Source organism: Thioalkalivibrio sp. AKL7, from assembly GCF_000381705.1.
Lineage (GTDB): Bacteria > Pseudomonadota > Gammaproteobacteria > Ectothiorhodospirales > Ectothiorhodospiraceae > Thioalkalivibrio > Thioalkalivibrio versutus.
The window spans coordinates 111,727-167,452 of record NZ_KB906950.1; the positions used below are offsets into that span (position 1 = coordinate 111,727).

Below are 55,726 nucleotides of genomic sequence, written 5' to 3' on the forward strand. Positions count from 1 at the left end.
AGGCCGAGGAGCTGGTGCTGTGGACCAGCGCCCAGTTCGCCTTCATCGAGCTGCCGGATCGCTACTGCACCGGCTCCTCGATCATGCCGCAGAAAAAGAACCCGGACGTACCCGAACTGGTGCGGGGCAAGACCGGTCGGGTCTATGGCCACCTGATGTCGCTGCTGACCCTGATGAAGAGCCAGCCGCTGGCGTACAACAAGGACAATCAGGAAGACAAGGAACCGCTGTTCGACACCGTCGACACCCTGCTGGGCTCGCTGCGTGCGTTCGGCGACATGGTGCCGAACCTTGAGGTACGGCGGGAGAATACGCTGGCGGCGACGCGCAAGGGCTTCGCCACGGCGACCGATCTGGCCGACTACCTGGTCGGGCGCGGTGTGGCCTTTCGCGATGCCCACGAGGTCGTCGGGCGAGCGGTGCGTATTGCGCAGGAGCGCGGGGTGGATCTGGCGGAGCTGCCGCTGGCGGACCTGCAGGCGATCAGCCCGGCGGTGGGTGAGGACGTGTTCACGGTGCTGACGCCCGAGGGCTCGGCCGCCGCGCGTAACCTCACGGGGGGGACCGCCCCGGAACAGGTGCGCCGCCAGGCTGCGGCCGCCCGCGAGCACCTGGCCGCGCTGGCCCGCGCCGACCGCTGAGTTCACCCCGCGCTCCGGTTCCCGGAGTGCGGGGGCGGGGCGCGTCTGTGTGCCGCCTGGCCCGCCTTCAGATCCGGTCCAGCGTGGACTCCAGCACTTCCCAGTGGACGTTGCCGTGGACGACCTCGTAGGCCAGCAGTAGCTGGCCGTGCGCCGAATCGCCCTCGAAGTTCGCCAGGACCCACTGGTGGTTCAGGACGTGGATGCCGTCGCGGCGGAACGCGTATGCGTCGCCTTCCGGCGCCTCGTGCGGGATCAGGCCGGTCTGCTGCATCAGGTCATCGGCGAGACGCTCGTTCGGGCGCACCATGCCGCGACGCTGCAGGTCCTGGAGATGGGCATTGGTCAGGCCCAGTTCCACCGGACGCGGGATCTCGTGGCGGGTGTATTGCTGCAGCTGCATCTGCGCCTGCAGCAGATCGCGGTTGGCCTCCGCGAGGTCCTGTTCGAGCCCATCGCCGCGCGCGATGTAGATCGCCAGGACGACCACGAAAAACAGCATGAAGCCGAGCCAGACCAGGCGTTCGCTGGTCTTCAGGTTCTGCGGCTTGGGGTTGTCTTGTTCGGACACGGGGCTTGCCTCCGGAATGCAGGGTGCCGTTTGCCGTGGGGCATCCGGCCGGAAAATGAACGCGCGACCGCCGTGGGTTCCTGAACCCGGGTCGATGCGACGCGCATGATAACCCCTGACACCGCAACCTGCCGAGAATGCCCCATGTCGGTCCCCGACCCCGTCAACGCCGCCGCCTCCGAGAGCCAACTGGAGTGGATCAACCACTTTGCCTGTCTGCCGGAGGCCTTTCACGAAAGCCCGGCACCCGCCCCGTTTCCGGATGCGACCTGCCTGGCGAGCAGCCCGGCCATGTGCGAGCGTCTGGGCCTGGAGGCCGCGGCCCTTGGCCGCGACCCGTGGCTCGGGGCCTGCACTCACGGTAGCGAGCTGGCGGGGGCCGAGCCGCGGGCCTCGGTGTACGCGGGGCACCAGTTCGGTGTCTTCGTGCCGCAACTGGGCGATGGTCGCGCGAAGCTCCTGGGCGAGGTTCGCACGCCAACGGGCGAGACCTGGGAGTTGCAGGTCAAGGGTGCCGGCCCGACGCGCTTCTCGCGCGGCGCGGACGGTCGTGCGGTCATGCGTTCCTCGGTGCGCGAGTACCTGGTCTCGGAGGCGATGGCCGCGCTGGGCGTGCCGACCACCCGTGCGGTGGCGCTGTTCGGGTCCAGCCTGCCGGTGTACCGCGAGCGCGTCGAGCCGGCGGCCATCGTGCTGCGCGCCGCGCCCAGCTTCCTGCGCTTCGGCCATTTCGAGTACTTCCACTACAACGGCTACAGCGCCCGCCTGCAGGAACTTATCGACTACGCCCTGACGCATGACTACCCGGAACTCCAGGGGGCCGATGATCCCGTCGCCGCGATGCTGGAGGCGGTGATCGCCCGCACCGCGGAGATGGTCGCCGACTGGCAGGCCATCGGGTTCTGTCACGGCGTAATGAACACCGACAACATGAGCCTGGCCGGCCTGACCATCGACTACGGCCCGTTCGCGTTCATGGATGCCTTCGACCCCGGCTACATCTGCAACCACACCGACCAGGGCGGGCGCTATGCCTTCGACCAGCAGCCGCAGATCGCGCAGTGGAACCTGATCCGCCTGGCCGAGACCCTGGTGATCCATTTCGCCGACGCTACCCGCGAGGCGGCGATCGAGCGCGCCAAGGCGCTGCTGCAGGGCTTCCAGTCGCAGTACCGGCAGGCCTGGCTGGCGCGTATGCGGGCGAAGCTCGGGCTGCAGGTGGAGCAGGAGGACGACGAGGCGTTGATCCAGGATCTGCTCGCGCGCATGGCGGCCGAGGGTGTGGATTACACCCGCTTCTTCCGCCAGCTGCCGGATCTGGAGCAGGCGGAGATCCGGGCGCAACTGGAATCGGAACTGGAGGATGGGGCCGCATGGCAGGCCTGGTGGTCGCGCTATCAGGCGCGGCTTGCGGGGGAGGGGCTGCCCCCTGAAGAGCGGCGCACGGCGATGAATGCCGTCAATCCCAAGTACATCCTGCGCAACCATCTGGCCCAGGCCGCGATCGAGCAAGCCGAGGCGGGGGATGCATCCGAGGTGCTGCGTCTGCAGCAGATCCTGGCGCGTCCGTTCGCCGAGCAGCCGGAATACGAGGCCTATGCGGACCTGCCGCCGGAGTGGGCGAGCGGGATCCAGCTAAGCTGTTCGTCCTGAGAGGGCGTGCAGGCCGGACCCCGGACTGGAACGTCCGGAGACCGGGGCCAACTTATCCGAGGATGCCGCGCAGGATGTAGAAGTAGACCACCGCCAGGATCGCGCCGGCCGGCAGGGTCACGATCCAGGACAGGAAGATCATGCGCACCAGGCCCAGATTGATCGCGGCAATCCCGCGTGCCAGGCCCACGCCGAGGATCGCGCCGACCAGGGTGTGCGTGGTGGAGATCGGCAGCCCGGTGCCGGAGGCCAGGACCACGGTAGCTGCTGCCGCGGCGGTGGCGGCATAGCCGCGGCTGGGGGTGAGCTGGGTGATCCCGGTGCCCACGGTCGCGATCACCTTGTGGCCGTAGGTGAACAGGCCGAACACGATGCCGACTCCGCCCAGCAGCAGCACCCACATGGGCACGACGGTCTCGGTGCTCACATCGCCGGTCTGGATCACGTCCACGACTGCAGCCAGCGGGCCGACGGCATTGGCGACGTCGTTGGAGCCCAGGGCAAAGGCCATCGCGCACCCGGTCACCACCATCTGGATGCCGAACACCTTCTCGACATTGGCGAAATGGGAGCCTTCCTCGCCCACGCCAGCGGGATCGTCAAAGCGCAGGCGGCGGATCGCCATCATCCCGAGCACGACCACGATGGCGCTGATCAGGATCGCGAAGCCATAGGCCTGCACGGGCGTGAGGTCCAGGCCGACGTGGGTCAGGCCCTTGAACATCGTCACCAGTGCCGTGACAAAGGCCGTGAGGAAGATATAGAGCGGCGCCCAGCGCTTGGCGTTCTTCAGCGGATCGACGGTATCGAGGATCAGGATCTGCACACTGCGGAACAGGGCAAAGGCGATCATCCCGCCAACGAGCGGCGAGACCACCCAGGACATCGCGATGGTGCCGACACGTTCCCAGCGAACCACCTCGAAGCCGAGGCCGACCACGGCAAAGCCGACGATGGCGCCGATGATGGAGTGGGTCGTGGAGACCGGCCAGCCAAAATATGAGGCGACCATCAGCCAGGTCCCGGCGGCTGCCAGGGCCGCCAGCATCCCGTAAACGAGCAATTCGGGGTTGTCGGCCATCAGGCTGGAGTCGACCATCCCGCTGCGAATGGTCTGGGTGACCTCGCCGCCGGCCAGCCAGGCCCCGGAGAACACGAAGATCGCGGCTACAAACACCGCCTGGCGAATCGTCAGCGCGCGTGAGCCCACCGAGGTGCCCATGGCATTGGCAACGTCGTTGGCGCCGATGCCCCAGGCCATGAACAGGCCGAAGATCACTGCAAGGCCGAGCAACAGGGTGCTGTATTCCATGCCGTCCTCGGTGCCTGTGCCTGGGTGCCGGTGGTTACTTGGCGAGCATCAGCTGCAGGCGGCTGCCTACACGCTGGGCCAGGTCGGCCAGTTCGCCGATGGAGTCGATCACGCGATACATGAACATCACGTTGACCGGCGGTAGTTCGGCCTCCTGCGCGAAGAGGATCTCGCGCACCTCGCGCTGGGCCTCGTCGGACTCGTGCTCGATCTGGTCCAGCTCAGTGAGGATGCCGTTGACGACCTCGACCTCGTGGCCGCGGAAGCCCGCCTCCACCAGTTCGTCCAGCTCGTTGATTGCCCGGCCGGCCTGGTCGACCGCATCCACGCTGCGATCGAGGAAGCGCTTCAGCGGCTCGCCCATGTTGTCGGGGAATTGCATCTGACGGCCCAGCATCAGCCCGGCGATGTCTTTCGCCATGTTGGCGATGCGGTCCTGGATCAGCAGGGTGTCGAGCACGTCGCGGCGCGACATGGCCAGCATCATGCCCTTGGGCAGGTGCAGGCGCAGGTCCTTCTTCAGGCGGTCCGCCTCGCGTTCCAGCTTCGAAATCTTCTTCTGCTGTACCCGCGCGGTCTCCCAGTCGTCGCGGGCCATGGCCTCCATGAACGGCGGGAGCTCGGCGATGCAGGCGCGCACCTTCTCCATGTGCGCCTGTAGCGGGCGTACCGGGGAACGGCCAAACAGCTCGAAGACGAAGTTCTTGGGGGACATGGCGGCGCGAAGGTTGTCACAAAGCGTTAATCTAACGCAAAACACCGGAGCGCGCGCGGTCTTGTTGGTCCCGCCGACGCCCTCGGTGCGGTACACTCATCCGTCAGAGCTGGGGGTGCCCGCGATCGATGCGAGCTGAGAGAGTCCCCTTGAACCTGAACCAGTTAACGCTGGCGGAGGGAAGCTCGGTGCTCGATCCAGTCCGCGCGCGCTCCGTTCGCAGTCTGTCCGGCCCGTTCCGTTCCCTCTGCTGCCATGCCCGCACCGCAGAGGTCACTGTATGAGCGCCATCCCCGAGTCCTTCGCCCGCAAGACCGCCCAGGTCTCCGCCGACGTCACGCGCCCGTTCCCCAATTCCGAGAAGGTCTTCGTGCAGGGTTCGCGCCCGGATATCCGCGTGCCGTTCCGCCAGGTCGCACAAAGCCCCACGCTGACCTCCGGCACCCCGGAAGAGAACCCGCCGATCCCGGTCTACGACACCTCGGGCCCGTACACGGATCCGGACGCGACCATCGATCTGCGCCAGGGCCTGACGGATCTGCGCGGCGGCTGGATTGACGAGCGTGGCGATACCGAATGGCAGGATGGCCCCAGTTCCGAATACGGCCGCGTCCGCGCCGCCGACCCGGAACTGGCCAGCCTGCGCTTCGAGCACATCCGCCCGCCGCGCCGCGCGCAGGCCGGGGCGAACGTCTCGCAGATGCACTACGCCCGCCAGGGGACCATCACCCCGGAGATGGAGTTCGTCGCCATCCGCGAGAACAACCGCCTGCAGGAGCTGCGCGCCGACCCGCGCTACAAGAAGCTGCTGCGCCAGCACGCCGGCGAGTCCTTCGGGGCGTCCATCCCCGAGGCGATCACGCCCGAGTTCGTGCGCGACGAGATCGCCCGTGGCCGCGCGATCATCCCGGCCAACATCAACCACCCGGAACTGGAGCCGATGATCATCGGCCGCAACTTCCGCGTGAAGGTCAACACCAACATCGGCAACTCCGCGGTCTCCTCCTCGATCGAGGAGGAGGTCGAGAAGCTGGTATGGTCCGCGCGCTGGGGCGGCGACACCCTGATGGACCTGTCTACCGGCAAGAACATCCACGAGACCCGCGAGTGGATCCTGCGCAACTCGCCGGTGCCGATCGGCACCGTGCCGATCTACCAGGCGCTGGAGAAGGTCGACGGCAAGCCCGAGGACCTGACCTGGGAGCTGTTCCGCGACACCCTGATCGAGCAGGCCGAACAGGGCGTGGACTACTTCACCATCCACGCCGGCGTGCGCCTGCAGTACGTGCCGCTGACCGCCGATCGGGTGACCGGCATCGTCTCGCGCGGCGGCTCGATCATGGCCAAGTGGTGCCTCGCGCATCACGAGGAGAACTTCCTCTACACCCGTTTCGACGAGATCTGCGAGATCATGAAGGCGTTCGACGTCTCGTTCTCGCTGGGTGACGGGCTGCGCCCCGGCTGCCTGGCCGACGCCAACGACGCCGCGCAGTTCGGCGAGCTGGAAACCCTGGGCGAGCTGACGCAGAAGGCCTGGGCGCACGACGTGCAGGTGATGATCGAGGGCCCCGGTCACGTACCGCTGCAGAAGGTGAAGGAAAACGTCGACAAGGAGCTGGAAGACTGCTTCGAGGCGCCGTTCTACACCCTCGGCCCGCTGGTCACCGATATCGCCCCGGCCTACGACCACATCACCTCCGGCATCGGCGCGGCCAACATCGGCTGGTACGGCACCGCGATGCTCTGCTACGTGACGCCGAAGGAGCATCTGGGCCTGCCCAACAAGCAGGACGTGCGCGACGGCATCATCACCTACAAGATCGCGGCCCACGCGGCGGATCTCGCCAAGGGCTTCCCCGGCGCCCAGCTGCAGGACAACGCGCTCTCCAAGGCGCGCTTCGAGTTCCGCTGGGAGGACCAGTTCAACCTGGCGCTGGACCCGGAACGCGCGCGCGAATTCCACGACGAGACCCTGCCCAAGGACGCGCACAAGGTCGCCCACTTCTGCTCCATGTGCGGCCCCAACTTCTGCTCCATGAAGATCACCCAGGACGTGCGCGACTACGCCGCGGCCCAGGGCGTCTCCGAGGACGAGGCCCTGAAGAAGGGGATGCAGGAGAAGGCGGTCGAGTTCGTCGAGAAGGGCGCGCGCCTCTACCGCGAGGTGTAGATCGACCGGGAGAGACGCTAGGGAGACGCTGATTAATTCGCACGTCCGCGCTCGATCGATGTTGCCCGCTGACAAGGCGCGGTGAGCGAAGTGTAGCCGAGCTACATAAGCGAGCCGCAACGCGGTCAGCGGGCCCATTGTCGTCAACAACGGGCGGCCGAGTCCTCAAGGGGTTGGCGCCCCATTTTTCCCGATCCTGCGTTGCGGCGCTTGACCGTAGAGTGACCACGGCGCTGCGCACCGCGCCTTGTCTCGGAAAAAATGGGGCACCAACGCGGACGTGCGAATTAATCAGCGTCTCCCTAGCGCACCTCGATCCGGCTACGGCCGTTCTTCTTGGCGGCGTACAGGGCCTGGTCGGCACGATTGAAGGTGTCGACCCGGTCCTCGCCGGGGCGGTATTCGGTGACACCGAAGCTGGCGGTCAGCCGTCCCACCGTGTCGAAGTCGAAGGCGGTGATTCGCGCCTGCAGCTCACGGGCAGCGACGAGCGCCTGTTCGCCGCGCGTCTGCGGCAGCAGCACGAAGAACTCCTCGCCCCCGATCCGACCGATGGCATCCACCTTGCGCAGGTTCTGCCGCAGCAGGCCGGCGAACTGGCGAAGCACCCCATCGCCGGTGCTGTGTCCCCAGGTGTCATTCACGGACTTGAAGTGATCGATGTCGATCAGGATGACCGCGAACGGTTCACCGTAGCGCTCGGCCCGTGCGCGTTCCTCATCGAACAGGCGCTCGATATGCGCACGGTTCCACAAGGAGGTCAGTTCGTCGACCCGGGCGGCACGGGCCAGCTGCTGTTGTTGCAGGAAGGTGTGCTTGTGGGCCTTCTCGAGGATGAAGGCGCTCAAGCAGCCGAAGGAGAACGCGGCCAGGGCCCACATCAGGTGCAGCTGCAGCAGATCCGCCTCCAGCGGCTGGCGGAAGGTGGCGGCGATTACCAGCGCGATGATGGCGGTTGCGGCAATCACGGCCTGGCGCAGGGCCAGTCCGGAGATCGCAAACGTCCACATGATGCTGAGATAGATCTCGGGGGCGAATATCAGAAACTGCGCCGAACCAACGTTCAGATGCAGGTTGGCCGCGTTCGCTACCACTGGTGCCAGGGTCAGCAGCACCCACATCATCGGCTGCAGGCGCCGATCGAAACTCATCAGCCCGACCGCCAGCAGCAATCCCGGCACCAGCAGGGCATGGGCCACAAGCCTCGAGGTGTGCAAGTCGGTGGCCACCGATTGCTCGAGGACGGCGTACAGAAAATACAGCAGGGCCGTCAGGAACGCGACGTAGCGGGCCTGCGGGATCCGCACCTGGCGATGCCAGGCCGCGAAAGCCCGCCGAACGTCTGCGTCTTCCCGGTGCAACGGGTTTCCCAGGACCCGCAGGCGCCTGATGATGTCCAAACCCCGACTCCTATAACCGTTCAGGCCGCAGCGTGCGGATCCGGACGTGTCGCCGCCGCGGCCCTGCGAACGGGCCATGCGAAACGTTAATCGAAAGTGGCGCCCGCCGGGACTACTGCATGTGGCCGAAGCCGCCCATCAGGCCGGCGCCGATGCCGAAGATCATGCCCAGGACCATCAGGATCAGGTAGATCAGCAGCAGCACGCCAAAGATGGTGAAGTAGATGCGCAGGCGGCCGAGGGCGTACTTGATCGCTTCCGGATCGGCACTTTCGTAGGCGCGCTGGGAGGCGCCGGCGGCCTGCATCAGGACCACGCCGGCCCAGATCGGGATCCAGGCGATGATGATGCCGATGATCGACAGGGCGGTCAGCACGCCCGAGATGATTAGCATCACCCCGATCAACTGCATCCAGAATTTTCCGCGAACGAGCGGCTCGATCAGTCCACGGAGGTCGGCCCCGTTGGTGGTGTCCTGTTCCATGTTCAGACTCCTTGTCGTGATGGGCGGATGGCCGGAGCATAGCAGGCCCTTTCATGGTGTGACGCATTCGTTGTTTTGGTGCGCGCCGCCCGTGCATACTCGAGCAGGTGACAACCCGAAAAACAGGGCCACGCAAGGCTCGTGAAGCAGGGGGATGTATGAGCGACCAGGGACGACGCAGGGATGCCGGCCGCAGCGGGCCGCAGGGGACAATGCTGTTTCAGGGACAGGCCTTGCCCGAGCAGGAAAGCGCCGCGGACACCGCCAGCGAGGGGGCGCCCCCCGGCGGCCACCCGGTGCTGGTGGGGATCTCCGAGCCCTTCGGCCAGCAGCGCCTGACCTTGAAACCGGGCAAGCGCTTGGTGGGGCGTGAGGCTACCAATGACATCGTACTGCAGGAGGGCAGCGTCTCCTCGCAGCATGCCTGGCTGGTCAACGACGGCGGCGAATGCCGGGTGGTCAATCTCTTGTCCACCAACGGCACCTGGGTAAACGACGAAAAGGTGCACGAGGCTGCGCTGAAGGACGGCGACCACGTCCGTTTCGGGCGGGCCGAGTTCGTGTTCCGCCGCCGCGACGACGGTTCCGATGCCCGGCCTGGCCGTGGGCCTCGGTCACGCTGGCGCTGGCTGGGCATCGCGGTTGCGGTCCTGGTACTGGCGGCCGTCGCGCGCATCCTGCTCGAGACGGCTTGAGGCTCAGGGTCGCCGGCGCATGCAGCGGATCGGACGCTACGGGGTCGGCGAGGAGATCGGGCGCGGTGCGATGGCCGTCATCCATCGCGGCTACGACCCGGATATCCGGCGTCCGCTGGCGATCAAGTGCCTGCAACCGGACTACGCCCGCCGGCCCGAGTACCGCCGGCGCTTCCTGGCCGAGGCGCGTGCCGCCGGCACCCTGACCCACCCGGGCATCGTCACCATCTTCGATGTCGGCGAGTCGGATCAGCAGCCGTTCATCGCGATGGAGCTGCTGGACGGCATCACCCTCGCGGAGTTCGCGGAACAGTTCCGGCCGCTGCTGCTGCGCAATGTCCTGAAGATCGCCATCCAGCTGGTGGAGGCCCTGGACTATGCCCACCGGCATGGCGTCGTGCACCGCGACATCAAGCCCGAGAACATCATCGTCACCAGCGCCACGGCGAACATCAAGGTGATGGACTTCGGCATCGCCCGCACCCTCAGGGACCCCGACTGGCGCGCCGACGACGACTGGCTTGCCGAGGACGACGACGGCTATATCGCAGGATCGCCGCACTATATGGCGCCGGAGCAGGTCCGTGGCCGCGATACCGACGCTCGTGCCGATCTCTATTCCGTGGGCGTGGTGCTGTACGAGCTCCTGACGGGGGCCACCCCGTTTCGCGGTCACGATGTCGAGACCCTGCTGACCCGGGTGGTCAAGGATCCGGTCCCCGCACCGCGGGTCATCGTGCGCGACTGTCCGCAGGAACTGATCGAGCTGGTGTTGCGCCTGCTGGCGAAGGAGCCGGACGAGCGCTACCAGTCGGCCGGCGAGCTACTGGTGGACCTCGAGCGTATCGACGAGCAACGCGCCGAGCGCGAAAGGGCAGGTGGCGGGCGTCGGATCATCCCGCTGCGTCTGCGCTGGGCCGCGGTCATGGGGGCACTGGTGGCGGTCACCCTGGTTGTCGGTGGCACGCTGGTACACCAGAAGCAGAATGAGGTGATGACCGACCTGGCGTTTGACTATGGGGCCACGCTGGCGCAGATCATCTCGGTGGAGAGTGCCGAGGACCTGTTGCTGGAGGACACCATCGCGGTCCAGGGCCGCCTACGCGACATGCAGGCGAACCGGGAGATTGCCCTGCTGAGCGTCGTGGACCACCGCGGCGAGGTGGTGGCCAGCAGCGACCCGGAGGTCCTGGGCCAGCCCTACGAGCCGCCTTCCGAGGACCGCCTGCTTCAGCGTCGCGACGGCCAGGCCGTGTGGTCCATCACCGGGCGGGATGGCGCAGAGCTGTTCATGTTCGAGGCCCCGGTTCGCTACCAGGGTCATCACCTTGGGCAACTCCAGGTCGGGCTGTCCACGGGGTCGCTGCGCGCGGCGAACGAGGCCACCTTCATGGCCTTGCTGATGCTCACGCTGGTCACCCTCCTCGCGGTGCTCCTGGGGGCCTACGTGCTCGCCCGGCGTCTTCAGGCGCCGCTGGACCGCCTGCGCGGGGCGCTGGACCAGATCGGTCAGGGGCGGCTCGATACCCGGATCCGTGCCCGTCGACACGACGACTTCGAGCGGGTCTTCAGTGCCTACAACGCGATGGCCGACTCGCTGGAGGCGCGCATGAAGCGCCGGGTCGCCGGGACGCCCGAGCGCAGCGCTGCAGGGCCGGTTGCTGACGGCGACCGCACCCAGGAGCTCGCATCCGACGAGTTGCCGACCGAAGCCACTTCAAGACGTACCGCTACGGATTAACTCCGGTCGTTCTCGCGATCTAGGGAAACACTGATTAATGTACACGTTCGCGCTCGAGTCGCTTTTGCGTGCGAACAAGGCGCGGCGACTGCCGTGCAGTCACTCTGCACAAGGGAGCCGCAACGCCGTGCGCGCGCAAAAGCGGCCAAGCCCCTGCATTCAATGGCTTGTGGGGTTGGAGCCCCAGGTTCCCCGATCCTGCGTTGCACCGCTTGCGGGTAGAACCACTACCCGCTGCACGACGCGCCTTGTCTCGGAAAACCTGGGGCACCAACGCGAACGTGTACATTAATCAGTGTTTCCCTAGGGCATCCAGGCGACGCTGCAGTTCCAGGGCTCGCAGGCGATAGCCGCGCGCCGCCTCGAACCCGGGGTCGATCGCCAGGGCCTCGTCCCACAATGCGATGGCGGTCTCCAGGTCCTGGTTGCGGTAGCGCACGATGGCCTCCGCGTGCAGGGCCTCCTTGCGCTGTTGCTCCAGCTCGTCAAGGTGCTGGCGCGCGGTCGCGTGTTGCGGGTCCTGTTCGAGCACCCGGCCGAAGGCCTCCAGCGCGTTTCCGGTCGCGCCTGCAGAGCGCGCCTCCACGCCCCGCTGGTGCCAGTAGCCGATCGCCGCGTCGCGCGAAAGGGGGTCCAGCCAGCTGGCCCATTCGTTCTGCGCCTCGGGGTGCTCGCGGACCAGCTCCACGACCTCCAGCGCCGCGCCATAACGCCCGGCTGCCAGGTCGGCCTCGATTGCGCGGCGCAAACCGTCCTCGCTGACGCCGGGCGCGGCGTCGGGGTCCAGAGCCATCAGCTGTTCGTCCAGATCGGTCTCGCCACGTTGCAGCCCCGCTACATCCCGTGGGATGCGCAGCCGTTGCCCGACGAGCAGTCGGTCCGGGCGTTCGATGTCGTTGTAGCGTGCGAGGATCACAAAGCGGGTGGCATCGCCGAGGTGCTCACGCGCCAGCCCGCCCAGGCTGTCGCCCGGCTCCACCGTGTGAACGAAATAGGCCTCGCCCAGGGTCGCCTGCGGATCCCCGGAGAGCTGTTCACGCAGGCCGCGGGCGGCGCGGTTGCCCGGATCATCTGCGAGGATCCGGTCCAGTGCCGAGCGTGCCCGGTCCATCTCGCCGCCCTGCAGGAGCTGCACGATCTCGGCGATCTTGAGGCGCTCGTCCTGCTCCTCACGGGCGATCGGGTCGGACGGGGCTTCGTCGGTCGCGACGACCACGTCCTCGGTGGCCTCCGCCTCGGGGTCGAACATGCCCTGTAGCTGCGCACAGCCGGACAGGAACGCTGTCAGTACGACAAGCGAGACGAGGCGAATCAGCGTGATGTGGGCTGGCATCATGGCAAGGACTGGTGCGGCTCGGCGAGTCCGCGAGTATACGGTCGGCATCAGTCCAGCGGCCACAGCAGGATCGCAAGGGCCGCAGCCAGAAGCGCCAGAAGGCCCAGCGTGGGCCCGATGCGCGCCTTCAGGTGCCGGCGCCAGAAACGCCCGCGCGGCGGCCCGCTCCGCCATGCTGCCAGGGCCACGTTGTCACCCTTGGGTCCGCCGCGTCGCGCCGCTTCGACGGCTGCGCTCGCGGTGGCCGTGTCGAGATCCGGGCTGTCCAGCAGTTCCGCGATCTCCATCGGCCCGATCTGTTCCCAGAAGCCATCCGAGCACAACAAGAAGCGCGTGTGACGGGTGACGGGGGCCTCGCCGTAGTCCACCTCGATCGGGTCGACCACGCCGAGGCCTCGCAATAGCCGGTTCTGCTCCGGGTGCGTTGCCATTTGCACCTCGCTTATTACCCCTTCGTCGACCAGCTGCTGGACCCGGGTGTGATCGCGCGTGCGTCGCTGAAGGGTGTCGCCCTCGAAGTGGTACAGCCGGCTGTCGCCGCAATGGGCCCAGCAGGCGGAGGTCGGGGTCACATACAGTGCCACCAGCGTGGTGCCGGGGCGTTGTGACGGATCGGTACCCCCGGCCTCCAGCAAGGCTGCATGGGTCTCGTGGAAGAGAGCGTGGAGCAGGGCACGGGCATCGGCAGCCTGCCCCGCGTAGCGGGTCCACAGGCGTTCGGCGGTCGCGATCGCGGCGTGCGAGGCGCGTGCCCCGCCCTCGTGGCCGCCCATTCCGTCCGCGACCAGCAGCAGGGCGCTCTGCCCGTCCGCGTTTTGTAGCACGGTCACCGCGTCCTGTTGCTCGGCGCGGCCACCCACCTCCCTGGCGTATCCGGTTTCCATGTGCGTGTGGCCCCGCTGATCCCGTGACCATGATGACCGAGTTGATCGGCGCGCGACAGCCCCGGGGGGAGAAGCGCATCGATCCGTGTCTCCCTAGCCGGTGGCGCCGATCCAGAACTGGATGGAGCGGCCGAGGAAGTCGTCCCAGGTCATGTAATGCGAGCCGTCGCAGGAGAAGGTCAGGCTGATCATGCCGTTGAACAGGTTGATCGAGGCGGAACGCAGGTACACGGTTTCGTCGGCATAGCGCAGCGCGCGCAGTGCCTCCAGCACGCGGCCGACGTCCTCCCTCGGGATCAGCGCCTCCGCGGGGTACGGCTCGTGCGGAAACGCCAGGCAGACGTCCGGGTCGCCCAGGGATTCGTGCGTCAGGATGCGGTAGCGGTAGGGGTCCTCGGTGGTCCACAGCGTGGCGCGCGAACTGGAGAAGTGGAACACCCCCTGGAACACGCCGCGCTCGGTGAACAGTTCTTCCAGAATGGCCAGGGCGGTGTCCATGTTCTGGTCCATCAGGCTCTCGGTACGACTCTGCAGGAACAGTGTCCCGCGAATCGACGGATCGCCCTTGATCTGGCGCCACTCGCTGGGCTCCTCGTACAGGTCCTCGGAGAAGTCGGGCAGGTTGCGCAGATCGAAGTCCGCACCGAGAAAGCCCAGCGCATTGCCCTGGTCGTCGCGCACCAGCTGCAATGAGGTCAGGGATGGCCGGCGTCCGAGCAGGCTGATGTAGGCATCCGACAGCAGGAAGCCGTCCGCGGGCACGGCCTCCTTCATGTACGGGCGCTGCGAGCGATCGCGCCCGAAGTGTTCCGGCAGTACGCCAGTGCGCGAGATGTTGTCCGAAAGCTGGACCCCCTCGGTGTTTAGTGCATACACGAAGGTCGCTTCCGGGATCTGGCGGATCGCCTCCTCCAGGATCGAGTCCAGCGCCTCGCGGCGCGGCCAGGCGGCACTCAGCCGGCCGGCGATCTCCGCCAGGGGTTCATGCAGCTTGTCCTCGAGGTAGTCGCGCTGGTGCTCGATCGCCTTTTTCAGTTCCGTCATGGTGCGGTGTCGTCTCCTTTCAGTGCGCTGCGATTATCCCTGATCGGGAATGGCGTTGTCGTGACGGCCCGCGCGGGCCGTTTGTCCCGGCACTTCGGCCTGGCGAACAGGTCCGAGCAGGAACCATGCCGACGACGAGCCCGCCTGTGTCCGATACTGCGAACATGCCCATGACGAAATCTACCGAATCCCTCCGCCCGGCCCGCCCCGGCGATCTCGACGCTATCAATGGGCTGGTGGCCGAGGCGGTCGAGGATTGGCCCTTGCCCGAGCGCGTGCGCCGGCTCGCCCTGCCGGCCTACCGCTATACCGAGGCCGATCTGATGTTCCTCGAGGTGACGGTGCTGGAGCGTGCGGGCGAGGTGGTCGGCGCCGCCGCCTGGGAGGCGGCGGAGACCCGCGAGCTGCCGGAGGGTGCCGCCGATGGGCTGTTGCTGCATGGCCTCTACGTGGGGCGAGCCGCCCGCGGGCAGGGTGTGGGCCGGCAACTGGTCGAGGCCTGCCGGAGCGCCGCGCACGAGGCCGGGGTGGCCGGGGTGCTGGTCAAGGCCCAGGCCTCGGCGGCCAGCTTCTTCGCGGCGATGGGTTTCGTCCCGGTACCGGTGCGCGATCGCGACCGTGACTACGAACAGCGCTACTGGTGGGCGGTGGAAGGTTCGCCCGTCGCCGGCTGACGTCAGCGTCGCGCCCGGTGGCGGTACCAGAGGGCACCGAACAGGCCCCCGACAATGGCCAGCATCAGCAGCCCGAGGGGCCAGAGATGCTCGGGTGAACTCAGGAAGTGGAGCAGCGAGAAGGCGTCCCCGTGTCCGTGCCCGGGGTGGGCCAGGACGGGCGTGGTGGCCAATGCTAGAGCGGTTCCCATGAGGGTGCGCAAGTTCATCTCGGGGTCCTCCTGTCGTTCTGACCCACCATAGCGCGACACGCAGGCCGCTTCAGCAAATACGGGGCAGCTGCTCGCCGGCCGGCAGGATGACGCGGCGCTCCACGCCGGTCGCCAGGTGCCGGATGACAGCCGGTTCGCCCGTCTCCGCCCGTCCGATAGCGACGGCCCCGGCTGTCTCCGCGCGGGTCCGGAGAATCCTCAGGGCCTGAGCGGCCGCGTGTTCCGGAACGGCGGCCAGGAAGCGGCCCTCGCAGGCGGAGTGCAGGGGGTCCAGGCCGAGGATCTCGCAGGCCCCGCGCACGTCGTTGCGCACGGGGATTGCGGCGTCCTCCAGCACCAGGCGGCAGGCGGAGGCGTCGGCCAGCTCCTGCAGGGCGGCGATCGCACCGCCGCGGGTGGGGTCGCGCAGCGCGCGGACTGGCACGCCGGCGGCCAGCAGTGCGGCCACGGCCCCGGCGACCGATGCGCTGTCGCTGGGGATCGGCGGGTCCAGGCCCAGGTTTTCGCGGGCGGCGAGGATGGCGACACCATGGCGGCCAAGATCGCCACTGGCGAGCAGTACATCACCGGGCCGGATCGCGCCCGGCGTGATCTGCACGCCTTCGGGCACGACGCCCACCCCGCTGGTGTTGATGTAGACCCCGTCGCCGCGCCCGGCCTCCACCACCTTGGTGTCGCCGGCGACCACCCGCACGCCGCATTCTTCGGCGGCCGCCTGCACCGAGGCGAGGACGCGCCGCAGGTCGTCCAGCGGCAGCCCCTCCTCCAGGATCAGGCCGAGGGTCAGCCACAGGGGGCGCGCCCCGGCCATCGCCAAGTCGTTGATCGTACCGTGCACCGCGAGCTGGCCGATGTCGCCACCCGGGAAGAACAGCGGCCGCACCACGAAGCTGTCCGTCGTCATTGCCAGGCGCCCGCCCGGGGCGTCGAGCACGGCGGCATCGGGGGCGGCGAGGGCCGGGATGCCCAGCGCTGGCAGGATCACCTCGTCCAGCAGCTTCGCCTGCATCCGCCCCCCGCCGCCATGCGCGAGGCGTACGACGTCGGTGGTCATGCCCCGCCCCGATAGTGCAGGTAGGCCGCGCAGGCCCCCTCGGAGGAGACCATGGGCGCGCCCAGCGGGGTATCCGGCGTGCAATCGCGGCCGAAGGCGGGGCAGTCGGTGGGGCGGCGCAGCCCGCGCAGCACCTCGCCGGCGATGCAGGGGCCATCCCCGGTCGCCTCGGGTGGGACGAGCCCGAAACGGGCCACGGCGTCGAACCGGGCGTACTCCGGGCGCAGCCCGAGGCCGCTGGCGGGCAGGCGTCCCATGCCCCGCCATTCGCGCTCGACCGGCTCGAAGACGCGAGAGACCGCAGCGCGCGCGGCTGCGTTGCCGTGGTCCTGCGCGGCCCGGTCGTAGCGGTTTGCCACCCGGGCCGCGCCGCGTTCCAGTTGCTCCACGCAGGCGTGGATCCCGGCCAGCAGGTCCACCGGCTCGAAGCCGGTCACCACGATCGGGACCCGGAAGCGTTCGGCGATCGCGTGATAGGCGGTCGCCCCCTCCACCGTGCAGACATGGCCGGCGGCCAGGAAGCCCTGGATGCGGTTGTCCGGGTCGGCCAGCAACGCCTCCATCGCCGGCGGGACCAGCGAGTGCGAGACCAGCAGCGACAGGTTGGCCAGGCCCAGGGCCTCGGCCTGCAGCACGGCGATTGCGGCGGCCGGGGCGGTAGTCTCGAAGCCCACCGCCAGCAGCACGACCTCGCGCTCCGGGTGTTCGCGCGCCAGCGCCACCGCATCCAGCGGCGAGTAGATTACGCGCACCTCGCCCCCGGCCGCGCGCGCCGCGTTCAGGTCGCCCAGCGCCCCGGGCACGCGCAGCATGTCGCCGAAGGTGCACAGCATCACCTCCGGGTGGCGGGTCAGCAGTACCGCCTGGTCCAGGGTCTCGGCCGGGGTCACGCAGACCGGGCAGCCGGGCCCGTGGATCAGCTCGACGGCGTCCGCCAGCAGTTCATCCAGGCCATGGCGCAGGATTGCGTGGGTCTGGCCGCCGCAGACCTCCATCAGCGTCCAGTGCCGGGTGCAGGTGGCGCGGATCGCTTCCACCTGACGCAGGATCAGCGCCGGGTCGCGGTATTCGTCCAGGTGCTTCACGGGCCCTCCGGGGCGGGCGGGTCGTGCGCGGGGATTTCGCGCAGGGCCGCCAGGGTGCGTTCGGCAGCGGCCTCGTCGAGGGTGGCGATCGCGATGCCGGCGTGGACCAGCACGTAGTCGCCGGGCCCGGCCTCGGGGGTGCAGGCCAGCGATATCACGCGCGTGACGCCACCGAAGGCCACGCGCGCCTGGCGGAACAGCGGGTCGTCGCCGTCCACGCTGTCGATACGACCGGGGATGGCAAGGCACATGGGCTCAGTCTCCGTTCGGGGGCACCGCGGCCCGGCGCCCGATCAGCGCCTGGCCCAGCGCCAGCCCGCCGTCATTGGGCGGGATGCGCTGCGGCCACAGCGGTCGGAAGCCGGCGGCCTGCAGCGCGTCCACGCATTGTTGCAGCAACCACCGATTCTGGAAGCATCCGCCGGTCAGCGCCACGGTTTCCTCGCGCCCGGCCCGGGCGGCCTCCACGGCGAACCCGGCCAGCGCCCCGTGCAGGCGGACGGCCATACGGCTGGCCCCGGCGCCGTCGGCATGGTCGGCCAGCAGGGTCGCGACCAGCGGGCCCCAGTCGGCCTGCCAGGGTGCCGTTGCTGTATCCAGCGCAATGCCGGCGGTGCCGAGTCCGTATCCCGTGGCCTCCGCCGCCTGCTGCACGAGCATGGCCGCCTGCCCCTCGAAGCCGGCACCGGTGCGTAGCCCGCCCAGCGCCGCGACCGCGTCGAACAGCCGCCCGACGCTGGACGTCCAGGGGGCGTTGATCCCTCGCTCCAGTGCCGCGAGCAGCGGGTGCCATTCCGCAGCGGTAAACAAGGCCCGCGCGGGGCTCGCCTCCAGCGCGGCCGGATCGCCGTCGAAGTGGGCATGCAGCAGGCCCAGCAGGGCGCGCCGGGGTTCGCGTATCGCGGCCTCGGCCCCGGGCAGGCGGAAGGGCCGCAGATGACTCCGCCGTTGAAAGCCCCCGTCGGCGTCCACTGCCAGGCATTCGCCGCCCCACAGCATGCCGTCCTCGCCGAGTCCCATGCCGTCCCAGACCAGCGCCACGGCCGGTTCGCGTACCCCGTGCTCCGCCAGGCAGGCCGCCGCGTGGGCGTGATGGTGCTGTACGGCGACGACCGGAGGCCCCCAGGCCCCGGCCAGCGGCGTGGAGGCGTAGTCGGGATGCCGGTCGCAGGCGACGCGCGCGATGTCCACGCCACAGAGCTCGCCCAGTGCGCGGGCCTCGCCAGCCAGCCGGTGCAGGGCCGCATCGCTGTCCAGGTCGCCGACGTGGGCGCCGACGACCACCTCGTCCTCCAGGGCCAGGGCCGGGGCGGCCTTCAGGTGGCCCCCCAGTGCGAGGGTGACGGGCCCGGCGTCTGGCAGGGGCACTCGCAGCGGCGCATACCCGCGGCCGAGGCGCAGGCATTGCGGCCGGCCCGCGGCGATCTGGAACACCGAATCGTCCAGTGCCCGCGCGATCGGCCGGTCGTGGTCCAGGATCCCGTCCGCGATCATGCCCAGTCGGGTCACCGCCTCCGCGGTGTCGATACAAAGGGGCTCGCCGCCGCGGTTGCCCGAGGTGCAGACCAGCGGGCCGGCGAAGCCCTCCAGCAGCAGGTGATGCAGTGGCGTCGCCGGCCGCATCAGTCCCAGACGGTTGAACCCCGGCGCCACGCCCTCCGCCAGCGGGGCGCCGGGCCGGCGGTCCACCAGCACGATCGGTGCCTCCGGCGCATCCAGCAGCGTACGTTCGGCGCCGGTGGCGCGCGCCACTTGGTCCAGCCAGTCGCCATCCGGCAGCATGACCGCCAGCGGCTTGTCCGGGCGCTGCTTGCGCGCGCGCAGGCGGGCCACCGCATCCTGGCGGGTCGCGTCCACCAGGAGCTGGAACCCGCCCAGACCCTTCAGCGCCAGGATCTGCCCCTCGCGCAGGGTGTTGACTGCCGCGTGCAGGGCCGCATCGCCGGTGGCGTGTTCGCCTCCGTCCGGGCCGCGCAGCGTTACCTGCGGCCCGCAGTCCGGGCAGGCCATGGCCTCCGCGTGAAAGCGCCGGTCCCCCGGGGCCTCGAATTCCGCCCGGCAGGCCGCGCACAGCGGGAACCCGTCCAGGGTGGTATGCGAGCGGTCCCAGGGCAGGGCCGTCGCTATACTCCAGCGCGGCCCGCAGGCCGTGCAGGCGGTAAACGGATAGCGGTGGCGGCGCGCCGCCGGATCCCGGATCTCGGCGAGGCAGTCGGGGCAGGGCGCGCGGTCCGGCGCCAGGGCTGGCGCGCCACCTTGCCCGGGGCCCTGAACCACGCGGAAGGTGGCATCGCCGACGGGGAGAGAAGCCGTGACGGTGATCGCATCGACCCGCGCGGCCGGTGGGGCCTCCTGCTCCAGGGCAGTCCGCAGCGCGACCAGCGCCGCCTCCTGTCCTTCGGCCTCGACCACCACGCCGGACGGCGTGTTGCCCGCCGAGCCGGTGATGCCGAGCAGCCGGGCCCGCTCCGCGACAAACGGCCGGAAGCCAACGCCCTGAACCCGGCCGGTGACCACCAGGCGCCAGCGCGCGGGCGATGGGGCGTGTGTCGCGGCGGTGCTCACGCCACGTCCACGCTCCGCAGTACGATCTGCTGGGCCTCGGGGTCAGCCTCGTCGTCCGAGGTCTCCACCTCCAGCTCGGCCCCCTCGGCGACGGTGCCGCGGGTGCCGTCCTCGAAGTGCTCGCGAAAGTGCTCCGGCGTGATGTGCGACAACGCCCCCAGCCACACCCGTACACGGGTGACCCGCTCGGCGTCGTTGTCGGCCGCCACCTGCTCGATCTTGCGCATCAGGTCGGCCATCAGCGAAAACTCGTGCATCCGTATCTCCCTATCCGAAAAAGCAGGCGTATTCGTCTTTTTCCACCACGCTCAGCACATCCTCCAGCGAGGCGAGTTCCGGGTGTGGGTCGTAGCCATGCCACTTCAGGTCTGCCCGTTGCCAGTAGAGTTTCCACCGGCCCGATTTGCGCACGAACGTGGCCTTGAACACCGGGTTCTCCACGATCCTGGAGGCGTCATCCAGCAGCGGGCGCACCTCGTACAGCACCACGCTCTGGCCTTCGAGACGCCAGACAAGGTCCAGACGGTCTCGAACATGGGCGGGTGGTCGGCGCCTTTCCATGAACCCACCCATCACTTTTTCAATCCGCTTGCGCTCGAATTCGCTCAGGGCCATACGTATCCGCTCTCCGTTGCTGCCGGGGTCAATCGTTGGCTAGCCGGGGTCGGCAAAGTGACGATCCCGATAGTTTAGAGTGTGTGCCACGAGACAGCGCTGAAGCGATCCTGCGGGCAAGGCTGCCCGTGTCCGGCCAAGCCTCCGTAAAGCGCGACCCCTTCCACCGGCCGACCCCCTCGGGAGACCTCATGCAGATTCACCTCGACACCCCGGACCTGATGACCCGCGTGCGGCTGGAGTCGCGTTGGCGTTCGGCCGGCGCATCGGTTACCAGCAGTCAGGCGCCGGAGCAGCCCGACCTGGTGGTGGTCGACCTCGGCAGCCGTGGCGTGGAAGCGGTGTCGACCTGGCGCGAGCGCTACCCAGACGCGAAGATTCTCGCCTTTGGCCCGCACGTGGAAGGGGCGATGCTCAAGGCCGCGCGCCAGGCGGGCGCCGACGAGGTCGTGGTCCGTGGCAAGGTGGCCGACCGGGTCGCAGCCAAGCTGGGGGGTGATCGCGCCTGAAGGTGCTCGGGCCCCCGCAATCCGGGGCCCGCGTTCACGCCGTGGTCGCGCGACGAGAGGCCGACAGGGCGCGCAGGCGGCGGCGCTGCATCTTGAGGCGATACTCCAGCTCCTTGAACTGGGTGTGCAGTTCCGTGCGCACCCAGCGATCGTTCATGGCCTCGCGCCCGGCCCGCATCTTGCGCGCCTGCACCGCCTGCCACTGGTTCACGGTATCGCGGAAACGCTGATACTCCCGTTCAACGGTCGCCCGCCAGGAGTCGTGCGCCGGCCCGGCCTGGTCGGCATTGAGCAGCCGGCGAAATTCGGTGTGCAGCCGTGCGCGCATGATCTTGAAGCGCGGTGTCCAGCGGCGGTCATACACCAGTCCGGTCCAGGCAAAAAGGTTGATCAGCCACTTCGAGGGGTCGTACTGCCACCAGCGCACCCCGTTGCGGTAGTCCGCCTGAAAGGCGTGGTGGAAGTTGTGGTACCCCTCGCCCCAGGTGAGCAGGGCGACCAGTCCGTTGTCCACGGCGGTGTTCTCGTCACTGTAGGGACGACGGCCCCACCAATGCGCCAGGGAGTTGATGAAGAACGTGAAGTGGTGGCTGAGCACCATGCGCAGAATGCCGGCCAGCAGCAGCATGCCGATCACATCCCCGAATGCCAGCCCCAGCAGCAGAGGCAGGCCCAGGTTCAGTCCCCAGGCCAGGGTCCAGTAATGCCGATGCTGCCACATTACCACCGGGTCCTTCGCCAGGTCCTTCACCCGTGAATAGTCGGGCTCGCTGGTGGGCCAGTTGCGCAGCATCCAGCCCATGTGGGCATGCCAGAAACCGCGCTTGATGGAATGCGGGTCGCGTTCCACATCATCCACGTAGCGATGATGCACGCGATGCCGCGCGCCCCAGTTGTAGATGCTGTTCTGCAGCGCCAGGGCACCGCTCAGCGCCAGCAGAACGCGCAATGGCCCCCGCGCCTTGAAGGTGCGGTGCGCCCAGAGCCGGTGATAACCCACCGTGATGCCCAGGCCGCTTAGCACCAGGAACAGGCCAAAAAACAGCCAGGCCGCGCCGCTGAAGCCCTGGGTGAGCCACCACCATGGCACCAGCGTGACCGCGGCCAGGTTGGTCAGTGCAAAGAAAACTGCCGGCGTCCAGGCAATCGGGGGGGCACGTTCGGACATGGTGGAGACCTGCAGGCGACCGGGGCGAGCGAAGATGCTCACCTATTCATAGCAGATGAGACCGCGACCGGCGAGTAAAAGTGCCCTCGTTCCGGACGGTCGGGCCCAGAGCGTTGCCGGATGATGGTAATTCCTTTGGAGGCGCCCCTTCGCGCCGGGCGTGGCGGGCCACTTCGCGTTCTACTTCCTGAGTATCGCGAACGCTAGCGTGGCCGTGGCGGCCACACTGAGGTACACCGCTGCGGTGTTCGTCTACTCGTCTCCTTCGCGCCCTGAAGCTGGAAAGCCCCGACATGCTCAAGCTGGTGGCGATCGCGCTGATAATGGTCGCGATCGTGATGCTGACCCAGATCTATGACACTGGCGCGAGCGGCGTGATCCTTATTGGCGCCGGTGAGGGCCTGCTGGCGGGTATGTCCTGCGCCATCTTCATCTTCGGCTTCTCAAGTACGCCGGTTCGCACGGAAGCCCGCAGGCTGTCCATGACCCCGAAGCCGCGACCGATGGACCGGCCAGCCGCGCAGGTTCTCGGCGTCAGGCCAGGTCTTTGTCGCCTTCGATAGATCGCGGCCAATAGCTCGATTTGACGCCCCACCCGGCCCCCTTCCTGCACTGCGAAGTCGGTGACGGAATGCACCATCATGGGGCGATCGGGATTGTCTTCTCGGCACCCGCATGCCTAAATGCGTCCGAATCAGACCATCAGGATGCGATCCATGAACGGAAGCCTCGACGAGAAGCTCGAACCCATTTATCAGGAAGTCCTGCACCGGAACGCCGGGGAGACGGAATTCCATCAGTCTGTCCATGGCGTGCTGGAGACGCTGGGACCGGTGCTGGTGAAGTACCCGGAGCTCGCCGAGCTCAAGATCATCCAGCGCATCTGCGAGCCCGAGCGTCAGATCATCTTTCGCGTCCCCTGGCAGGACGACAAGGGCGAGCTGCACATCAACCGCGCCTTCCGCGTCCAGTTCAACAGTGCGCTCGGCCCGTACAAGGGCGGCATGCGGTTCCACCCGTCGGTGTACCTGGGCATCATCAAGTTCCTCGGCTTCTCGCAGGTGTTCAAGAATGCCCTCACCGGCCTGCCGATCGGCGGCGGCAAGGGCGGCAGCGACTTTGACCCGAAGGGGCGCTCCGATTCCGAAATCATGCGCTTCTGCCAGAGCCTGATGACCGAGATGTACCGCCACATCGGCGAGTACACCGATGTGCCCGCGGGCGACATTGGCGTGGGCCAGCGCGAGGTCGGCTACCTGTTTGGCCAGTACAAGCGCCTGACCAACCGCTTCGAGGCCGGCGTGTTCACCGGCAAGGGTCTCGACTGGGGCGGCAGCCGTGCACGCACCGAGGCCACCGGCTACGGGGCGATCTTCTTCACCCAGGAGATGCTGAAGGCGCGCAACGACTCGCTGGAGGGCAAGCGCGTGGTGGTCTCCGGGGCCGGCAACGTGGCGATCCATGCTACCGAGAAGGCCCAGCAACTGGGGGCCCGGGTCATCGCCTGTTCCGACTCCCGCGGGGTCATCCTTGACGAGGACGGGCTCGACCTGGAACTGGTGCGCCAGATCAAGGAACGCGAGCGCGGTCCGATCAGTGCCTATGCGGAGCGCAAGAACGGGGCGAAGTACAGCGAAAACGGCAGTATCTGGGAGATCCCCTGTGATGTGGCCCTGCCGTGTGCCACCCAGAACGAGCTCACGGGAAAGGGCGCGAAAGCCCTGCTCGAAAACGGCTGTATCGCGGTCGCCGAGGGCGCCAATATGCCGGTCACCCCGGAGGGCATCCAGACCTTCCGCGAGGCCGGGATCGCCTTTGGCCCCGGGAAGGCCGCGAATGCCGGCGGCGTGGCCACCAGCGCGCTGGAGATGCAGCAGAACGCGAGCCGGGACTCCTGGACCTTCGAATACACCGAGGCGCGGCTGCAGGAGATCATGGCCAACATCCACCGCACCTGCCACGAAACCGCCGAGGAATACGGCTCGCCCGGTAACTACACCGTTGGCGCCAACATCGCCGGCTTCGTGAAGGTCGCCCGTGCCATGGAGGCGATGGGCCACATCTGAGCTTGCCCGCGCCGGGTTCCCCGGGTCTCCACTCCGAGGCTGGAGCGATCGAGCCACGGCCCGTGCCACCGGGTGCCGATCTGCGTCGTCGGCCGTGCTGATGTCCACTGGGGTGGGGGTGGCGCAGGCATGCTGGTGGGAGTGCGCAAGGGATCCATGTTTCCCCAGGCCTTTTGCTCGCGGGCCCGGGGAGAGGCAAAAGGCAAGGTGTGACCGTGGATCCTGTAGCAAGAAAGGCCCGAAAATCAACGTCAATGGGTGCTGTCGGCATCCCGTTAACATTAAAGCCGTTTGTTGCTCACCGAGCCGGATGGGTGAACAACACGGGTGACTCTCTCCCGTAACGCCTGCGGGGCTGCGAAAGGGGGGGCGTATTCTGGCGTTGGGCTGAATCGATTCAGGGAGTGCGGCGAGATCCGGATACCGCCTCGGCGAGATCGCCCGTGATTCGGGTGACGACCCGGGCAAGGCTGTCGCGGATCTCGCGCGAGAGATCGGCGCCGTCTTCGAGGCACGCGGGTTCGATGCCGTGGACGATGAGGGTCGCCGGGAGTTCGCCGAGGGAGCGGGCGAGTTCGACGGCCTCGGCGAGGCCGATGCCGTGGGAGGAGTAGCGGGCGCCGCGCGGCAGGGGTTCGCGGGCGTCGAGTCGGTGGAGGGTGCCGGGAGAGGCGCCGGTGACGATGGCGTCGACCAGTATTACGGGGTCGTGGCCCTGCCATAGCTCCATGAGCTCGGCGGGCTCGCCGCTGCAGGTGGCGGTTGTGAGGCCCGGCGTGCCGGCCAGTGCAGCGACCACGGCGTGGCCGATGCCGTCGTCGCCGCGCCAGGGGTTGCCGATGCCGATGACCAGCGGGCCCTTGCCCGTTGCGCTTGCGGCGCGGTCCGAGGCCTCTTTGCGTTGCTCAGGTGCGTCAGATGCAGTCCTAGATGGAGGTTTCGTGGCATCGACAATGGCTGCTCGGCGTTCGGTATCCATGACCGATTCAAACCCGCCTGTTCCGTAGGCATCGAGCAGCTTGCGCTCTTCCGGACTCAGTTCTGGCCTTGGCATGCGTTCGTTCCGAGACTCGCGCCTTGCTTGCAGGCGCCGCTCACTGGCGGTCGACGGTGAGGTCGAGGAAGTGGGTGGCGCAGGAGATGCAGGGGTCGTAGTTGCGGATGGCGACCTCGCAGTGGTGGCGCAGTTCGTCGTCCGGCAGGTCGAGGTGGGTCTGCACCAGTTCGCGCAGGTCGGCCTCGATGGTGGGCTGGTTGACGGAGGTGGGCGGGACGATCTTTGCATCGCTGATCAGACCCGCGTCGTCGATGCTGTAGCGGTGGTAGCAGATGCCGCGCGGGGCCTCGGTGGCGCCGAAGCCGGTGCCGGCGCGCGGGGTGACCGGCACCGCGGGCTCGGCCGGCGCGGCCCGGTAGCCGTCGACCAGGCGCAGGGCCTCCTCGAAGGCGAGCACGATCTCGATCATGCGCACCTGGATGCTGCGGAACGGGTTGCGGCAGGCCGCGCCCAGTCCGGCGCGTTCGGCCAGCTCGGCGGCGCGCGGGGTGAGGCGTTCGCGGTTCAGGGCGAAGCGCGCCAGAGGGCCCATGAACACCGGCTCGCCGGAGTCCGAGCGGTGGCTGTGCAGGGCGTTGGAGTGGGCGACGTGTTCCTCGGTGAAGATGTCGTCGTAGTCGCGGATGGCCGCGTCCAGGCCGCTGCTGGAGCCGAGGCGCCCGTGGGTGATCGGGTATTCGTCCGGGTGGACGAGCGACACGAACTCGTAGTTGCGTTCGAGGTTCGGGTAGTCGAGGGTGGCGAGGAACTCGGCCACCTCGCAGGACGCCTCCAGGCCCCAGGCCAGGTCCTCGCGCAGGCCGGCGACCGCGTCCGGTGACGGCGCGCGGTAGAAGCCGCCGACGCGCAGGTTCACCGGGTGGATCTCGCGCCCGCCCAGCAGGCGCAGGATGGCGTTGCCGATCTTCTTGATGCGCAGGCCGTTGCGCACCATGTCCGGGTGGTCCTTCGCGGCGGTGACCGCGTCGGGATAGCCGAGGAAGTCCGGCAGGTGGAGCATGAACACGTGCAGGGCATGGCTCTCGATCCACTCGCCGCAGTAGGCCAGCCGCCGCAGGTCCTGCAGCACGCCGTCCACGGTGATGCCACAGATGTCCTCCATCGCCAGCGAGGCGCCCATCTGGTAGGCGATCGGGCAGATGCCGCAGATGCGCGCGGTGATGTCCGGGGCCTCGCGGAAGTCGCGCCCGCGCAGGAAACCCTCGAAGAAGCGCGGCGCCTCGAAGATCGACAGCTTCACCTCCTCCACGCGGTCGCCCTCGGTGCGCACGTACATCGCGCCTTCGCCCTCCACGCGGGCGAGGTAGTCGACTTCGATGGTGCGGGTCTCGCTCATGGCCGGTTTCCTGATTCTTCGGGCGGTGCCGCGCCGCTCTCCTGACGTTCGCTCTCCTCGCGGAAGGCGTCGGCGCCGGCGTTGAAGGTGCGGTAGAAGCGCACGCGCGTGGCGCGGTCCATCCCCAGGGTCTCCAGCTGGCCGGACAGGCCCGGCGCGTTGGGCGTCTCCTTGGGCCCGAAGCAGCCATAGCAGCCGCGGTTGCAACCAGGGCACAACGCGCCGCAGCCGGCGTGGGTGACCGGGCCGAGGCAGGGCGTGCCGTGGGCGACCATCACGCAGATATGCCCCGCCCGCTTGCACTCCTCGCAGACGCTGGCGCTGGAGACCTGCGGGCGCCGGCCGTAGAGGAAGGCGCTGATGACCTCCAGCAGCTGGTACTTGTCGATCGGGCAGCCGCGCAGCTCGAAGTCCACCGGCACGTGCTGGCTGATGGCATCCGAGGTGGCCAGGGTCTTGATGTATTCCGGGTGGGCGTAGACCTGGCGGGTGAATGCCTCGACATCCGCGAAGTTGCGCAGGGCCTGGATGCCGCCGGTGGTGGCGCAGGCGCCGATGGTCACGAGGAACTTCGAGGCGCGGCGGATCTCGCGGATCTCCTCCGCCGCCTGCGGCGTGGTGATCGAGCCCTCCACCAGCGTCAGGTCCCACGGCCCGTCGATGCGGGTGCGCGTGGCCTCGGGGAAGTGGGCGATCTGGATCCGGTCGGTGACCGCCAGAAGCTCGTCCTCGCAGTCCAGCAGGCTGAGCTGGCAGCCGTCGCAGGAGGCGAACTTGAACACCGCCAGGGTGGGCTTTTCCCGACTCATAGCTCGCGTACCCGGAAGGCCGGTTCCATCACCGGGTAGGGGAACACGGGGCCGTCGCGGCAGACGAACTGCGACCCGATCTGGCAGTGACCGCAAAAGCCCACCGCGCAGCGCATGTTGCGCTCCATCGAGACAAAGATATCCTCCGGCTTCAGGCCGCGGCGCTCCAGCGCGGACGCAGTGAAACGCATCATCACCTCCGGGCCGCAGGTCATCGCCAGGGTGTTGCGCCGGTCGAAACCGCCGCGATCGACCAACTGGGTGACCACGCCGACATCGCCGCGCCAGGCGGCGGTCCCGCGATCCACGGTGATGCGCAGATCCACATCATCGCGCGCCGCCCAGGCGTCCAGCTCGTCGCGGAAGATCATGTCGCCGGGCGAGCGCGCCCCGTAGCAGACCACTATGCGCCCGAACTCCGAACGCCGCTGGAGCGCCGCGTGGATCACCGGCCGCAGCGGGGCCAGGCCGATGCCGCCGGCCACCAGCACCAGGTCGCGCCCGCGCGCCTGTTCCAGCGGCCAGGCCGTGCCGAACGGCCCGCGCAGGCCAACCACCGCACCGGCCTCCAGATCCTGCATCGCGCGGGTCACGCTGCCCACCGCGCGGATGGTGTGCACGATGCCGCCGTCGTCGGTGATGGCCGAGACCGAGATCGGCACCTCGCCCACGCCGAAGAGGGAGAGCATGTTGAACTGCCCGGGCGCCGGCATGGCGCCGGGCTCCACCCCCGGCTCGGGGTACAGCGTCCAGCTGAACACCTCGTTGCTGGCCACGTCGCGGCGCACCGAGTGGATGCGCCATGGCTCTGGCGCCATCGCCTGGTCCGGCAGGGTTGCGACCGCGTCAGTGGCCATGCCCGGGCCCGCCGTGGCTGTAGATATCCAGCGCCTGCAACCGCGCCGCCTGCAGGCGCTGGACGATCAGCGCGGCGAAGTGCTTCATCAGCACGTAGCCGAACGCCGGGTCGGCCTCCATGCGTTCGCGCAGCACGCCGGCATCGAAGCGCAGGGTATGGACGTCGGTCACCGCCCGCGCATCGTAGCTGGCGCGATAAGGCGGCAGTAGCCAGGACCAGCCGAGGATGTCTCCCGTCCCGAGGGTCTGGAACGCGACCGTGCCTTCGCGCAGCGGGCTTTCCAGCGCGGCCTGGCCCTCGCGGATCAGCCAGAAGGTCTCGGTCGGCTCGTGGTCGCGCATCAGCCGGGTGCCGGCCGTATAGCTGCACTTCGCCGCGCAGGCCGCCAGCAGGCGCCGGTGCTCCGGCGCCATGTCCTCGAAGAACGGCTGTTCCTCGATGATCGCCAGCAGCTCGTTCATCCCCGGCCCTCCGGATCGCGGCGCACCGCGGTGACCTCCTCGGTGATGTCGATGCCCACCGGGCACCAGGTGATGCAGCGTCCGCAGCCGACACAGCCGGAGGTGCCGAACTGGTCGTGCCAGGTGGCCAGCTTGTGGGTGATCCACTGGCGATAGCGCGCGGCCACCGACTCGCGGTGCGCGCCGCCGACCAGGTGCGAGTGTTCCTGGTTGAAGCAGGAATCCCAGCGCCGCACGCGTTCGGTGCGCTGGCCTTCCAGATCTGGCACCTCCTCGACCTGCGAGCAGAAGCAGGTGGGGCAGACCAGGGTGCAGTTGGAGCAGGACAGGCAGCGCTCGGCGGTTTCCTCCCAGCGCGGGTGCTCGAAGGCCCGGTTCAGCACCTCGCGGGCGTCCGCCGGCATCTGTCGGCCCATCTTTTCCGGCGCCTCGGCCCAGACGCGTTCGGCGGCAGCCTGCTCGGCGTCCGAGGCCGGGCGCGGCTCCAGCCGGTCGAGCATCGCGCGCCCGGCGTCGGACCCGGCCTCGGCGACCAGGAAATGCTGCGTGGCGTCGATCACCTCGGTGAGCGCCAGGTCGAAGCCCTTGCGGGCGCGCGGGCCGGTGTCCATGGAGGCGCAGAAGCAGGTGCCTCCCGGCTCGGCGCAGCTGACCGCAACCATGAACAAGTCCTGGCGGCGCGCCGCATAGCCGCGGTCCTGCACCGCCTGGCCGAGGAATACCCGGTCCTGCACGTCGATCGCCGCCAGCTCGCAGGCGCGCATGCCGATGAAGGCACGGCGCGGCGCGTCGGAGGTGCCGGGCTCGGTCACGAAGCTGCCGTCCGGCTGGCGGGTCAGCCGGAACAGGGTCTCCTCGGGCGGGAACAGGTACTTCTTCCAGGAATGCGGTCCGACCACATAGCCGAACAGCGCGTCGTCGTCGCGTTCGCGCAGGCGGTAGTGCCCGGGGGCCTGCTCGTCGGTCCAGCCCACCGGCAGGTCCTCGAGGCCGCCCACCCGGTCGTAGACGATCGCGCCATCGCGCCGTGTCGGCCCCACGACCTCGTAGCCCTCCCCGGCCAGCAGGCGGATCAGCGTGTCCACGGCTTGCGGTGCGATCACTTCCACAGACGGCTCCTGGGCCTCGGGCGAGCCGCTCGGTACGGCAAGGCCCCACATCCGTCCATAGTGCGGCAAGAGCGTGGCGCGATCCAGCGACATCCCGGGCTGGTAATAACCCGGATACCTGCCACACTCCATGGAGGGCGGTGTGCGGCCCTGGCGACCCGTTGTCCGGGGAAAACGATGCCAGTTATGAATGCGCCGGCGAGGCACAATATCTTCGTGGTCGGTCTGGACGACTTCCATCTGGCACAGCTCCGGACCCTGCCCGGGACGGAGAACTATGTCTTCCATGCATTGTTCACCCGCGAGGAGGTCAAGCCCTGCGCCCGGTTTCCGGTGCGTCGGATCCTGCTCGAGGGTCGCGAGCGGCTGAGCCAGTTTCCCGGCACGGTGGATGCCGTGGTCGGTTTCTGGGACTTTCCGGTCAGCACGATCCTGCCCCTCCTGCGCCAGGCCAGGGACCTGCCGGGGCCGACCCTGGAAAGTGTGCTGAAGTGCGAGCACAAGTACTGGAGCCGGCTTGAACAGGCCCGCGTTGCACGCGAACACATCCCGGCCTTCTGCGCGGTCAATCCGTTTGCCGACGATCCGCTGCGCGCGGTCACCCTGGATTTTCCGTTCTGGATCAAACCGGTGAAATCGGTGCTCTCTTACCTCGGCTTTCGCGTCGGCGATGCGGACGACTTCCGGCGCGCCATGGAGCGGATCCGCAGGGAGATCGACCGCTTCGGCGAGCCCTTCAACCATGTCCTGGGGCACGCGACACTGCCTCCGGAGGTGGCCGGAGTCGATGGCAATCACTGCATTGCCGAGGCGCTGATATCGGAGGGGCGCCAGTGCACCCTGGAGGGGTATGCCTGGCAGGGCGCGGTCCGGATTTACGGTGCTGTTGATTCCCTGCGCGAGGGTGCGGCCGGTTCGTCATTCTCGCGCTACCAGTATCCGTCGACCTTGCCGGATGGCGTGCAGGCGCGCATGGGCGAGATCGCGGACCGCGTGATCCGGCAGGTGGGGTATGACTGTGCCCCGTTCAACATGGAATTCTACTGGGACGAGGCCACGGACCGGATCTGGCTGCTGGAGATCAATACCCGGATCTCCAAGTCCCACGCGCCGCTGTTCCGGTTGGTCGATGGCTGTTACCACCATCAGGTCATGATCGACCTCGGGCTGGGCCGCGAGCCCTCCATGCCGCATCGCCAGGGGGAATTCGGGTGTGCGGCCAAGTTCATGGTTCGCCGATACCAGGACGCACGGGTCGTGCGGATGCCCACGCCGGGGGAGATCACGGCCGTCGAGGCCGAGTTCCCGGGTGTGGTCGTACAGATCGAGGTCGCGGAGGGCATGCTGCTGTCGCAGCTTTGTTATCAGGACAGCTACTCCTACGAGGTCGCGACCCTGTTTGTCGGGGCCGCGGACAACACCGAGCTGGAGCGAACCTATACGCGTGTGATGGAGCGGCTGCCCATGGAGTTCGAACCCGTCGACGAGGCACAGCCATGAAAATCGTCCGCGACTTTCCCTACGCCGTAACGGTCGAGGAATACATCCCGATCCCGCTTGCCGACGGCACGCACCTGGCCGCCCGGTTGTGGCGCCCCGAAGGCGCCGAACAGCAACCCGTCCCCGCGATCCTGGAATACATCCCGTACCGCCGGCGCGATTCCACGCGACTACGCGACGACGCGATCCACCACTACTTTGCCGGTCACGGCTACGCCTGCCTGCGGGTGGACCTGCGCGGATCCGGAGACTCCGAGGGGGTGCTGGAGGACGAGTATCTGCAGCAGGAACTGGATGACGGCGTGGAGATCCTGCGCTGGATGGGCGAACAACCCTGGTGCAACGGCAATGTTGGGATGATCGGCATCTCCTGGGGCGGGTTCAACGGCCTGCAGATCGCGGCGTTGCAACCACCGGAGCTGAAGGCCGTGGTCAGTGTGTGTTCCACCGATGACCGCTACGCCGACGACGTCCATCACATGGGCGGCTGCCTGCTGGGCGACAACCTGTCCTGGGCCTCGACCATGTTTGCCTACAACTCCCTGCCGCCGGATCCGGAGATCGTGGGCGAACGCTGGCGCGAGATGTGGTTCCAGCGCCTGGAGGGCAGCGGGCTGTGGCTGGAGAAGTGGCTGCGCCACCAGCGCCGCGACGACTACTGGAAGCATGGCTCGATCTGCGAGGACTGGTCCGCGGTAAAGACCCCGGTCATGGCGGTGAGCGGCTGGGCCGACGGCTATTCCAACGCGGTGTTTCGCCTGCTGGACAACCTGCAGGGGCCTCGCCTGGGCCTGGTCGGCCCCTGGAGCCACAAATACCCCCACCAGGGGGTCCCGGGTCCGGCCATCGGCTTCCTGCAGGAATGTCTGCGCTGGTGGGACCACTGGCTGAAGGACGAACCAAACGGGATCATGGAAGAACCGATGTTGCGGGTCTGGATGCAGGACAGCGTCCCGCCGACCACCCGCTACGAGGAACGCCCGGGGCGCTGGGTGGGCGAACCACACTGGCCCTCGGCAAACGTGGAACTCGAGCCGCTGACCCTGGCCTGGCCGGGGCGACTGGAGAACGAATCGGGGGGCATACGGGAACGCGAGATGAGCCTGCAATCGCCGCTGAGCGTGGGCCTGTTCGCCGGCAAGTGGTGTTCGTATTCAGCGACGCCCGATCTGCCGCACGACCAGCGCGAAGAGGATGGGGGCGCCCTGGTATTCACCAGCGCCCCGCTGGAGAAGCCCCTGGAGATCCTCGGCGCTGCGATGCTGGAACTGGAGTTGAGCGTCGATCAGCCCGTCGCGATGGTTGCGGCGCGGTTGTCCGATGTTGCCGCTGACGACAAGGCGACCCGCGTCACCTATGGGTTGCTCAACCTGACCCACCGCGAAGGCGCCGAGGCCCCGAAACCACTGGAGCCCGGTCAAACCTATCGCGTCCGGGTCAAGTTCAACGACGTAGCGCAGCGCTTCCCGGCAGGACATCGCATCCGGCTATCGCTGTCGACTTCGTATTTCCCGCTGGCATGGCCGGCGCCGCGGCCGGTGCGGCTGCGGCTCATGACGGGCGCGAGCCGTCTGCTTCTGCCCCGTCGCGCGCCGCGCGAAGACGTGGATCCCCGAATTGCCTTTCTCCCTCCCGAGGGCGGGCCTCCCTCGACGGAAACCCATCAGCTAACGCCGCAGCTGCACAACTGGCGGGTCATTCGCGACCTGGCGGAGGACGAGTCGACTCTCGCGGTGACCAACGATGCGGGGACGGTACGGCTGGACGACCTGAACCTGGAGATGCAGCGGAAGGCGCTGGAGTGGTACAGCTACCAGGGTGACGACTTCAACTCGGTGCGTGGGGAGACCCTATGGGAACGCGGCTTCCGACGCGGCGACTGGGCGGTGCGCACGGTAACCCGAACGGTGCTTACCTCGAGCCCCACCGATTTCGAGATCCACGCCCAGCTGGATGCGTACGAGGGCGAGCGTCGCGTCTATGCCCGCAACTGGGACGTGAAGATCCCCCGCGACCTCGTCTGACAAAGCCACCAGGGGGGCTGGAGTCTGCCCGTGACAGCGCCCGATCCTGCGTTATGCTGGGCCCCCGCTGGTGCTATCGTCCGGTCTCGGGGGCGGTTCCATGGGGCACGCGCGTCGTCGCTGCCCAGGGCCGGTTCCTTCCTCATGCGCAAACACCGGAACGAGGCATCGTTGGGAAACCCCTTGGGGCCTAGCGTGCGCAGGTACTACGCGAACCCCTATCCAACCTATGGATTAGAGAGAACGTTATGCGGGTCACCGTATTCAGTGTTCAGCAACACGATCGCGAGTTTCTGCTCCCTGCTTTTCAAGCGGCGGACATGAAGCCTCTCCTGCATGCCGAACGCCTGACCGCAGAGACGGTGCACCTTGCCACAGGGTCGGATGCGGTCTGCGTCTTTACCAACGATGATTTGCACCGGCGCGTGATCGACGGGCTCGCCGATCACGGGGTGCATGTGGTGGCGCTGCGCTGTTCCGGCTACGACAACCTGGATATCGACCGCGCCCGCGAGCGTGGCGTGCGCGTGGCGCGGGTGCCGGCCTATTCCCCGAACGCGATTGCGGAGCACGCCGTCGCCCTGCTGATGACGCTGAACCGGCGCGTTCACCTCGCCTGGGACCGCACGCGGCGCGGGGATTTCCGCCTCGATCACCTGACCGGATTCGATCTCGTTGGCCGCTCGGTGGGCATCGTCGGCACCGGCCGCATCGGCCAGGCCTTTGCGCGCATCATGCTGGGCTTCGGCTGCCAGGTGGCGGCGCACGACCCGTATCCGAACGCCGAGCTGCAGGCCGCGGGCGTCCAGTACCTCGAGCTGGATGCGCTGCTGGCGCAGTCCGAGGTACTCAGCCTCAGCTGTCCGCTGACCCGCGAGAACCGCCACCTGATCAATGCCGACACCCTGGCGCGGCTGCCGCGCGGGGCCGTCCTGATCAACACCGCCCGCGGCGCGCTGGTGGACACCGACGCGGCCGAGGCCGCGCTGGAATCCGGCCAGCTGGGCGGACTGGCCATGGATGTGTACGAGGACGAGGCGTCGTTATTCTTCCGCGACTGGTCGCTGGCCGGGTTGCCCGACCGGCGCCTGGCGCGGCTGATGCAGCGCGACGACGTGCTGGTCACCGGCCACCAGGCATTTTTGACCCACGAGGCCCTGACCAACATCGCCGACACCACCGTCGCCAACCTGACCGCCCTGTACCAGGACCCGGACAAGCAGCCCGAAGGCCGGGTCGTCTGACGTTCCTGCGGTCCGGCCGGCGTGAGTCTAGAACAGGGCCATTTCGGCTTCCTGGTAGGCGATGTTCGTGTTGCGCGGGGCCAGGTCGTCGAAGTCGGCCAGATCCTGCCAGGGTGAGTCGTCAAAGGCGCGGATTGCGGACTGCATGCCGGTGCCCATGTCCGCAGCCTCGACCATGTGGTCCCACAGTGCGCGCAGGTAGTCGTGGGTCGGGTGGTCGAAGGTCGACAATGCGCCGGGTTCACCGTGGCCCGGGATGAACTTCGCATCCGCGTATTCACCCTGCAGCAGTTCGTAGGCCTCCAGCCAGCCTTCCATGCTGCCGTCGGGCAGGATGGACAGCAGGCGGCCGCTGTAGAGCACATCGCCGGCGAACACGACGTTATCCGGCTCGACCACCGCAATCAGGCTGCCGTGGGTATGGGTGCTGCCCACGTGGCGGATCGACACGCTCACGCCGCCCAGATCCAGTTTCCGGTCATCCTCGACCATCACGTTCGGTGGCTCGGGGTGTTCGGTGGAGCCCTCGGGCCGGTCCAGCGCGTTCTCGAGTTGCATCGCAAACATCGAGGCGCTTCCCTGCATACGCGCGACGGCCTCGGGTGCGGCCAGGATGTCGGCGCCGGCCTCGCGGAACACGTCGTTGCCCATGAAGCGATGCGGCTGCGAGTTGGTGTTGATCACGTAGCGCACCGGCTTGTCGGTGGTGGCGCGGATATGTTCCAGCATCTCGGTCGCCATCGCTGGCGTGTGGCCGGAATCGATCACGGCGACGGCTTCGTCACCGACCACGTAGCCCAGATTCATGCGAAAGCCCTGGTTGTCGGCATCGGGCCCCCCGTAGGGGCCGATCCAGGCATGGGCGTGGTCGGAGATGGCCTGCGGTTCGGGCAGGATCGTGGTCTTGTCGGCGCCCAGGCTGGTGCCGGGCGCAAGGGTGACAAGGGCCAATCCCGCCAAGGCACAGGTTCGGGTGAGGTTCAGCATGGGACAGACTCCTACAGCAGGAGCTGATACCCGGCGCCGATCGCGGCGCAGACGAGGATCAGCGGGATGATGCCAACCCGGAATCGGGCCAGGGCAATAAAGGCGGCGATTCCCAGCAGGGCGGAGAACCACTCGAAGGCACCGTCGAAGCCGGCGGGCCACAGGACGTGCCAGGTAAAGAAGACGGCCAGGTTCGCGATCACCCCGACCACGGCGGCCGTGATACCCGTCAGGGGCCCGGTGAAGTGCAGATCCCCCCGGGTGCGCTCGACCAGAGGTGCGCCGACCAGGATGAACAGGAACGACGGCAGGAAGGTGAAGAAGGTCGCGACCAGCGCCCCAAGCAGGGCGGCCAGGAGCACCTGGTCCGGCCCGAGAAAGGCCTGCGTCCAGCCGCCGATGAAGCCGACGAAGGTCACCACCATGATCAGGGGGCCCGGAGTGGCCTCGCCCAGCGCCAGCCCGTCGATCATCTGGGTCGGACTCAGCCAGCCGTAGGTCTCCACCCCGCCCTGATAGACGTAGGGCAGCACCGCATAGGCCCCGCCGAAGGTGACCAGCGCGGTCTGGGTGAAGAACTGCCCCATACGGGTCAGCGTCGCGTCCCAGCCGAATAGTGCGAGCAGCATGCCGAATGCCGCGGCCCACAGGCCCAGACCGACGACAAGAAAACGGATCACCCGCGACCAGCGAAACTGCATCCAGGGCGTGGGCGGGGTGTCGTCATCCACCACGGCGGGGCCGTGCGATTGGTGGCGGCCGCTGCCGTGGGATTCGCCGGTCTGGAAGCGCTGCGGCCAGACGCGACTGCCCAGCCAGCCGAGGATTCCGGCGGTGATGATGATGTAGGGGAACGGGATGTTGAGCGCGAAGATCGCCAGAAAGGCCGCGATGGCCATTACCCATAACAGGCCGTTGTTGAGCACACGCCCGCCGATGCGCCAGCCGGCATAGACGATGATCGCGACCACCGCCGGTTTGATGCCGTAGAACACCGCCTCTACCGCGGGCACGTCACCAAAGGCAAGGTACACCCAGGACAACCCGGTGATCAGGAACAGCGAAGGCAGGATGAACAGCAGCCCCGCCATCAGGCCGCCGAAGGTGCCGTGCAACAGCCAGCCGAGATACGTGGCGAGCTGCTGCGCCTCCGGCCCGGGTAGCACCATTGTGTAATTCAGCGCATGCAGGAATCGGTTCTCGGAGACCCAGCGACGGCGCTCCACCAGCTCCTCGTGCATCATCCCGATCTGTCCGGCGGCCCCGCCGAACGAGACGAAGCCGAGCTTCAGCCAGTAGCGAAAGGCCTCGCCGCGCGTGGGCGCGCTGGGGCGCTGGGTGCTGGGAGTATCGGGATCATTCATGCGGGATTGCGTCCGGATTGTTGTTCAAAGGCCTGGCGCAGGTCGTGCAGGACGGGCGTGACGCGCGCCAGTAGCGCACCGTCATCCGCGCACTGTTGCTTGGCCCCGGTCAGGATGCTCTCGAAGCCCGCGGCCTCCGCGACGGGGCGCCCGCCCACGTCGAGGAAATGCACCATGTCCGCGAGGCCGGCGAGACCGCTGTCGCGTTCCAGGCCGAATGCCGCCAGCAGCACCTCGAAGGTGACGCGGTCACCGACGTGGGTGAACGCGGCGCCGTCGAAATCGAAGCCGAGCGCCTCGTCCGGGCAGTCGGCCGGGGTCGCGAGCCAGACGAAGCGCGCCTCGGAGTCGATGAATTCGCGGATCAGCCACGCGCTGGCGACGCGGTCCACCCATAGCGCCGCCCGCGTGGCCCATAGCCGGCCGCGGTAGTTCGCCGGCTCCAGCCGGGGCACGCCGCTGTCCGGCTCGGGCGAGGGTTCGTCCGGTGACAGGACCGCCTGGGCGGCGGTTTCCAGGCGCGACAGTTGGTCCTCCAGCGGCGCGCGGTCAGGCCCCGGGAAGTAGTCGGTGCGGCGCAACTGATCGGCCTCGCGGTGGATCTGGCGCAGGCGTTTGAGCAGCTCGGCTTCGCCCAGCGCGGGCAGTTGCCCCAGCAGGGTTTCCGCGTTCTTTCGCAGGGTCCGGTAGTCCGCTTCACGGTCGAACAGGCTGCGGTAATGCGCCTGTTCCTCGGGGTTGGCGGCGACCGGCAGGTGGTAGGCCTGGTTGCCCGCCGCGCGCGCCGACTCGGCCAGTTCCAGCAGGGCGTCGCGCAGGTCCGAGCGGTTGGGCAGCAGGTAGACCCCATCGCGCAGGGTGGCTGCGCCAAGCGCCTTCAGCGCCCGCCACAGTCGGACCCGGGTCGAGTCCTGCCCGCTCTGAAAGGCGAAGATCAGGAGTTGCCAATCGGTATCCCGAAAATTCATGTCATATGTATATCAGTAATGTAACGTCCGTTACAAATTCAGGGGGTGCGCGCACAAAAAGGCCCGGCGCCTTGCGGGGCCGGGCCTTGGGGAGCGCATCGGGGTGCCCGAGGCGCGAGGGGTTCTTAGCCCTCGTTGTGGTAGCGGGTGATCCGCTCCACTTCGTTCTTCGCGCCCAGGACTACCGGCACGCGCTGGTGAATGCCCGTGGGGCTGATATCCATGATGCGCTCGCGACCGGTGGTGGAGGCGCCGCCGGCCTGCTCGATGATGAAGCTCATCGGGTTGGCCTCGTACATCAGGCGCAGCTTGCCGGCGGTGCCCTTGGCCTGCATCTTGGAGTCCATCGGGTACATGAACACGCCGCCGCGCGACAGGATGCGGTGCACCTCGGCGACCATGGAGGCCACCCAGCGCATGTTGAAGTCCTTGTCGCGGGCGCCTTCCTTGCCGGCCAGGCATTCGTCGATGTAGCGCTTGACCGGGGCCTCCCAGAAGCGGCTGTTGGACATGTTGATCGCGAATTCCTCGGTGTCTTCCGGGATCTGCACGCTGTCCTTGGTCAGCAGGAACTCGCCGAAGTCCTTGTCCAGGGTGAACATCTGCACGCCCTTGCCGGTGGTCAGCACCATCATGGTGGACGGACCGTACAGGCAGTAGCCGGCGGCGATCTGCTTGGTGCCCGGCTGCAGGAAGTCCTCGGTCTTCGGATCGGAGACGCCTTCCGGCGCCTTCAGGATGGAGAAGATCGTGCCGACGGAGACGTTCACGTCGATGTTGGAGGAGCCGTCCAGCGGGTCGAACAGGACCAGGTAATGACCACGCGGGGCGCCGGCCGGCATCTCGCAGATCTCGTCCATCTCTTCGGAGGCGAGGCCGGCGGCGTGGCCGTTGTGGCCCAGGGCCTCGATGAACACCTCGTTGGTGATGATGTCGAGCTTCTTCTGCGTCTCGCCCTGCACGTTCTCGGAGCCGGCGGAGCCGAGAACGCCGACCAGGTCACCCTTGTCGACGAGGTCGGAGATCTTCTTGCAGGCCACCGAGATATCGTTCAGCAGGCCGGTGAATTCGCCGGTCGCGCCCTGGATACCGCGCTGGGTCTCGATAATGTAGTTGGTCAAAGTCGTGCCGATATGCATGATGCAATCCTGATGCTGTTGTGAATCGGGTGACACCGCGCAATCGAGGTGCGTGAGCACCATGACGGGGCGAACGGCCCCGGTGCGCCGAGTGTCTTAACCGGCATAGTGTAGCAAAAGCACCCGGATGGGCCGATCCGACGGGTAGTTGATGGCTTGAGCGGGCTGGCATTTGTCGTGCATGGCATCCGGGGCTGTATCCACAAGGGAGATTCGCATGCCGCAAAACGCGCTGTACGCCCAGTCCGGCGGGGTTACCGCCGTCATCAACGCCAGCGCCTGGGGGGTGATCGAGGCGGTGCGCGCCCATCCGGCCCATTTCGGCAAGATCTATGCGGCGCGCGACGGCATCCTCGGTGTCCTGCGCGAGGAGATCATCGATCTGGATCAGGAGGACCCGCTGACCCTCGCGGCCCTGCGTCATACCCCCGGCGGGGCGTTCGGCTCCTGCCGTTTCGACCTGGGCGATCCCGACAAGGATCCGGAACAGTACGAACGCCTGGTCGAGGTCTTCCGCGCCCATGACATCGGCACCTTCTTCTACAACGGCGGCGGCGGTTCCATGGATACCGCGCTGAAGATCGCCAGGATGGGGGATCGTATGGGCTTCCCGATCAAGGCGATCGGCGTGCCCAAGACGATCGACAACGATCTCGCAGTGACCGACTCCAGCCCCGGGTTCGGCTCCGCCGCCAAGTTCATCGCCACGGTCGTGCGCGAGGCCAGTCTGGATGTCGAGTCCATGCACACCAGTTCCACCAAGGTGTTCGTGCTCGAGGTAATGGGTCGGCATGCAGGCTGGCTGGCGGCCGCCGCCGCGCTGGCACAGGAGTTCGACGGCCAGCCGCCGATGCTGATCCTGTTCGCCGAGACCCTGTTTGACCAGGACGACTTTCTCGAGCACCTGAACCGGACCATCGAGCGTCACGGCTACTGTGTGGTGGTGGTCTCCGAGGGTCTGAAGAATCCGGATGGCACCCTGTTCTCGGTGGCACAAAGCCATGATGTGTATGCCTACACCCAGCTGGGCGGCGCCGCCCCGCGCCTGGCCGAGCTGATCCGCGAACAGACCGGACACAAGCTGCACTGGGCGGTGGTCGACTATATCCAGCGCTCCGCGCGGCATATCGCGTCGAAGGTGGACGTGGAGCAGGCCTATGCCTGTGGCCGTGCGGCGGTGGAGGGCGTGGTGGCCGGCGAGGATGCCTTCATGCCGATCATCCGCCGCGATTCCAACGATCCCTACCGCTGGAGTATCGGTTTTACCCCGCTGGAGACCGTGGCCGACGTCGAGCAGGGCATGCCGCGCGAGTACATCACCCCGGACGGCTACGGCATCACCCAGGCCGCGCGCGATTACCTGCGCCCGCTGATCCAGGGCGAGGACGCCCCGCCGTTCGACCAGGGCCTGCCCTGCTACCCGCGCATCCGGGGCGAATTGCTGCCCAAGCGTTGCCCTCCGTTCGAGGTCAAGACCGACTAGTCGTTTCCGGGCGAGTGGGCGTCGGCGTCCAGCCAGGCCCGCTGGAAGGCGAAGAACTGCCGGGCGACCCTGTCCGCCTCGTCGACGCGCAGATAGTCCGCGTGTTCGGCCGGTGCACAACGCGCACAGACGAAGGTGATGCCCTCACAAAGGCTGGTGCAGCACGGGCTGTTGTCCGTGCGGCGCGGTCGGTAATGGACCCACGCGGAGGCCGTATCCGCAACCGCAGTGGGCCCGGATTCCAGGCTGAGCGCGGCGCCACAGTGGCTGCAGGCCGCCTCGATCCGGCTATGCGCGCCGCTCAGCATCGGGATGGCCAGCGCGTCGACGGCGCACATGGCGGTAACCAGACCGCGCCCGGCGACGCTGACCGTGATCCGCCCTGGTGCGGCGCTGTACGGGTAGCAGCCCAGACCCTGGGCCTGATGCGCCACGGCATCCAGCGCGGCCAGTCGCTCCAGCGCGCGGATATCCAGCTCCCGGGCCTCGGGTGGCCGTCCGCGCTGGCGCCAGTGTTCCAGGACTTCGAGATAGGCGGCGCGTACGGCTTCGGGGGCATCCCGCAGGCGCTGTTCCAGCGGGAAGTCGCCGCGCAGGCGTTCCAGGGCGGCGGTCACGTGCGCCGGCCTCATGACGAGGCGCAGCAGCTGCCCGGGCCCTCCTGCTGGATGGGCGGACAGGGCACGGTGCCGTAGGAGCAGAACACGCAGCAGTCCCCTGGAAGTGGCCGGAGCAGGACCCCGCAGCCGGTGCATTCGTAGAACCACTGGCAGGCGTCGGTGGGCATCGTTTCCGTCTTCTGGTGCCCGCATTCCGGGCAGGTCAGGGTCGAATCGGGCACGATCTCGTTCATATGCGTTTCAGCTCGGTTTGCGAGGATGGGAGCCAACGACCGGGGCTGGCGGGAAAAACCCCGCCAGACAACCGGAATCGGCACAAACGCCGTCTGGCCAGCGTCTATTCTCTGCCAAGCCCGCGCAAGACGGGCCCACAACCGGATCCCGGATGGAGGAAATCATGTACTCGCGCATTCTCAATCGCACCCTCGCCCTGACCGCTGCCAGTGTGCTGGCCGCCGCGTTTGTCGCGCCCGGCCAGGTCGCGGCCCAGGGCGCCTACTTCGCCCCGGCGGACGGTTCGCCGGATGAGGTCGCCTTCGAATACCGCATGCACGAATACGGCTGCGCCAATGTGCGCGGACAGTGGCGCGCGACCAACAACACGGATGACTGGCTGGAAGTCCGGGTCACCAAGACCGCCTACAACTGCCCCGGAGAGCTGGAAGACGACGTGCGCACGACGACCCGCCTGTGGCGCACGCTGGGTCCGGGCGAGACCCAGGAGCGCACGCGCGACAACTCCGTGTGCGGCGGGGCCTGGGCGCGTGGTGTCGAGGTCCTGGAGTACGAGATCAAGGTGGTCGACGCCCCCGACGAAAGCTGACAGACGTGTGAAACCGGCCGCGATTTTCGTTTGCGGCCGGTCAATTCGCGGCTCTGGCGGGCTACACTTCTAACAACCGTTCACCGATTTCAAGGAGTCTGCCCATGAGCGTTCATTCGTTCCGTCGAGTTCTGTCCGCACCCGCGGCACTGCTGGTCGCGCTGGCCCTGACCCTGCTGCCCGCCACCCCGGCATTCGCCGATGTCGGCATGCTGGATACCGGCAGCATGATCCAGCAGGCCAGCGCGGACGACACCCGCGCCCAGTTGCTGGAACAGCTCAATGACGCCGAGGTTCGCGCGCAGCTGATCGAGATGGGGGTTGATCCCGAGCGCGCCGAGCAGCGTGTGGCCCGCCTGACCGACGACGAACTGGCGCAGCTGGAGGCGCACATGGAGACCGACCCGGCCGGCGCGGCGAGCGTCCTGGGTGTGGTCGCCATCGTGTTCGTGGTGTTCGTGATCCTGGATGCGGTGGGTGTGACCGACATCTTCTCGTTTGTCGGGCCGTCCCGCTAAGCCACGCCCTGCATGGGGTCCATCTCGACGTGGCGAGTCACGGGGTTTCTCGCGCTCGCCGCGCTCCTCTGGCTGACTGGTTGTGCCACCGCGCCGCAGAGCGCGGGTCTGGCCAGCGAGCGTCCGACGGATCTGCCGGCGCGCGTCGAACTGGCTGACACGCCGTTCTTTCCCCAGGAGCAATACCAGTGCGGCCCCGCCGCGCTGGCCACGGCGTTGAATGCCCGGGGGATCGACGCCGCGCTGGATGATCTGATCGAGGAGGTTTACATCCCCGCCCGCGAGGGCAGCCTGCAGACCGAGATGCGCGCGGCGGTGCGCGCGCGCGACCAGGTGGCCTACCGTATCGAGCCCCAACTGGAGGCGATCCTGCGCGAGGTGGCGGCGGGCAACCCGGTAGTGGTGTTCCAGAACCTCGGGGTGGCCCTGATCCCGGAATGGCACTTTGCGGTGGTTATCGGATACGACCTGGAGGATCGGGAGATCTTCCTGCGCAGCGGCCCGATCCAGCGCCACGTGAATTCCTTTGCCCGCTTCGAGCGCACCTGGGCGCGGGGTGAGCGCTGGGCCTTCCTTGTGATGCCCCCCGATACCCTGCCGGCCACCGCCCAGCCGCTGCGCTGGCTGCGTGCGGTCAACGAACTGGAACAGACCGGGCGCTTTGCGGCGGCGGCCACGGGCTACGAAACCGCCATGGACCGCTGGCCCGATGAACCGATTCCCTACGTGGGTCGCGCCAACGTGGCCTTTGCCCAGGGCGATCTGCCGGCGGCGGAGAATGCCCTGCGGGCGCTGGTCGAGCGTGATCCGGCCCGCCACGAGGGCTGGAACAACCTCGCGCACGTGCTGATCGCTCGCGAGTGCGGCGAGCAGGCACGCGAGGCCGCGAGCTGCGCGGCCGATCTGGCGGGACCGGGAGCGTATGCGCGTACCCTGGGCGCCGCGGCGGAGGCTCCCGACGGCGGCGCCGAGTGCCGAGCCCTGCCGCCCTGTGCCGCGGCGACCGAGGCACGCGCGCGGTAAGACCGCACGGATTCCGTCATCGCGAGTCGCGAAGCCCGCGGCGATCGGCAGGGTGTGGATGACCGCGCAACGCTCGCAGGGACAGTCCCTGTTGCGTTAGGCCGAGCGTTTTTCCAGGGCCTGTTCGGCGTGCTTGAGCACCAGGCCCAGGTTCTGCTTCTCCACGTCCGTGACCTGCGGGTCATTCTTTACCGCTTGACGCAGGTGCTCCACCAATTGCGCCAGTTCGTCGCGCGAGATCTGCTGGAAGTTGAAGCCGCCGCCGTAGCGGGACTCGAGCTGGTCCCAGTAGTCGGCAAGCGGGGGGCGGTAGTCGTCACTCATCGGGCAGTCCTTGTTTGGTGCGGGCGCGGCGTGCGTGACAGGCATTTTGTCTGTTCGCGGTGCTTGCGGTCTAATGGGGGCTTTCCCGACCGGCCTTTCGCCCATGTCCGTTACTGCCATCTATCCTGGCACCTTCGACCCGATCACCCACGGTCACACGGACATCGTGCGGCGTGCGGCACGGTTGTTCGATCGCGTGGTAGTCGCGGTGGCCGCCAGTCCCAACAAGGGCCCGGCCTTCCCGCTGGAGACCCGCGTGGCCCTGGCCGAACAGGCGGTGGGTGATATCCCCGGCGTGGAGGTGCAGGGCTTCGATGTCCTGCTCGCGCACTTTGTTCATGCGCAGCAGGCCAACGTGATCCTGCGCGGATTGCGGGCGGTGTCCGACTTTGAACATGAATTCCAGCTCGCAGCGATGAACCGACAGCTTGCGCCGGAGGTCGAAACGCTGTTTCTGACGCCAGCGGAGGAGTACAGCTTCGTCTCCTCCAGTCTGGTGCGGGAAATCGCCCGACTGGGCGGCGACGTCTCAAAATTCGTTAGCCCCGGTGTGGCGCGCATGCTGGCCGAACAAAACGGCGCAGCACGCTAGCCGGGCCCCGCCACTGGATACGAGGAACGGCCCATGGCCCTGATGATCACCGACGAATGCATCAACTGCGATGTCTGCGAGCCCGAGTGCCCGAATGAGGCCATCTACCCGGGGGACGAGATCTACGAGATCGACCCCACGCTGTGCACCGAATGTGTCGGCCATTTCGACGAGCCGCAGTGCCAGCAGGTCTGCCCGGTGGACTGCATCCCGCTGGATCCCGATCACAAGGAGACCCGCGAGCAGCTGACGGCCAAGTACGACGCCCTGATGGCCGCGAAGTAGGCCGCGGCATGGATTGGCGCCGCCCGCTCCTGCACTGCGCGGTCTTCGTCACCCTGTCGCTGGCGCCGCCGCTGGCGCTGGCCGGCCCGGGGCAGCACGCAGTGGCGAGCGCTCACCCGGCCGCCACCGAGGCGGGCGAGGCCGTGCTGCGCGACGGCGGCAACGCCTTCGATGCCGCCGTCGCGATTACCGCCGCCCTGGGTGTAGCCGAGCCCTACGGCTCCGGGCTCGGGGGCGGCGGGTTCTTCCTGCTGTACGAGGCATCCTCCGGCCGCAGCGTGATGCTCGATGCCCGCGAGACCGCCCCGGCCGCGGCCGACCGTGACATGTATCTGGATGCCGACGGCGAGGTGATCGACGGCTTGTCGCTGGATGGCGTGCTTGGCGCCGGCATCCCCGGCATGCCCGCCGGCATGGATCACCTGGCGCGGGAATACGGACGCCGTTCACTGGCCGACAGCCTGGCGCCGGCGATCCGTCTGGCCGAGGACGGTGTTCCGGTCAGCGGCCGCTACCTGCAGATGGCGGGCTTTCGTCATCAGGCCCTGCGCGACGGGGCCGGCGCGCGCGACATTTACCTCGAGGCGGGTCGCCTGCCGGACGAGGGCGCGACCCTGCGCCAGCCGGACTTGGCCGTGACCCTTCGGCGCCTGGCGGACGAAGGCCGTGATGGTTTCTATACCGGTGATCTGGCCGAGCGCCTGGTCGCCGGCGTGCGCGAGGCCGGCGGTATCTGGACCCTGGACGACCTGGCGGGGTACGCGGTCGTCGAGCGCGACCCCGTGCGTCTGGACTATCTTGGCGCCACGATCACCACCGCCTCGCCGCCATCTTCCGGCGGGGTCGCGCTCGGCCAGATCCTGAACATCCTGGCGTTCTACGACCTCGAGGCACTGGCGCCGGACATGCGCGCCCACCTGACCATCGAGGCGATGCGCCGCGCCTATCGTGATCGCGCCGAGTACCTGGGCGACCCGGACCATGTGGATATGCCGCTGAAGCGGCTGCTGTCGCGCGACTACGCGGCCGGTCTGCGCGCCACCATCCATCCCGACACGGCCACGCCCAGCCGCTACCTGCCGCTGTCGGTCGAGCCGCAGGCCGAGCTTCCGGAGTCGGTGTCGACCGAAAGTCGCGAGACGACGCACTTTTCCGTGATCGACGCCGAGGGCAACCGGGTCGCGGCCACGCTGACGCTGAACTATCCGTTCGGATCCGGCTACGTGGTGCCCGGGACGGGCGTGCTACTGAATAACGAGATGGACGACTTCTCGGCCAAGCCGGGCGAGCCCAACGCCTATGGTTTGGTCGGTTTCGAGGCCAATGCCATCGCGCCGCAGCGCCGCCCGCTGTCGAGCATGAGCCCGACCTTCGTCGAGACCGAGGATCGCGTGGCGATCCTGGGCACGCCGGGTGGCAGCCGCATCATTACCATGGTCCTGCGCGGCGTGTTCGGCGTGCTCGAGGGGCAATCCATCGAGGAGGTCGTCGCGGCGCCTCGCTATCACCACCAGTATTTGCCCGATCGGGTGGAACACGAAACCGGGGCGTTCGATGCCGAACTGCGTGGCCAGCTGGTCTCGCGTGGGCATCAGTTGGTGCCGCAGGTGCGTCCGTTCGGTGACATGCACGCCATCCTGTGGGAGCGCGGGGCGGGTCGCCTGGAGGCGGCTTCCGATCCGCGCGGAGAGGGCGAGGCGCGGGTGTTCCAGCCCTGAAGACGCGCTGATGGACGCGCGTGCCGGGAGGCGCGCGAATGGATCAGAGTATCCTAGGCCTTCACGAATTGCGCCCACACAAAAAGCCGCACCCCGAGATCGGGGGGCGGCTTTTTTCGATTCACTGCAACCGCCGGGCCGGCCGTGCCGGCCCGGAACCCGGGGGCTTAGCCCTGGGCCAGATCGCGGATGCGGGCGTTCAGGCGGCTCTTGTGGCGAGCCGCCTTGTTGCGGTGAATCAGGCCCTTGCTCACGGTCTTGTCGATCACCGGAACGGCCTCTTTGTAGGCCTCGGCGGCCGCCTGGGCATCGCCCTTGTGCAGCGGCTTCAGCACGGCCTTCATGGCCGTACGGAAACGGGAGCGCAGCCCCATGTTGTGGGCGCGGTTCTTGACCGCCTGACGGGCCCGCTTACGGGCAGAAGCAATATTTGCCAAAGTACTTCCCTCGCGTTAAATCGCTAGGTTCTGGAAAGGCGGCAGAGCATACCCCCGGGGCACTCCAGCGTCAACCGGGTCCTGCGCGTGATGGGGATGGCCTGGGGCCGTCCATGCGTCTACTGTAGAAGAAAGAAAGCCATTCAAAGGAGAACAGGATGAATCGATTCAACCAGACCCTTCGGGCCGCGCCGGCGACAGCATCGGGCGTGGCCCTGCTGTTCGCGGCGCTCCTGCTGGCGAGCATTGCCTTCATGCCGCAGGCCAAGGCCTTCGAGCCGGAGGCCAAGGTCGTCTATCACGCCGACTTCGCCGACCCGCGCCGTTTCTCCGCGATGCTGACCAGCATCAACAACATGATGACGCATTACCAGAACGAGTTTATCGATGCCGACGTGCGCATCGTGTTCGTGGCGCACGGCATCCGCTTCCTGACCGATGACGACCTGGCTGATACCCCGTTCGAGGCCGACGAGGAACTCAAGGAAGAGCGCGACACCCTGCGTGGGCGCCTGATGAGCCTCGCCAGCACCCACGGCGTGAAGCTCGAGCTGTGCGAAATCACCCGTTCGCAGATCGGTCTGGACGAGGACCTGATCTACGATCACGTCAACTTCGTGCCCTCGGGTGTGGTGCGCGTGGCCGAGCTGCAGAACGAGGAAGGCTTCGCCTACATCAAGATCGAGTAAGGACCTTTCGCATGCTTGACCCGAAGCCCCGCCTTGGCGGGGCTTTTTAGTGTCTCCACGAAGGTCCGAAGACGGCCAGGGGTGGGTGCGCTACGGGGGTATCGCGGGCAGGATGCGCCGGCCTTGCGCGATACCACCTCGAGCCCTTTTTCTCCGTGCCCTTCGGGGTGCAGGAAGGCCGCGTCGGGCGTGTCCGTTCAGCCGTGGTTACAGCACTTCGAGCTTGGCGAAGCTCAGCACCAGCCACTTGGAGCCGGCGTGGGCGAAGTTCACCTGGACCCGGGCCGAGTTGCCGGAACCCTCGAACTGGGTGATCAGCCCCTCGCCGAACTTCGCGTGGTGCACCCGTGCGCCGATCGCCAGGCCCGCCGCGGAGGCCTCGGCGGCCTGCGTATCCATGGCCCCGAAGCCCGCCGTCTTGTTCCGGGCCGCGGCAAAGCGCCCCGCGCCATAGGGCGAGGCCTGCGGGCGCAGCACCTCCAGCGCGCCCTCGGGGATCTCGTTGATGAAGCGCGAGGCGACATTGTAGGACTCGCGTCCATACAGCCGCCGCGTCTCGGCATGGATCAGGTACAGCTCCTGTTCGGCGCGGGTCATGCCGACATAGGCCAGGCGGCGCTCCTCCTCCAGTCGCCCCGGCTCCTCCAGCGAGCGGGCGTTGGGGAACAGCCCCTCTTCCATGCCGGTCAGGAAGACCAGCGGGAACTCCAGGCCCTTGGCCGAGTGGAGGGTCATCATCTGCACCGCGTCCTCGTGCGGGTCGGCCGCACCCTCGCCGGCCTCCAGCGCCGCGTGGGCGAGGAACTCGGTCAGGCGATTGCCTTCGCCTTCCTCGCTCTCGGCGGTGCTGCTCATGTCGAAGGCGCGCGCGGCCCCCACCAGCTCGTCCAGGTTCTCCAGGCGTGCCTCGCCACGCTCGCCCTTTTCCTTCTTGTAGTGCTCGCGCAGTTGCGCGCGCTCGATCGCCTGTTCCACCTGATCGGCCAGCGGCTGGCGCGGCAGCTCCTGCTGCAGGGTGCGGACCAGCTGCACGAACCCGGCGACCGCGGTGCGCGCGCGTCCGGGCAGGGCGTCGGCGTCCACCGCGTGAGTGGCGGCCTGCAGCAGGCTGGTGTCGGCGGCCTGGGCGGCCTGGCGCAGGCCCTCCAGGGTCTTTTCGCCGATCCCGCGCGGGGGCTGGTTGACCACCCGCAGGAAGGCGGCGTCGTCATCGCCGTTGCCGGCCAGGCGCAGGTAGGCCAGGGCATCGCGGATCTCCTGGCGCTCGAAGAAGCGCAGGCCGCCGTAGACCCGGTAGGGCATGCGCCGGCCGATGAAGGTCTCCTCCAGAACGCGTGACTGGGCGTTGGAGCGATACAGCACCGCGCACTCGCGGTACAGCCCGCCCTGGTCCACGTGGCGGGCGATGGTCTCGGCGATGAAGCGCGCCTCTTCCTGCTCGTTCAGCGCGGTGTACAGGCGGACCGGCGCGCCTTCGTGGCCCTCGGTCCACAGCTCCTTGCCCAGGCGGCCGGAGTTGTGCCGGATCAGGGCGTTGGCCGCGTTCAGGATGTTGGCGCTGGAGCGGTAGTTCTGTTCCAGGCGCACGACCTGGGTGCCCGGGTAGTCCTTCTGGAAGTGCTGGATGTTCTCGATCTTCGCGCCGCGCCAGCCGTAGATCGACTGGTCGTCGTCGCCCACGGCGAATACCGGGCTGTCCCCGGCGAGCAGGCGCAGCCAGCCGTACTGGATGTCGTTGGTATCCTGGAATTCGTCGACCAGCACGTGGCGAAAGCGCGTGCGGTAGTGCTCCAGCAGGGCCTTGTTGTCGCGCAGCAATTCCAGCGAGCGCAGCATCAGCTCGGCGAAGTCCACCACACCGGCGCGCTCGCAGGCCTGCTGGTAGGTGGTGTAGACGCGTACCCACTGGCGGGCGACCGGGTCGCCGGTATCCGGCAGGTGTTCCGGGCGCGAGCCCTCGTCCTTGCGCGCGTTGATGTACCACTGCGCCTGCTTGGGCGGCCAACGCGACTCGTCCAGCTCCAGGGCGCGCAGTACGCGCTTGACCATGCGCAGCTGGTCATCGGAGTCGAGGATCTGGAAGGCCTGCGGCAGCTTCGCCTCCTGCCAGTGCTGGCGCAGCAGGCGGTGGGCGAGGCCATGGAAGGTCCCGACCCACAGCCCGGTGGCCGGGTGGCCCAGCAGCGACTCGATGCGCCCGCGCATCTCGGCCGCCGCCTTGTTGGTAAAAGTGACCGCCAGCAGGCTGTGCGGGGCCACGCCCTCGACGCCAATCAGCCAGGCGATGCGGTGCACCAGCACGCGGGTCTTGCCGGAGCCGGCGCCGGCCAGGACCAGCACCGGATGCGGCGGGGCGGCCACGGCCTCGCGCTGGGCCGGGTTGAGGGAATCGAGCAGGGGGGAGACATCCATGCGCGAATGGTAGGGAAACCCGGCCGGAATCGCACGTTCCGCATGCAGGCCGTGTGCCTTCGCCCGCGCAAACGCGCTACCCTCGGAGGCAGCCTTCAAGAAGACGCTGATTCATCGACTCCGCGCGGGAACCTCGCGCGCCGATCAGGTCCCAAAGGCCGACGCATCAGGAATGGGAAGAGACCGCGAATGAACGAGATGCCATCCCGGCACCGGCTGGACAGCCCCGTATCCGGGCAGGAACTGCACCCGGATAACCTCGCTTTCGCCGAGGATCTGCTGGAGCGCTACCAGGACGACCCCGATGCCGTCCCGCCGGCCTGGGCCGATTACTTCCGCTCGCTGGAAAATGCGCCGCGCCCGGAACGCCGCCGGCGCTCCACCGATCGTCCGGATCTGGCCCATGAACAGCTGCAGATCCGCGTGCTGCAGTTCATCAATGCCTACCGCTACCTCGGTCACTTTGGCGCCCGTCTGGATCCTCTGGAGCGCGAACCGCCGGAGCCACCGCGCGAGTTGAGCCGCGAGCATCACGGCCTGGACCAGGTCGGCCCCGATGTCACCTTTGATCCGGGCTCGCTGTTCATCGACGGGCGGGTCTCGCTGGATACGATCGAACGGGTGCTGAAAGAGACCTACTGCGCCGGTATCGGCGCGGAATACATGCATCTGATGGCCACCGACGAGAAGCGCTGGCTGCAGGAGCGTCTGGAATCGGCCCATGGCCACTTCGGTTTCGATGACGATACCCGCCTGGCGATCCTCGAGCGTCTGACCGCAGCCGAGGGTCTGGAGCGCTACCTGCACCGGCGCTATGTCGGTCAGAAGCGCTTCTCGCTGGAAGGCGCGGAGAGCCTGATCCCGCTGCTGAATGCCCTGATCCAGCGGGGCGGCGCGCGCGGGCTGCAGGAGTTCGTGGTCGGCATGGCACACCGCGGACGCCTCAATGTGCTGGTCAACCTGTTCGGCAAGTCCCCGGAGGAGCTGGCCAACGAGTTCGAGGGGCGTCCGCGCGACGACCGTGGCACCGGCGACGTGAAATACCACATGGGTTTCTCCTCGGACCTGGAGACCCCGGGTGGTCGGGTGCATCTGGCGCTGGCTTTCAATCCCTCGCACCTGGAGATCGTCACCCCGGTGGTGGAGGGTTCGGTGCGGGCGCGCCAGGTGCGTATCGGCGATCGCAAGGGCAACCGGGTGATGCCGGTGGTGATCCATGGCGATGCCGCCTTTGCCGGGCAGGGCGTGGTTATGGAGACCCTGAACATGTCCCAGACCCGGGGCTTCTCCACCAAGGGCACCGTGCATGTGGTGGTGAACAACCAGATCGGTTTCACCACTTCGACCCTAAAGGACTCTCGTTCGACGCATTACGCCACTGATGTCGCCAAGATGGTGAACGCGCCCATCTTGCATGTGAATGGCGATGATCCCGAGGCCGTGGTGTTCATCACCCAGATCGCGCTGGACTACCGCATGCGCTTCGGCAAGGACGTGGTCATCGATCTCGTCTGCTACCGCCGCCAGGGCCACAACGAGGCCGACGAGCCGGCCGCCACGCAGCCGCATATGTATCGTCGTATCCGCGACCTGCCGACCACTCGCGAGCGCTACGCCAGACGCCTGATCCGCGAGGGCCTGACCACCGAAGACGCACAGGAGCAAGCGCTGGAGGACTATCGCGGCCGGCTGGATGCCGGCCAGCCGGTGGCGCTGTCGTTGCTGCGCGAGCGCAACAGCCATGCCGGATCCTCGACCAACTGGGGCCCCTATCTGAACCAGACCTGGGACCAGGACGTGGACACCGGCGCCCCCGCCGACCGCCTGGCGCGCACCCTCGAGCAGCTCTCCACCCCGCCAGAGGGTTTCCATCTGAACGACCGCGTGCAGAAGATCCTGGATGCCCGCGTGTCCATGGCGCGGGGCGAGCAGCCGCTGGACTGGGGTGCGGCCGAGACCCTGGCCTACGGTGCGCTGATCCAGGACGGCTACCGCATTCGCCTGTCCGGGCAGGACTCCAGCCGGGGCACCTTCTTCCATCGCCATGCAGTCCTGCATGACCAGGAGACCGGGAAGGCCATCGTCCCGCTGCGGCGCCTGGATCCGGACCACCCGCGGTTTCTGGTGATCGATTCGCTGTTGTCCGAAGAGGGCGTGCTCGCCTTCGAATACGGCTATGCGACCGCCGCGCCCGAGGCTCTGGTGGTCTGGGAGGCGCAGTTCGGCGACTTCGTGAACGGCGCTCAGGTGGTGATCGACCAGTTCATCTCCTCCGGCGAGCAGAAGTGGGGGCGCCTGTCCGGCCTGACCCTGTTGCTGCCCCACGGCTACGAGGGGCAGGGCCCGGAGCACTCCTCGGCCCGCCCGGAGCGCTTCCTGCAACTGGCGGCGCAGGAGAACATGCAGGTCTGCGTGCCCACCACGCCGGCGCAGATGTTTCACCTGCTGCGCCGGCAGATGCTGCGGCCCTATCGCAAGCCACTGATCGTGATGACCCCGAAGAGCCTGTTGCGCCACAAGGACGCGGTCTCCGACCTCGATGCGCTGGCGACGGGCCAGTACCAGACGGTCATCGACGACGCCCGCATCGAGGATCCCGGCAAGGTGCGGCGGGTGCTGCTGACCAGCGGGCGGATCTTCTACGACCTGGCCGCGCGCCAGGCCGAGGGCGAGCACACCGATACCGCGATCCTGCGGCTGGAACAGTGCTACCCCTTCCCCGAGGAACGCCTGACCGAGTTGCTGGGCCGCTACCCGGAGGCCGACGAATTCGTCTGGGTGCAGGACGAGCCGGAGAACCAGGGCTACCTGGAGTTCGTCGCTCCGCGTATCAACCCGCTGCTGGCGGTGCGCGGGCAGACCCTGCACGCGGTCGCGCGGCCCCCGGCCGCCGCGCCCGCCGTAGGCTACCCCGAGGTGCACAAGGCGCAGCTGAAAGATCTGCTCGAACGCGCCTTCGGGCCGATCAGCTCGCGCGACACGCCGCACCCCACGCCCTGAACATTCGATAAAGACGCATAGAACAAGGAAGCGAGATGGCATCCGATCGCACCCCGATCCAGGTCCCGGAACTCCCCGAGTCGGTCGCCGATGCGACCGTGATCGCCCTGCACAAAAAGGCTGGCGACGCCGTCAAGCGCGACGAGCTGATCGCCGAGCTGGAGACCGACAAGGTGGTCCTCGAGGTGTCGGCCCCCAGTGCGGGCACCCTGGTCGAGCTCTCCGCCAACGAGGGTGATGTGGTCAAGGCCGACGCGATCCTGGGTTATCTGGGGCCCGCCGAAGCCGGCCCGGAGGACCCGGACGAAGAGGCCGAGGATGAGGCAGCGCCTTCCAGGGCATCGACAGCCACGGAGGGCGGCAAGCCGGCGTCCGTTGCAACGGGGGATCGGGAAGAGGAACCGGCCGCTGCCTCCTCACCCGAGCCCGCGCCGTCCGGGGCCGGGAACGGAGCGGCCGGTAGCCCGCCGCCCACGCCGGCCGTGCGGCGCCTGCTGCAGGAAGCCGGCCTGCGTCCGGAGGATGTCGAGGGCACCGGCGACGACGGGCGCATCCAGCGTGCCGACGTGGAGCGTGCGCGCAGTGATCGCAGCGCGCCCGCGGCTTCTTCGAAGCCATCGGGTTCCGTCGGGGCGGCGCGACCCCAGGCGTATGCGGCCGACCCCGGAGACCGCGCCGAGCGCATCGAGCGTGTGCCGATGACCCGCCTGCGGGCGCGCATCGCGGAACGGCTGCTGGAAGCGAAGCAGACCACCGCGATGCTGACCACCTTCAACGAGATCGACATGTCCGCGGCGATGGCCCTGCGTAGCCGCTACAAGGAGCCCTTCGAGAAGCGCCATTCCATCAAGCTCGGCTTCATGGGTCTGTTCGTGGCCGCGGCCAGCCGCGCGCTCGAGCGCTTCCCGGTCGTCAATGCCGCACTGGATGGCGAAGAGATCGTCTATCACCACTACAGCGACATCGGCATCGCAGTCTCCTCCTCGCGCGGACTGGTGGTGCCGGTCCTGCGCGATACCGGCAACGCCTCCATTGCCGAGATCGAGCGGCGCATCCGCGACTACGCCGAACGCGCACGTGACGGCAAGCTGGATATCGACGAGCTGCGCGGTGGCACCTTCACCATCACCAACGGGGGCGTGTTCGGTTCGTTGTTCTCCACGCCGATCCTGAATCCGCCGCAGAGCGCGATCCTCGGCATGCACGCGATCAAGGAACGCCCGGTCGCGGTGGACGGCGAGGTCGTCGTCCGGCCGATGATGTACGTCGCCCTGTCCTACGACCACCGCCTGGTCGACGGTGCCGAGGCGGTGCAGTTCCTGGTCGCCATCAAGGACGCCATCGAGGACCCGGCGCGGTTGCTGCTCGACGTTTGACCCTGTGAGGTGGAGTGGTGGCGTCAGGCTACGACTCAAGCCGCATCCCACGTGACGGCTGGCTCAGTCGTCCGTGACGGGACGGCGCCGGGGGCCGGGGCGCAGGCTGAACAGCAGCACGCCGGCGCCGATCAGCGCGAGCGGCCAGACCGGCCAGGCGAGCCCCTGCCAGGCCGCGACTTCCAGCTGCGTGGCCAGCCCCGCGAGGGCCAGCAGGGCCACGCCCGCCCAGCCCTCGTTGCGGCGGCGGGACTGGCGCCTCAGCCCGTTTTCCAGCTCGAGGATCTGGCGGCGTAGCGCGGCGTCGCGCTCGGCGCGCTGCTCTTCCACGGTCAGGGCCTTCTCCAGGTGTATCGGCAGTTCCGGCAGGTGCGCCAGCAGGCGCGGCAGGTGTTGCTGCGCGTTGCGGATGAACGCGCGCACACCCATGCGTTCGTGCATCCATTTCTCGATGAACGGCTTGGCGGTGGTCCACAGGTCCAGCTGGGGGTAGAGCTGGCGGCCCAGGCCCTCGATGTTCAGCAGGGTCTTCTGCAGCAGCACCAGCTGCGGCTGGACCTCCATGTTGAATCGCCGCGCGGTCTGGAACAGGCGCAGCAGGACCTGGCCGAAGGAGATCTCGTCCAGCGGACGCTGGAAGATCGGTTCGCACACGGTGCGGATCGCCGCCTCGAACTCGTCGACGCGGGTGTCCTTCGGGACCCATCCGGATTCCACGTGCAGTTCGGCCACGCGGCGGTAATCGCGGTTGAAGAAGGCATGGAAGTTCTCGGCCAGATAGCGTTGGTCGGAGTCCAGCAGCGAGCCGACGATGCCGAAGTCCACGGCCAGGTAGGTCGGGTCGTCCGGGTGGGTGGCATCGACGAAGATGTTGCCCGGGTGCATGTCGGCGTGGAAGAAGTTGTGCTGGAACACCTGGGTGAAGAAAATCTCCACCCCGCGTTCGGCCAGCAGCTTCAGGTCCACGTTGCGTTC

The 55,726-nt window shown here is 67.9% G+C and carries 53 protein-coding genes, 1 pseudogene and 1 riboswitch (2 of these 55 running past the window's edge); of the genes and pseudogenes, 22 read left to right on the top strand and 32 right to left on the bottom strand.

Annotated elements, in window-relative coordinates:
- Positions 1-641: the 3' portion of an argininosuccinate lyase gene (gene argH, locus G315_RS0107570; RefSeq protein ID WP_018144978.1), read on the top strand. 808 nt of this gene lie to the left of the window's left edge; only the last 641 of its 1,449 coding nucleotides appear in the window; its start codon lies off the left edge, out of view; its stop codon occupies positions 639-641.
- Positions 642-708: 67 nt separating this feature from the next.
- Here the strand turns inward: argH and G315_RS0107575 are convergent, their stop codons facing one another.
- Positions 709-1,212, bottom strand: a complete 504-nt coding sequence (locus tag G315_RS0107575; protein ID WP_019612233.1) for a hypothetical protein — start codon at positions 1,210-1,212, stop codon at positions 709-711.
- A gap of 144 nt (positions 1,213-1,356) precedes the next feature.
- On the opposite strand from G315_RS0107575, the gene G315_RS0107580 reads away from it, so the two are divergent.
- A complete protein-coding gene (locus tag G315_RS0107580; protein ID WP_019612234.1) occupies positions 1,357-2,865 on the top strand; it encodes a YdiU family protein in 1,509 nt (502 codons plus the stop codon).
- A 52-nt stretch (positions 2,866-2,917) separates the two neighbouring features.
- Here the strand turns inward: G315_RS0107580 and G315_RS0107585 are convergent, their stop codons facing one another.
- Positions 2,918-4,177, bottom strand: coding sequence for an inorganic phosphate transporter (locus G315_RS0107585; RefSeq protein WP_018144981.1), 1,260 nt, complete (start codon positions 4,175-4,177; stop codon positions 2,918-2,920).
- Between the two features lie 34 nt (positions 4,178-4,211).
- A complete protein-coding gene (locus tag G315_RS0107590) occupies positions 4,212-4,892 on the bottom strand; it encodes a TIGR00153 family protein (protein ID WP_018144982.1) in 681 nt (226 codons plus the stop codon).
- Between the two features lie 101 nt (positions 4,893-4,993).
- A riboswitch (TPP riboswitch) is annotated at positions 4,994-5,091 on the top strand.
- Between the two features lie 81 nt (positions 5,092-5,172).
- Here G315_RS0107590 and thiC point away from each other — a divergent pair.
- Positions 5,173-7,062: a phosphomethylpyrimidine synthase ThiC gene (gene thiC, locus G315_RS0107595; RefSeq protein WP_019612235.1), complete on the top strand. Its 1,890-nt coding sequence runs from the start codon at positions 5,173-5,175 to the stop codon at positions 7,060-7,062.
- 302 nt (positions 7,063-7,364) lie between these two features.
- Here thiC and G315_RS0107600 read toward each other — a convergent pair whose 3' ends face one another.
- Together G315_RS0107600 and G315_RS0107605 are read right to left on the bottom strand one after the other, a co-directional pair.
- Positions 7,365-8,462 carry a diguanylate cyclase gene (locus G315_RS0107600; RefSeq protein ID WP_019612236.1) on the bottom strand — a complete coding sequence of 366 codons (1,098 nt, stop codon included), beginning with the start codon at positions 8,460-8,462 and terminating at the stop codon, positions 7,365-7,367.
- A gap of 112 nt (positions 8,463-8,574) precedes the next feature.
- A complete protein-coding gene (locus G315_RS0107605; protein WP_018144985.1) occupies positions 8,575-8,946 on the bottom strand; it encodes a DUF5362 family protein in 372 nt (123 codons plus the stop codon).
- A 212-nt stretch (positions 8,947-9,158) separates the two neighbouring features.
- Here G315_RS0107605 and G315_RS0107610 point away from each other — a divergent pair, with 212 nt between their 5' ends.
- Together G315_RS0107610 and G315_RS0107615 are read left to right on the top strand one after the other, a co-directional pair.
- A complete protein-coding gene (locus tag G315_RS0107610) occupies positions 9,159-9,641 on the top strand; it encodes an FHA domain-containing protein (protein WP_019612237.1) in 483 nt (160 codons plus the stop codon).
- Between the two features lie 19 nt (positions 9,642-9,660).
- A complete protein-coding gene (locus G315_RS0107615) occupies positions 9,661-11,382 on the top strand; it encodes a serine/threonine-protein kinase (RefSeq protein WP_018144987.1) in 1,722 nt (573 codons plus the stop codon).
- A 292-nt stretch (positions 11,383-11,674) separates the two neighbouring features.
- Here G315_RS0107615 and G315_RS0107620 read toward each other — a convergent pair whose 3' ends face one another.
- From G315_RS0107620 to G315_RS0107630, 3 genes are all read right to left on the bottom strand, one after another.
- The gene (locus G315_RS0107620; protein ID WP_018144988.1) at positions 11,675-12,718 is read right to left on the bottom strand and encodes a LysM domain-containing protein; all 1,044 of its coding nucleotides are present in this window, start codon (positions 12,716-12,718) and stop codon (positions 11,675-11,677) included.
- Between the two features lie 47 nt (positions 12,719-12,765).
- Positions 12,766-13,602 carry a PP2C family serine/threonine-protein phosphatase gene (locus G315_RS0107625; protein ID WP_018144989.1) on the bottom strand — a complete coding sequence of 279 codons (837 nt, stop codon included), beginning with the start codon at positions 13,600-13,602 and terminating at the stop codon, positions 12,766-12,768.
- 93 nt (positions 13,603-13,695) lie between these two features.
- Complete coding sequence (locus G315_RS0107630; RefSeq protein ID WP_018144990.1) at positions 13,696-14,646, bottom strand: PDC sensor domain-containing protein; 951 nt, start codon at positions 14,644-14,646, stop codon at positions 13,696-13,698.
- 170 nt (positions 14,647-14,816) lie between these two features.
- Between G315_RS0107630 and G315_RS0107635 the strand changes: the two genes are divergently transcribed.
- Entirely contained in the window at positions 14,817-15,320 is a 504-nt protein-coding gene (locus G315_RS0107635) for a GNAT family N-acetyltransferase (protein ID WP_369699426.1), read from the top strand.
- A 2-nt stretch (positions 15,321-15,322) separates the two neighbouring features.
- On the opposite strand, the gene G315_RS0107640 is transcribed toward G315_RS0107635, so the two are convergent.
- The 7 genes from G315_RS0107640 to G315_RS0107670 are packed head-to-tail and all read right to left on the bottom strand — an operon-like array spanning position 15,323 to position 20,851.
- Positions 15,323-15,529, bottom strand: a complete 207-nt coding sequence (locus tag G315_RS0107640) for a hypothetical protein (RefSeq protein WP_018144992.1) — start codon at positions 15,527-15,529, stop codon at positions 15,323-15,325.
- A 52-nt stretch (positions 15,530-15,581) separates the two neighbouring features.
- Positions 15,582-16,586 carry a hydrogenase expression/formation protein HypE gene (hypE, locus tag G315_RS0107645; protein WP_019612239.1) on the bottom strand — a complete coding sequence of 335 codons (1,005 nt, stop codon included), beginning with the start codon at positions 16,584-16,586 and terminating at the stop codon, positions 15,582-15,584.
- Positions 16,583-17,671, bottom strand: coding sequence for a hydrogenase formation protein HypD (gene hypD / locus G315_RS0107650; RefSeq protein WP_019612240.1), 1,089 nt, complete (start codon positions 17,669-17,671; stop codon positions 16,583-16,585). Before hypD ends, hypE begins: the two co-directional genes overlap by 4 nt.
- A complete protein-coding gene (locus G315_RS0107655; RefSeq protein WP_018144995.1) occupies positions 17,668-17,922 on the bottom strand; it encodes a HypC/HybG/HupF family hydrogenase formation chaperone in 255 nt (84 codons plus the stop codon). The genes hypD and G315_RS0107655 overlap by 4 nt, the downstream gene beginning before the upstream one ends.
- Positions 17,923-17,926: 4 nt before the next feature.
- Positions 17,927-20,236: a carbamoyltransferase HypF gene (gene hypF, locus G315_RS0107660; protein WP_019612241.1), complete on the bottom strand. Its 2,310-nt coding sequence runs from the start codon at positions 20,234-20,236 to the stop codon at positions 17,927-17,929.
- On the bottom strand, positions 20,233-20,493 hold the full coding sequence (locus G315_RS0107665; RefSeq protein WP_018144997.1) for a hydrogenase maturation nickel metallochaperone HypA: 261 nt from the start codon (positions 20,491-20,493) through the stop codon (positions 20,233-20,235). Before G315_RS0107665 ends, hypF begins: the two co-directional genes overlap by 4 nt.
- A 10-nt stretch (positions 20,494-20,503) precedes the next feature.
- Positions 20,504-20,851: a DUF3024 domain-containing protein gene (locus G315_RS0107670; RefSeq protein ID WP_018144998.1), complete on the bottom strand. Its 348-nt coding sequence runs from the start codon at positions 20,849-20,851 to the stop codon at positions 20,504-20,506.
- A gap of 191 nt (positions 20,852-21,042) precedes the next feature.
- Here G315_RS0107670 and G315_RS0107675 point away from each other — a divergent pair, with 191 nt between their 5' ends.
- Positions 21,043-21,360 (top strand): response regulator transcription factor, encoded by a 318-nt coding sequence (locus tag G315_RS0107675; RefSeq protein ID WP_018144999.1) that lies wholly within the window; start codon positions 21,043-21,045, stop codon positions 21,358-21,360.
- Positions 21,361-21,394: 34 nt separating this feature from the next.
- On the opposite strand, the gene G315_RS0107680 is transcribed toward G315_RS0107675, so the two are convergent.
- Entirely contained in the window at positions 21,395-22,528 is a 1,134-nt protein-coding gene (locus G315_RS0107680) for an acyl-CoA desaturase (RefSeq protein ID WP_038032115.1), read from the bottom strand.
- Between the two features lie 154 nt (positions 22,529-22,682).
- On the opposite strand from G315_RS0107680, the pseudogene G315_RS14645 reads away from it, so the two are divergent.
- Positions 22,683-23,009: pseudogene (locus G315_RS14645) on the top strand (EamA/RhaT family transporter); the annotation flags it as partial.
- Between the two features lie 235 nt (positions 23,010-23,244).
- A complete protein-coding gene (gene gdhA / locus G315_RS0107690) occupies positions 23,245-24,594 on the top strand; it encodes an NADP-specific glutamate dehydrogenase (RefSeq protein ID WP_018145001.1) in 1,350 nt (449 codons plus the stop codon).
- A gap of 397 nt (positions 24,595-24,991) precedes the next feature.
- On the opposite strand, the gene G315_RS0107695 is transcribed toward gdhA, so the two are convergent.
- Genes G315_RS0107695 through G315_RS0107720 form a run of 6 tightly spaced genes read right to left on the bottom strand, consistent with a single transcriptional unit; the run spans position 24,992 to position 30,225 of the window.
- Positions 24,992-25,648, bottom strand: coding sequence for a hydrogenase maturation protease (locus G315_RS0107695; RefSeq protein ID WP_018145002.1), 657 nt, complete (start codon positions 25,646-25,648; stop codon positions 24,992-24,994).
- Positions 25,649-25,688: 40 nt separating this feature from the next.
- Positions 25,689-26,987, bottom strand: a complete 1,299-nt coding sequence (locus G315_RS0107700) for a Ni/Fe hydrogenase subunit alpha (RefSeq protein WP_018145003.1) — start codon at positions 26,985-26,987, stop codon at positions 25,689-25,691.
- The gene (locus G315_RS0107705; protein WP_018145004.1) at positions 26,984-27,796 is read right to left on the bottom strand and encodes an oxidoreductase; all 813 of its coding nucleotides are present in this window, start codon (positions 27,794-27,796) and stop codon (positions 26,984-26,986) included. The genes G315_RS0107700 and G315_RS0107705 overlap by 4 nt, the downstream gene beginning before the upstream one ends.
- Entirely contained in the window at positions 27,793-28,653 is an 861-nt protein-coding gene (locus tag G315_RS0107710; RefSeq protein WP_019612242.1) for an FAD/NAD(P)-binding protein, read from the bottom strand. Before G315_RS0107710 ends, G315_RS0107705 begins: the two co-directional genes overlap by 4 nt.
- Positions 28,643-29,116 carry a cyclic nucleotide-binding domain-containing protein gene (locus G315_RS0107715; protein WP_019612243.1) on the bottom strand — a complete coding sequence of 158 codons (474 nt, stop codon included), beginning with the start codon at positions 29,114-29,116 and terminating at the stop codon, positions 28,643-28,645. The genes G315_RS0107710 and G315_RS0107715 overlap by 11 nt, the downstream gene beginning before the upstream one ends.
- Positions 29,113-30,225: a 4Fe-4S dicluster domain-containing protein gene (locus tag G315_RS0107720; RefSeq protein ID WP_026338843.1), complete on the bottom strand. Its 1,113-nt coding sequence runs from the start codon at positions 30,223-30,225 to the stop codon at positions 29,113-29,115. The genes G315_RS0107715 and G315_RS0107720 overlap by 4 nt, the downstream gene beginning before the upstream one ends.
- 186 nt (positions 30,226-30,411) lie before the next feature.
- On the opposite strand from G315_RS0107720, the gene G315_RS0107725 reads away from it, so the two are divergent.
- The 3 genes from G315_RS0107725 (at position 30,412) to G315_RS0107735 (ending at position 34,993) form a co-directional block, all read left to right on the top strand.
- Entirely contained in the window at positions 30,412-31,725 is a 1,314-nt protein-coding gene (locus G315_RS0107725; RefSeq protein WP_018145008.1) for an acetyl-CoA carboxylase biotin carboxylase subunit family protein, read from the top strand.
- Positions 31,722-33,749 carry a CocE/NonD family hydrolase gene (locus tag G315_RS0107730; protein WP_019612245.1) on the top strand — a complete coding sequence of 676 codons (2,028 nt, stop codon included), beginning with the start codon at positions 31,722-31,724 and terminating at the stop codon, positions 33,747-33,749. The genes G315_RS0107725 and G315_RS0107730 overlap by 4 nt, the downstream gene beginning before the upstream one ends.
- A 248-nt stretch (positions 33,750-33,997) precedes the next feature.
- A complete protein-coding gene (locus tag G315_RS0107735) occupies positions 33,998-34,993 on the top strand; it encodes a 2-hydroxyacid dehydrogenase (RefSeq protein WP_019612246.1) in 996 nt (331 codons plus the stop codon).
- A 27-nt stretch (positions 34,994-35,020) separates the two neighbouring features.
- Here the strand turns inward: G315_RS0107735 and G315_RS0107740 are convergent, their stop codons facing one another.
- The 4 genes from G315_RS0107740 to G315_RS0107755 all read right to left on the bottom strand — a co-directional run bounded on the left by G315_RS0107740 (position 35,021) and on the right by G315_RS0107755 (position 39,451).
- Positions 35,021-35,980 carry an MBL fold metallo-hydrolase gene (locus tag G315_RS0107740; RefSeq protein WP_019612247.1) on the bottom strand — a complete coding sequence of 320 codons (960 nt, stop codon included), beginning with the start codon at positions 35,978-35,980 and terminating at the stop codon, positions 35,021-35,023.
- Positions 35,981-35,991: 11 nt separating this feature from the next.
- Positions 35,992-37,344, bottom strand: a complete 1,353-nt coding sequence (gene chrA / locus G315_RS0107745) for a chromate efflux transporter (RefSeq protein ID WP_019612248.1) — start codon at positions 37,342-37,344, stop codon at positions 35,992-35,994.
- Positions 37,341-38,312 carry a chromate resistance protein ChrB domain-containing protein gene (locus G315_RS0107750; protein WP_019612249.1) on the bottom strand — a complete coding sequence of 324 codons (972 nt, stop codon included), beginning with the start codon at positions 38,310-38,312 and terminating at the stop codon, positions 37,341-37,343. The genes chrA and G315_RS0107750 overlap by 4 nt, the downstream gene beginning before the upstream one ends.
- A 125-nt stretch (positions 38,313-38,437) precedes the next feature.
- The gene (locus G315_RS0107755; RefSeq protein WP_018168849.1) at positions 38,438-39,451 is read right to left on the bottom strand and encodes a class 1 fructose-bisphosphatase; all 1,014 of its coding nucleotides are present in this window, start codon (positions 39,449-39,451) and stop codon (positions 38,438-38,440) included.
- Between the two features lie 217 nt (positions 39,452-39,668).
- Between G315_RS0107755 and G315_RS0107760 the strand changes: the two genes are divergently transcribed.
- Positions 39,669-40,934, top strand: coding sequence for a 6-phosphofructokinase (locus G315_RS0107760; protein ID WP_018145013.1), 1,266 nt, complete (start codon positions 39,669-39,671; stop codon positions 40,932-40,934).
- Here G315_RS0107760 and merB read toward each other — a convergent pair.
- On the bottom strand, positions 40,931-41,566 hold the full coding sequence (merB, locus tag G315_RS0107765) for an organomercurial lyase (RefSeq protein WP_018145014.1): 636 nt from the start codon (positions 41,564-41,566) through the stop codon (positions 40,931-40,933). The genes G315_RS0107760 and merB overlap by 4 nt on opposite strands.
- A complete protein-coding gene (locus tag G315_RS0107770; protein ID WP_018145015.1) occupies positions 41,563-41,787 on the bottom strand; it encodes a GDCCVxC domain-containing (seleno)protein in 225 nt (74 codons plus the stop codon). The genes merB and G315_RS0107770 overlap by 4 nt, the downstream gene beginning before the upstream one ends.
- 152 nt (positions 41,788-41,939) lie before the next feature.
- On the opposite strand from G315_RS0107770, the gene G315_RS0107775 reads away from it, so the two are divergent.
- From G315_RS0107775 to G315_RS0107785, 3 genes are all read left to right on the top strand, one after another.
- Complete coding sequence (locus G315_RS0107775) at positions 41,940-42,377, top strand: hypothetical protein (RefSeq protein ID WP_018145016.1); 438 nt, start codon at positions 41,940-41,942, stop codon at positions 42,375-42,377.
- 104 nt (positions 42,378-42,481) lie between these two features.
- Complete coding sequence (locus G315_RS0107780; RefSeq protein WP_018145017.1) at positions 42,482-42,895, top strand: PA2779 family protein; 414 nt, start codon at positions 42,482-42,484, stop codon at positions 42,893-42,895.
- Positions 42,896-42,907: 12 nt separating this feature from the next.
- Entirely contained in the window at positions 42,908-43,918 is a 1,011-nt protein-coding gene (locus G315_RS0107785) for a PA2778 family cysteine peptidase (RefSeq protein ID WP_019612250.1), read from the top strand.
- Positions 43,919-44,014: 96 nt separating this feature from the next.
- Here the strand turns inward: G315_RS0107785 and G315_RS0107790 are convergent, their stop codons facing one another.
- Entirely contained in the window at positions 44,015-44,242 is a 228-nt protein-coding gene (locus G315_RS0107790) for a hypothetical protein (protein ID WP_018937461.1), read from the bottom strand.
- A gap of 103 nt (positions 44,243-44,345) precedes the next feature.
- Here G315_RS0107790 and coaD point away from each other — a divergent pair, with 103 nt between their 5' ends.
- Genes coaD through ggt form a run of 3 tightly spaced genes read left to right on the top strand, consistent with a single transcriptional unit; the run spans position 44,346 to position 46,837 of the window.
- The gene (gene coaD, locus G315_RS0107795; protein WP_018145020.1) at positions 44,346-44,834 is read left to right on the top strand and encodes a pantetheine-phosphate adenylyltransferase; all 489 of its coding nucleotides are present in this window, start codon (positions 44,346-44,348) and stop codon (positions 44,832-44,834) included.
- Positions 44,835-44,867: 33 nt separating this feature from the next.
- A complete protein-coding gene (locus G315_RS0107800) occupies positions 44,868-45,119 on the top strand; it encodes a YfhL family 4Fe-4S dicluster ferredoxin (RefSeq protein WP_018145021.1) in 252 nt (83 codons plus the stop codon).
- A gap of 8 nt (positions 45,120-45,127) precedes the next feature.
- The gene (gene ggt / locus G315_RS0107805; RefSeq protein WP_019612251.1) at positions 45,128-46,837 is read left to right on the top strand and encodes a gamma-glutamyltransferase; all 1,710 of its coding nucleotides are present in this window, start codon (positions 45,128-45,130) and stop codon (positions 46,835-46,837) included.
- 167 nt (positions 46,838-47,004) lie between these two features.
- On the opposite strand, the gene rpsT is transcribed toward ggt, so the two are convergent.
- A complete protein-coding gene (gene rpsT / locus G315_RS0107810) occupies positions 47,005-47,274 on the bottom strand; it encodes a 30S ribosomal protein S20 (RefSeq protein WP_019612252.1) in 270 nt (89 codons plus the stop codon).
- Positions 47,275-47,432: 158 nt separating this feature from the next.
- On the opposite strand from rpsT, the gene G315_RS0107815 reads away from it, so the two are divergent.
- Complete coding sequence (locus tag G315_RS0107815; protein ID WP_018145024.1) at positions 47,433-47,963, top strand: DsrE family protein; 531 nt, start codon at positions 47,433-47,435, stop codon at positions 47,961-47,963.
- A 207-nt stretch (positions 47,964-48,170) separates the two neighbouring features.
- Here G315_RS0107815 and uvrD read toward each other — a convergent pair whose 3' ends face one another.
- Complete coding sequence (gene uvrD / locus G315_RS0107820) at positions 48,171-50,375, bottom strand: DNA helicase II (protein WP_038032117.1); 2,205 nt, start codon at positions 50,373-50,375, stop codon at positions 48,171-48,173.
- A 189-nt stretch (positions 50,376-50,564) separates the two neighbouring features.
- Here uvrD and G315_RS0107825 point away from each other — a divergent pair, with 189 nt between their 5' ends.
- Together G315_RS0107825 and odhB are read left to right on the top strand one after the other, a co-directional pair.
- Positions 50,565-53,375: a 2-oxoglutarate dehydrogenase E1 component gene (locus G315_RS0107825; protein ID WP_019612253.1), complete on the top strand. Its 2,811-nt coding sequence runs from the start codon at positions 50,565-50,567 to the stop codon at positions 53,373-53,375.
- 35 nt (positions 53,376-53,410) lie between these two features.
- Positions 53,411-54,751 carry a 2-oxoglutarate dehydrogenase complex dihydrolipoyllysine-residue succinyltransferase gene (odhB, locus tag G315_RS0107830; RefSeq protein ID WP_018145027.1) on the top strand — a complete coding sequence of 447 codons (1,341 nt, stop codon included), beginning with the start codon at positions 53,411-53,413 and terminating at the stop codon, positions 54,749-54,751.
- Positions 54,752-54,814: 63 nt separating this feature from the next.
- On the opposite strand, the gene ubiB is transcribed toward odhB, so the two are convergent.
- Positions 54,815-55,726, bottom strand: the 3' portion of a protein-coding gene (ubiB, locus tag G315_RS0107835; RefSeq protein WP_018145028.1) for a ubiquinone biosynthesis regulatory protein kinase UbiB. The gene runs 774 nt beyond the window's last position; only the last 912 of its 1,686 coding nucleotides appear in the window; the start codon falls outside the window, past its right edge; it ends in the stop codon at positions 54,815-54,817.

Bases quoted from the DNA above. Each gene is read 5' to 3' on its own strand.
- G315_RS0107580 (WP_019612234.1), top strand. From the start codon at position 1,357: ATGTCGGTCCCCGACCCCGTCAACGCCGCCGCCTCCGAGAGCCAACTG.
- G315_RS0107585 (WP_018144981.1), bottom strand. From the start codon at position 4,177: ATGGAATACAGCACCCTGTTGCTCGGCCTTGCAGTGATCTTCGGCCTG.
- G315_RS0107590 (WP_018144982.1), bottom strand. From the start codon at position 4,892: ATGTCCCCCAAGAACTTCGTCTTCGAGCTGTTTGGCCGTTCCCCGGTA.
- thiC (WP_019612235.1), top strand. From the start codon at position 5,173: ATGAGCGCCATCCCCGAGTCCTTCGCCCGCAAGACCGCCCAGGTCTCC.
- G315_RS0107605 (WP_018144985.1), bottom strand. From the start codon at position 8,946: ATGGAACAGGACACCACCAACGGGGCCGACCTCCGTGGACTGATCGAG.
- G315_RS0107610 (WP_019612237.1), top strand. From the start codon at position 9,159: ATGCTGTTTCAGGGACAGGCCTTGCCCGAGCAGGAAAGCGCCGCGGAC.
- G315_RS0107615 (WP_018144987.1), top strand. From the start codon at position 9,661: ATGCAGCGGATCGGACGCTACGGGGTCGGCGAGGAGATCGGGCGCGGT.
- G315_RS0107620 (WP_018144988.1), bottom strand. From the start codon at position 12,718: ATGATGCCAGCCCACATCACGCTGATTCGCCTCGTCTCGCTTGTCGTA.
- G315_RS0107625 (WP_018144989.1), bottom strand. From the start codon at position 13,602: ATGGAAACCGGATACGCCAGGGAGGTGGGTGGCCGCGCCGAGCAACAG.
- G315_RS0107630 (WP_018144990.1), bottom strand. From the start codon at position 14,646: ATGACGGAACTGAAAAAGGCGATCGAGCACCAGCGCGACTACCTCGAG.
- G315_RS0107635 (WP_369699426.1), top strand. From the start codon at position 14,817: ATGACGAAATCTACCGAATCCCTCCGCCCGGCCCGCCCCGGCGATCTC.
- G315_RS0107640 (WP_018144992.1), bottom strand. From the start codon at position 15,529: ATGAACTTGCGCACCCTCATGGGAACCGCTCTAGCATTGGCCACCACG.
- hypE (WP_019612239.1), bottom strand. From the start codon at position 16,586: ATGACCACCGACGTCGTACGCCTCGCGCATGGCGGCGGGGGGCGGATG.
- G315_RS0107655 (WP_018144995.1), bottom strand. From the start codon at position 17,922: ATGTGCCTTGCCATCCCCGGTCGTATCGACAGCGTGGACGGCGACGAC.
- G315_RS0107665 (WP_018144997.1), bottom strand. From the start codon at position 20,493: ATGCACGAGTTTTCGCTGATGGCCGACCTGATGCGCAAGATCGAGCAG.
- G315_RS0107670 (WP_018144998.1), bottom strand. From the start codon at position 20,851: ATGGCCCTGAGCGAATTCGAGCGCAAGCGGATTGAAAAAGTGATGGGT.
- G315_RS0107675 (WP_018144999.1), top strand. From the start codon at position 21,043: ATGCAGATTCACCTCGACACCCCGGACCTGATGACCCGCGTGCGGCTG.
- G315_RS0107680 (WP_038032115.1), bottom strand. From the start codon at position 22,528: ATGTCCGAACGTGCCCCCCCGATTGCCTGGACGCCGGCAGTTTTCTTT.
- gdhA (WP_018145001.1), top strand. From the start codon at position 23,245: ATGAACGGAAGCCTCGACGAGAAGCTCGAACCCATTTATCAGGAAGTC.
- G315_RS0107695 (WP_018145002.1), bottom strand. From the start codon at position 25,648: ATGCCAAGGCCAGAACTGAGTCCGGAAGAGCGCAAGCTGCTCGATGCC.
- G315_RS0107700 (WP_018145003.1), bottom strand. From the start codon at position 26,987: ATGAGCGAGACCCGCACCATCGAAGTCGACTACCTCGCCCGCGTGGAG.
- G315_RS0107705 (WP_018145004.1), bottom strand. From the start codon at position 27,796: ATGAGTCGGGAAAAGCCCACCCTGGCGGTGTTCAAGTTCGCCTCCTGC.
- G315_RS0107710 (WP_019612242.1), bottom strand. From the start codon at position 28,653: ATGGCCACTGACGCGGTCGCAACCCTGCCGGACCAGGCGATGGCGCCA.
- G315_RS0107715 (WP_019612243.1), bottom strand. From the start codon at position 29,116: ATGAACGAGCTGCTGGCGATCATCGAGGAACAGCCGTTCTTCGAGGAC.
- G315_RS0107725 (WP_018145008.1), top strand. From the start codon at position 30,412: ATGAATGCGCCGGCGAGGCACAATATCTTCGTGGTCGGTCTGGACGAC.
- G315_RS0107730 (WP_019612245.1), top strand. From the start codon at position 31,722: ATGAAAATCGTCCGCGACTTTCCCTACGCCGTAACGGTCGAGGAATAC.
- G315_RS0107735 (WP_019612246.1), top strand. From the start codon at position 33,998: ATGCGGGTCACCGTATTCAGTGTTCAGCAACACGATCGCGAGTTTCTG.
- G315_RS0107740 (WP_019612247.1), bottom strand. From the start codon at position 35,980: ATGCTGAACCTCACCCGAACCTGTGCCTTGGCGGGATTGGCCCTTGTC.
- chrA (WP_019612248.1), bottom strand. From the start codon at position 37,344: ATGAATGATCCCGATACTCCCAGCACCCAGCGCCCCAGCGCGCCCACG.
- G315_RS0107750 (WP_019612249.1), bottom strand. From the start codon at position 38,312: ATGAATTTTCGGGATACCGATTGGCAACTCCTGATCTTCGCCTTTCAG.
- G315_RS0107755 (WP_018168849.1), bottom strand. From the start codon at position 39,451: ATGCATATCGGCACGACTTTGACCAACTACATTATCGAGACCCAGCGC.
- G315_RS0107760 (WP_018145013.1), top strand. From the start codon at position 39,669: ATGCCGCAAAACGCGCTGTACGCCCAGTCCGGCGGGGTTACCGCCGTC.
- merB (WP_018145014.1), bottom strand. From the start codon at position 41,566: ATGAGGCCGGCGCACGTGACCGCCGCCCTGGAACGCCTGCGCGGCGAC.
- G315_RS0107770 (WP_018145015.1), bottom strand. From the start codon at position 41,787: ATGAACGAGATCGTGCCCGATTCGACCCTGACCTGCCCGGAATGCGGG.
- G315_RS0107775 (WP_018145016.1), top strand. From the start codon at position 41,940: ATGGAGGAAATCATGTACTCGCGCATTCTCAATCGCACCCTCGCCCTG.
- G315_RS0107780 (WP_018145017.1), top strand. From the start codon at position 42,482: ATGAGCGTTCATTCGTTCCGTCGAGTTCTGTCCGCACCCGCGGCACTG.
- G315_RS0107785 (WP_019612250.1), top strand. From the start codon at position 42,908: ATGGGGTCCATCTCGACGTGGCGAGTCACGGGGTTTCTCGCGCTCGCC.
- G315_RS0107790 (WP_018937461.1), bottom strand. From the start codon at position 44,242: ATGAGTGACGACTACCGCCCCCCGCTTGCCGACTACTGGGACCAGCTC.
- coaD (WP_018145020.1), top strand. From the start codon at position 44,346: ATGTCCGTTACTGCCATCTATCCTGGCACCTTCGACCCGATCACCCAC.
- G315_RS0107800 (WP_018145021.1), top strand. From the start codon at position 44,868: ATGGCCCTGATGATCACCGACGAATGCATCAACTGCGATGTCTGCGAG.
- ggt (WP_019612251.1), top strand. From the start codon at position 45,128: ATGGATTGGCGCCGCCCGCTCCTGCACTGCGCGGTCTTCGTCACCCTG.
- G315_RS0107815 (WP_018145024.1), top strand. From the start codon at position 47,433: ATGAATCGATTCAACCAGACCCTTCGGGCCGCGCCGGCGACAGCATCG.
- uvrD (WP_038032117.1), bottom strand. From the start codon at position 50,375: ATGGATGTCTCCCCCCTGCTCGATTCCCTCAACCCGGCCCAGCGCGAG.
- G315_RS0107825 (WP_019612253.1), top strand. From the start codon at position 50,565: ATGAACGAGATGCCATCCCGGCACCGGCTGGACAGCCCCGTATCCGGG.
- odhB (WP_018145027.1), top strand. From the start codon at position 53,411: ATGGCATCCGATCGCACCCCGATCCAGGTCCCGGAACTCCCCGAGTCG.